Below are 56102 nucleotides of genomic sequence, written 5' to 3' on the forward strand. Positions count from 1 at the left end.
CAGCAATCGCAGTTCAAGCTCGTCAAGGCGAGCTTGAAGGATCAGGCAATTGGGGCAAAGAGCGTTCTTGATGCGCCTACTCTATCTGATTCCACTCCGCAAGTCCCCCTGCTGAGTAGTTACCTTAGTTGTTCTCTTCTTCCAGGGCCGCCGTGTTGTAGCGGTTCGACAGGATGAAGAACGTCGGTGCCCACAGGCCCACGAAGATGCCGAAGCGCTCGCCGTGGGACTTTTCCTCGTGGGTCTTGTCGGTGCCGCCCTGGGTGGCCCAGATGATGATCGAGGCGATGATGGACGCGAATCCGGCGACGCTCAGAAAGTTGGAAATGCTGCGGTTGGACATAGGTGTTGCCTCCTGGTGGGCGCTGGGGTGTCTTGCCGGGCTGACGTTTCCGGTTCCGACTGCACTGTGACCCACTACACCCTCCACATTTGCACGAAGACCGACAGAGGCGGGCAGGAGTGACCTTTATCAGAGGTTGACGCAGGGCAACTTCCGCCTGGGCACAGCGGGGCACAACGCTGAGTCTGGCGCGCTCAGGTTGCCTACGCGCGCCACTGTGAACTTGTGAGGTCATGGTCAGGTCTGGAGCGGTATACTTGCTCGTCATGTTCCGTGTCCTCAATAAACTATTCGATAACAACCAACGCGACGTGCAGCAGATCGTGAAAACCATCGTGCAGCCGGTCAACGCGCTGGAAGAAGAGATGATGGGGGTGGAAGACCTTCCCGCCGCCTTCGGTGAACTGCGCCGCCGCGTGCAGGAGGGCGGCGAGTCCCTGGACGACGTGATCATCCCCGCCTTCGCCCTGATCCGCGAGGCCGGACGCCGCTCCATCGGCAAGCGGCATTACGACGTGCAACTGATCGGCGGCTACGCCCTGCACAAGGGCCGCATTGCCGAGATGCGCACCGGCGAGGGCAAGACCCTGGTGGCGACGCTGGCGCTGGCGCTGAACTCGCTGGCCGGACGCGGCTGCCACCTGGTCACGGTTAACGACTACCTGGCGCGCGTGGGCGCAGACGAGATGGGGCTGCTGTACCGCTCGCTGGGCCTGACGGTGGGGCTGGCCAGCCGCGAACTGCAACCCGCGCAGAAGCAGGCCGCCTACGCCTGCGACATTACCTACGTCACCAACTCCGAACTGGGCTTCGACTACCTGCGCGACAACATGGCCCAGAGCCGCGAGGCGCTCTCCTTGCGCGCCGAACACCCGCTGAACTTCGCCATCGTGGATGAGGTAGACAGCATTCTGATCGACGAGGCCCGTACGCCGCTGATCATCTCGGGGGCGGCAGAAAAGGCCACCGACCTGTATTACGTGTACGCCAAGCTGATCCGGCGGCTCCAGAAGGGTGAACCCGCCGTTCCCGGTGAGCGCCTCGAGGCCACGGGCGACTACACCATCGACGAGAAGACCAAACAGGTCCACATGAACGAGAGCGGCATTTCCAAGATCGAACGGCTGCTGAGCATCCCGGACCTGTTCAGCCCCGAGAACATGGACAAGGCCCACATGATCACCCAGGCCGTGCGCGCCTTTGAACTGTACAAGCGCGAGAAGGATTACATCGTCAACGCCGAGGGCGAGGTCATCATCATCGACGAGTTTACCGGGCGCAGCATGCCGGGCCGCCGCTACGGCGAGGGGCTGCATCAGGCAATCGAGGCCAAGGAAGGCGTCAAGATCGAGAACGAGAACCAGACGCTGGCCACCATCACCTACCAGAACTTCTTCCGTCTGTACAACAAATTTTCCGGCATGACCGGCACCGCCAAGACCGAGGAAAAGGAATTCCTGGACATCTACGGCTCCGACGTGCTGGTGATTCCCACCAACCGCGACGTGATCCGCAAGGATTCCGAGGATCTGGTGTACCGCAGCAAGCTGGGCAAGTACAACGCGGTGGTAGAAGAGGTCAAGGAGATGCACGCCACGGGCCGCCCGGTGCTGATCGGCACCGCCAGCATCGTGACCAGTGAGCAGCTCAGCGAACTGCTGACCGCCGCCGGGGTCAAGCACAGCGTCCTGAACGCCAAGTTCGAGGCGCAGGAGGCCAGCATCATCGCGCAGGCCGGGCGCAGCAGCACGGTCACGATTGCCACCAACATGGCCGGGCGCGGCACCGACATCAAGCTGGGCGGCGACGCCGAGTCGATCATCGGGGCCAGCATCGAGGCCAGCCTGGGCCTGAACCGCTACGTACCGGAGGTGGAGGCGTTCATCACCGCGCTGAACCGCAAGGACCCCCGGACCGTTGAGATTGGCATGCAGATTCCCGGCATGACCGAGGAATTCATCGGGCAGGCGCAGCAGCTCCATACGGAAACGGTGGCGGACCACGCGCGCGTGCAGGAGGTGGGTGGGCTGCACATCATCGGCACCGAACGCCACGAATCGCGCCGCATCGACAACCAGTTGCGCGGACGCGCCGGGCGACAGGGCGATCCTGGCAGCAGCCGCTTCTACGTGTCGTTCGAGGATGACCTGATGCGCCTGTTTGCCAACGAGCGCGTGGTGGCCATGATGGACCGCCTGGGCATGGACGACACCCAGCCCATCGAGGCCAAGATGGTCACGGGCGCAATCGAGAAGGCACAGGCCCGCGTGGAAGACCGCAACTTCAGCACGCGCAAGCAACTGCTGGAATTCGACAACGTGATGAGCAAGCAGCGCGACACCGTGTACGCCCAGCGCCGTGAAGTGCTGCTGGGGCCAGACGAGGCCGTCGAGGAATCCACCGAGGGCATGATCGCCGACTTCGTGGACATGCAGCTCGCCACCTACCTACCCATCGAGGCCAATGCCGATTCCTGGGACATCGAGGGCTTGCAGGCCGCCATTCTGGACGCCGTGCCGCAGATGGAGGGCTTCGACTTCGAGGGCCTGCGCGCCCTGTCCCCCGCCGACGCGCAGAACGCCATGCTGGGCGCGGTGGCCGACTCCTTCGACGCCCGCAAGGACGAGCTGAGTCCCACCATGCTCAACAGCCTGTCGCGCTACGTACTGCTGCAAACGGTAGACCAGCACTGGAAGGAACATCTGCACGGCATGGACGTGCTGCGCCAGGGCATCGGCCTGCGCGGTTACGGCCAGCGCGATCCCTTCACCGAATACAAGTTCGAGGCCACCAACATGTTCAACGAGATGATCGACAACCTGAAGACGGACGTGACCAAGTTCGTGTTCAGGATGCAGTTCGGTCAGACCGGGTAAAGCAGACAGAGGCAGCGCGGGAAGCAGCGAAAGGTTGCTTCCCGCGTTGCTTTTGCTAACGGCCTCCAACAGCGAGAGAGGGCAGTCGATTCAGGGCATCAGACGTTCGATCTGCCAGCCCTCGCCCTGCCGCGTGTAACGGAAGCGGTCGTGCATGCGGTTGGGACGGCCCTGCCAGAATTCCCATTCCTGCACGGTCACGCGGTAGCCGCCCCAGAAGTCCGGGCGGGGAACGGGCTGGCCTTCGGGGAAGCGTTCGTGCAGGGCAGCAAATTTAGCTTCCAGCGCCTCGCGGTTTTCAATCGGCGCACTCTGCGGATCGCTGGCGTGGGCGGCCAGTTGGCTGTCGCGTGGGCGGACATGGAAATAGTCGTCGGCCTCGGCATCCGGCACGCGGGCGATAGAGCCGTATGCGCGGACCTGACGCTCCAGTTCGGCCCAGTAGAACAGGAGTTCGGCCTGCGGATTGGCAGCCAGATCGTGGCCCTTGTGGGACTCGAAATTGGTGTAGAAGGTCAGCCCGCGCTCATCCGCGCCGCGCAGCAGCACCGTGCGGACACTGGGCCGCCCCGAGGCGTCTGCCGTCGCCAGCGACAGGGCGTAGGGTTCAGGCAACTCAGCCTGCTGTGCGGCATCGAACCAGCCTTTGAACTGCGTCAGAGGATCAGGGTTCAGGTCAGTCCGCCGCAGCGCGTCGCGGGTATAAGAAATTCGCAGGGAAGTGAGATCGGTCATGGAAGCTCCTGTGCGCCCGGAGGCGCGTCTAAGGGTCAAGGGTCTGAGAGTCCAGGGAAAGGCGGAAGAGACAGGGGTTGTTAGCCCTTGGACCCTTGACTCTTAGACCTCTCTTTGAGCGTCTGACACTTCGGGCAGAAATGCGTTCCACGCTGGGCCAGCACGATCTTTGCAATGTCGGTGCCGCAGCGGGGGCAGGGCTGGCCGCCTTTGCCGTAGACGTGGTGTTCGAGCTGAAAGAGGCCGCTCACGCCGTCGTGCTGGCGGTAATTGCCCACGCCGTTGCCCAGGCTACTGCCGCCCGCCTCCACTGCCTTTGCCATGACCTCGCGGATGGCTGTGTACAGCTTCTTGCCCTCGGCGGAGGTCAGGCGCGTCTGGGCCGGGTGAATCTGGGCCTGCCACAGGCTTTCGTCGGCGTAGATGTTGCCCACCCCGCTGACCGGCTTCTGGGACAGCAACCACGGCTTGACCGCGCCTGCCTCACGCGCCAGCTTCACGAAATCGGCCTCGTTGAAGTCGTCCGAGAGGGGTTCGGGTCCCATCGCGGCCAGGGTAGGCATACTTCCGTACTCACCGGGACGGACCACGGCCATCTTTCCGAAGCGGCGCGGATCGTTGAAGAAGAGTTGTTCGCCGTCCTCAGTGGTCAGGGTCACGCGAGTGTGCGCCCCCGGCTCCAGTCGAAAGCCCCCGGTCATGCCCAGATGAACGATGAATTCCAGATCGTGGGGATCCGCCTCTGCCGCGTCTGCCGCTGCGAGTTGCAGCATCAGGTACTTGCCGCGCCGGGACAGGCCCTGCACCCGCCGTCCCACCGCCAGATGCGTATCGCGGTACTTGTGCGGCGCGTCATGTTCGACATTCGCAATGACGCGCCCGCGCAGCAGCGGCTCGATCTTGCGGCGCGTGGTCTCGACTTCCGGCAGCTCTGGCATACCCGCCCAGCATAGCGGCGCGGCTGCGGGGCGAAGGTAGCGAAGGCTCCGGGAAAGGCTCATACGGATTCCGTCTGTTTCGCGCAGAAATCGGGACAGCGCCGATTCCTGCACTCCACGCCCGGAACCCGTTTTTCTCCTGCTCGCTCTGCTCGGATTTCCAGGCGTTTTCAACACCTTTCAATCGGAGTCCGTATCAGGCCACGTCTATCTCTTCTAACACCGTCACCACCGGAGCCTCCTGAAACCAGTCCCCGGCCTTGGCACGGTAAGCCTTGTAATGCGCCGAGTCGCGGTGGGCCTGCACGGCGTCCATATCGCGGTAGCGCTCCTGCACATGCAGGCGCACGGTTCCGGCGTCGTCCTGGCGCAGCAGGTCATAGCGCAGGCAGCCGGGTTCCTGGCGGCTGCCCTGGACCATGCCCAGCATCTCGCTCAGGACATTCTCGACGTGTTCCGGCGCCACGAAAGTCTTCAGATCCACGCGTTGAAACTGGTCAGGATCACTGTCGGCCAGACAGACCAGATCAAAGGTGGTCCGGCGGTCCGTCTTCAGGGTGCGGAGTTTCGGATTGGTATTGCTGGAGTAAAATCCCGCCGGATTGGCATCGTAAGCCTCATCAGGTGTCCGGTAGCCACCCAGTTTCATCACCTGCCTGACGTTGCTGGTGTCGATCACGAAGAAGTCGATGTAGTCCAGCGTGAGCGTGGCCGTTTGAGCGGTGATGGTGACCTTCTTCAGATCAGCGTATTGAACGGCAGGAGCAGCCCAGGCCGATGACAGGAAAAACGCCGTGGGCAACAGGAACCTGATGATGCTCTTCATCCGCTCAGCTTACACTCGGGCCATGTCCAAGTTGCTTCTGACCGGATTCGAGCCGTTCCACACGCACCCCGACAATCCCAGCGCGAGGGCGGCAGCAGCACTGGACAGGCTGGAGGTAGGCCACATGCGCGTCGTCTCGGCCCTGCTTCCAGTGGAGCCGCACTCGGCGGGTGTGGCGCTGGAGGCGTTGCTGGAGCAGCATCAACCCGGCGCGGTGCTGCTGACCGGACTGGCGGCGGGCCGTCCCCAGGTCACGCTGGAACGGGTGGCGCTGAATGTCATGGACTTCAATATCCCGGACAATGCAGGCAACACCTACCGCGACGCGCCCGCCCACGCCCATGCGGACGCGCCTCCGGCCTATCTGTCCACGCTGCCCCTGCGCCCGATTCTGGGTGCGTGGCAGGCGGCGGGCATTCCCGGACACATCAGCAACACGGCGGGCCTGTACGTCTGCAATTTCGTGATGTACCGCGCCCGGCACTGGCTGACGCAGAGGGGCCTAAGTGACGTGCCGTGCGGCTTTCTGCATCTGCCCGCCAATCCAGCCGTGGCCCTGGCCGTGCCGGAAGACCGCCCACCTCTCCCCTATCTGCCGCAGGAGGAGATCACGCGGGCGGTGCGGGTGGCGGCGGAGGTTGTGGGAGAAGGTTCCCGCACTCAGAAATAATCCAGCCCCATCGCCTCGCGCACGGCTTTCATCGTTCCAGCCGCCACTTCCCGCCCGCGCTGGGTGCCCAGGCGAACCACCTCCTGCACGCTGTCCATGTTGCGGGCAAAGTCGGCGCGGCGCTCGCGAATAGGGGAAAGCGTGGCTTCCAACACGTCGGTCAGGTGGCGTTTGACCTTCACGTCGCCCAGCCCACCCCGGCGGTAATGATCCTTCATGGCCTCCAGCCCCGCGTGATCCGGGTCAAAGGCGTCCAGATAGGCAAAGACCGGATTGCCCTCCACCCGTCCAGGATCTTCGGCGCGCAGATGCCCTGGATCGGTGTACGTGCCGCGCACCTTGCGGGCCACGGTGTCGGCACTGTCGGAGAGGAAGATGGCATTATTCAGCGACTTGCTCATCTTGCCGCCGCCGTCCAGACCGGGCAGCCGCGCGGCCTGACCCACCAGCGCCTGTGGCTCGGTCAGCACGGGCGCGTACAGGTGGTTGAAGCGCCGCACGATCTCACGCGTCTGCTCGATCATGGGCAGTTGGTCCTCGCCCACAGGGACCAGATGCGCGCCGAACGCAGTGATGTCGGCGGCCTGCGACACCGGGTAGACGAAGAATCCGGCGGGCACCGATTCGCCGTAGCCCTTCTGCGCGATCTCGGCCTTGACGGTGGGGTTCTGGCGCAGATGGGAGACGGTGACCAGATTCAGGTAAAAGACCGTCAGCTCCGCGATTTCGGGAAGCTGGGACTGGATGACGAAGGTGCAGATGTCCGGGTCCAGGCCCACGGCCAGATAATCCAGCGCCACCTCCAGCACGTTGTCACGGACCTTCTGCGGGTTCTCGAAGTTGTCGGTCAGCGCCTGCATGTCGGCCAGCAGCACGAAGGTTTCATAGTCGTGTTGCAGGGCCACGCGGTTGCGGAGCGATCCGGCCAGGTGGCCGATGTGCAGCGGGCCGGTGGGGCGGTCTCCGGTCAGGATGCGTTTTCTGGGCGGGTTGGTGGTCATGGTCTATTCCTCCGGGAAATTGAGAGCAACAAAAAAAGCCGCGCCGGGATGTTCTCCGGGCGCGGCCTGTCGGTTCGACGGCACAAAAGGAAGGGTCACCCGGTCAACTGCCGGGCCACCATGCCTGCGTGTGTGCCTGTTTGAAACTCATGGGCGGAGGATAGCGCGTGGGCGAGGAGGGGAGTGTCATTCTGATCCTCTGTAGGAGCCTGGGAGAAAGTCATTCGACGGCGAATGGGCTGCTCCCACGGTCAACCCCTCCGCAGCATCTGGAATGCGCTTTTCCCACACCCGACAACCCACAACCCACAACCCAGCTCAGCCCTCCCAGTCCAGAATGACCTTGCCGCTCTGGCCGCCCAGCATGGCGTCGAAGCCCTGCTGGAAGTCAGAAATGCCGAAGTGGTGGGTAATCACCGGGGTCAGATCGAGGCCGGACTGGATCAGGGCCACCATCTTGTACCAGGTCTCGAACATCTCGCGGCCATAGATACCCTGGATGGTCAGCATCTTGAAGATCACGCTGTCCCAGTCGATGTCCACGCGCCCGGCGGGGATGCCTAGCAGGGCGATCTTGCCGCCGTGATTCATCAACTTCACCATCTGGGCGAAAGCCGCGCCAGAACCGCTCATTTCAAGGCCCACGTCGAAGCCCTCGGTCATATGCAGTTCGTGCTGCGCGACGGTCCACAGATCCTCACGGGCCACGTTGACGGCGCGGGTCACGCCCATCTCGCGGGCCAGAGCCAGACGGTACTCGTTGACATCGGTGATGACCACGTTCCGCGCCCCGACATGCCGGGCGACAGCGGCGGCCATCACGCCAATCGGCCCCGCCCCGGTGATCAGCACGTCCTCGCCCACCAGATCGAACTTCAGGGCGGTGTGGACCGCGTTGCCGAAGGGATCGAAGATGGCGGCCAGATCGTCGGAGATGTCGTCTGGGAGCTTAAAGGCGTTGAAGGCCGGCAGCACCAGATATTCGGCGAACGAGCCGGGACGCTGCACGCCCACGCCCTGGGTGTTGCGGCAAAGGTGGCGGCGGCCCGCGCGGCAGTTGCGGCAATGCCCGCAGGTGATGTGACCCTCGCCGCTCACCCGGTCACCAACCTCAAATCCCCGGACCTCGGACCCCATTCCAGCCACCACACCCACGTATTCGTGGCCCACCACCATCGGCGTGGGCACCGTGCGCTGCGCCCAGTCATCCCAGTTGTAGATATGTACGTCGGTGCCGCAGATGCTGCTCTTTTTGATGCGGATCAGCAGATCGTTGGGGCCGGGAACGGGCACGTCCGTCCGGGTCAGCCAGATGCCGGGTTCGGGTTTCAGTTTGCTCAGGGCGCGCATGGTGGGAGAGGAAGAGGTCACGCCAGCCGTTTTACTCTCAGTCGGCGCTGTTCGCCGTGACCGCGTTCACCAGGGCTGGACACCCGGTCTCAACACTCCCTAAGCCCGGCCCGCTGACAACCGCCGCCCGCAGTGTCGTACCCTGACTTCATGATCAAGTACCGCAAGCAAAATCCCCTGGAACCCGAAAAGGACTCCGAGGTCACCCTGAACGTCACGCCGCTGCTGTTCTTCGTGGTGGGCTACCTGGCCGTGCGGGCGCTGATCCGCACCGCGCGCACCTATAGCGAGTAGACCGCAGCCAAGAGACACCCGGGAATGAATATGGGTCTGGCCTTCTGCGGGCGGCCAATCCGTTAGGCTAGGCGCATGACCGATGCCAGCAACCCCCAGCAGTTCAAAAGCGCCGCCAGCAACCGTTTTGTCGTCCCCGGCTGGACCAATCTGGTCGAGGGCATGCCCGACAGTGTGGAAGTCCAGCTCGATCTGGACCAGGCCGATATCGGGCGGGAACAGGCCAGCCTACTCGTCGAGTACTGGGCCACCAACGCCGACATGACCCTGCAAAGCATTCTGCCCGTGCGGGCCTTCACCACCACCCCCGAAGGCTGGTGCGTGTTCGTGCCCGCGCAGGGGCGGGTGCTGGTGCGCGCCGTCGATCCGCAGCCCACGCCCCCGGTGCTGGTCAGCCACTGGATCAACATCGATCCGGCCACCCCTGCCGGGACCACCGTGAACGTGAAGGTCAATTTCCCCGGCAACGTGCCGAACACCACCAGCAAGAAACTGTCCCTGAACAGCTAGGCCGGGCTTCAACCCCCCAGCTCTTCCCAGACTTCCAGCGCCGCCGCCACGCCCCTCCGGGTGGCGGCGAGCGCCTGTGGAATCCGCCAGGACGCGCGGTCACGCGGACCCACCGCGTTGCTCACGCCGCGCACTTCCAGCACCGGCACCCCGGCCAGCAGGGCGGCGTGGGCAATGCCTGCACCCTCCATGCCCTCGGTGAGTGCGCCCGAAAAGCGTTCCTGTAAAGAGGCGGCGGTTTCCAGACTGCCCGTCACGCTGCTCAGGGTCAGCAGCGGTCCCAGGCGTGCGCCCGTGCGCCGCGCGACTTCGGGAGCGGCGGCCCAGGTCGAGAAGCGTCCAGCGTGCGGGGCGTCCGGGAGGATGGACAGCCCCAGCCCGTCAAAATCCAGAAACCGCTCGCCGTCCCACGCTCCCAGATCGGCCTGAACAATCTGGGATGAGAGGGCCAGATCACCGGGCAGCAGGCCGGACGACGGATAGGCCCCGCCGATGCCCGCGCTGATGACCAGTCCAGCGTTCTGCTCTTGCAGCGCCCGCGCCGTCGCCATTGCGGCGGCCACGACGCCCACCCCGGAGACGATCACGCGGGCATTCATATCTAGCAGGCGTTCGGCCTCGGCATGTGTGGCGACGACGATCAGGGGCAGCATGGGCCACAGGGTAAGGGGTAACGGTGCGGGGCATCTCCCCTTCCCCGCACCGCGCCGGGTGTAGCCTGCCCGCATGACGTTGTTTCGGCTGGACGGAAAACGCGCCCTGGTGACGGGCGGCAGCAAGGGCATCGGGCTGGCGGCGGCACATGACCTGATCCGGTTGGGCGCGCAGGTGACACTGGCCGCGCGGCACGAGGACACGCTGAAGGCCGCAGCAGACGCCATCGGGGCGCGCTGGGTGGTGGCCGATGTCAGCACGCAGGAGGGCGTCTCAGCCGCCGTGCAGGAGGCAGGTGACGTGGACATTCTGGTCAGCAACGCGGGCGGCCCCCCACCGGGGAAACCCAGCGAGGTCACTGAGGACGCGTGGCAGGCCGGATACGACACCACCTTCCTCAGCACCGTGCGGCTGGCGAACGCGGTGCTGACCGGGATGCGTGAGCGCCAGTGGGGCCGCATTATCGCCGTCACCAGCCTGACAGTGGGGCGGCCCTCGCCCGCGCTGCCAGTCAGCAACGCCATGCGCGCCGCCGTGACCAACTACCTGCGGACGCTGGCGCTGGAGGTGGCCGCCGATGGCGTGACCTGCAACACGGTTGCGCCCGGTTACACCGCCACGGACCGCCTGAAAGCCCTGAACAGCAGTCCCGACGACGCCGCCCGCTTGACCGCCCGTATCCCCGCCCGCCGCTTTGGGCAGCCGAACGAGGTGGGGGCGGCCATCGCCTTTCTGGCCACCCACGAGGCCGCCTATATGACCGGGCAGGAGTTGCTGGTAGACGGCGGCTGGAGCATCTGAAGACAAGCATCGGGAGGGCAGATTGCACGCCAACTGTCACTTGTCCCTGAGCCATTAAGGTTTAATAGGCAATCCGCCCGGCCCGCCGCCGCATATCTACAGGACAGAGTGAGACCGCTTCACCGTCCGCCCAGTGTTCATAGCAGTCCAGTTCACAGCAGTTGTGCTTCACGCCCCATCCATCCCCGGCAATTCATCCCCTTCAACAGTAATAAGCACGCCCGGCCACCGCCGCGCCCGGCACGCAAAGGAGCAACACTTATGGGTCCCCTTGAAATCATTCTGATCGTCGTCGTGATCGCCCTGGTCTTCGGGGCCAGCAAGTTGCCGCAACTGGGCAAGGGCCTGGGCCAGGGCATCAAGGAATTCAAGCGCGAGACGGGCAAGACCGACGCCGACACCACCGAAGTCGTCACGCCCATTACCGACGTGTCTTCACGCCAGATCGATCCCGTGACCGGCGCGCCGATGCCCACCGAGCGTGAACGCGAGACCGCCGGCAACCGCCGCGCGTAAGGGAAAGGCCACGCCATGTCCCCCAAAACTGTTCCTGCGACGGATTTAAAGAGCGCTCCGCTGTTCGATCACTTGGACGAACTGCGAAAACGGCTGGTCTTCAGCGTGATCTTTCTGGTCATCGGGATGTCGGTGGCCTTTGTCTACCGCATTCAACTGATCGACTGGGTCAAGGGACCGCTCCAGTATTCGCAGCTCTATGTCGATGGCAAGGTTCAGGTCGTCACCTATACCCTGACCGAACCGCTGCTACTGAGCCTGAACCTGTCGCTGTGGGCCGGGCTGGGACTGGCGCTGCCCTTTATTCTGGGGCAGGTCTGGGGCTTCATCGCGCCGGGGCTGTATCCCGCCGAGCGGCGCTGGGCCATTCCGTTCATCGTCGGGGCAGGGCTGTCCTTCCTGGGCGGCGCAGTCTTCGGCTACAAGCTGGTGCTGCCCACGATGGTTCCCTTTCTGGTGGGCTTTCTGGCCGGGGCCGTCACGCCGATCCTGGGGCTGGGCCAGTACATCGGGACCGTCACGACGTTCCTGGTGGCTTTCGGCATCGCCTTCGAGATGCCCATTCTGTCCATCATCCTGACGCGCATTGGTATCGTGAACCACGGCATGCTGCGCAAGGGCTGGCGCATCGCGCTGGTGGCGATCATGGTGGCCGCCGCCGTCATCACGCCCACGCCGGACCCCACCAACATGATGCTGGTGGCCGTGCCGCTGTACGTGCTGTACGAACTGAGCGTGCTGCTCTCGCGGGCCTTCCGCCTGCCGCCGCCCGAAGAGGAAGAACTGCCTGCGCTGGGCCTGTAACACGGACTGTAAAGACCTCCCATTCCACCCTCTCCCCACGGAGAGGGCTTTTTCGTGCTTCTTGGAGAGGGGGGCAAGTGACCCTGCCGGGCGAGGTCCATCGCACATGGGCGTTTCTCACCGTCCAAAAGGCTTAAACTAGCGCCGACTTATGAATCCAGTATTCCTTCAAATCGGTACCTTCACGATTGCCTGGTACGGCGTGCTGATCACGCTGGGCATCGTGATCGGCGCGTGGCTCGGCACACGCATGGCGCGGCAACGTGGCCTCAACGTCAACCTCTTCAGCGACATGATCCTGTGGATGATCATCTGGGGGCTGGTCGGTGCGCGGCTGGTCTTCGTACTGACCTCCTGGGGACAGTTCGCAGACACCCCTTTCCCCCGCGTGCTGCTGGACATCATCAACCTGCGCTCGGGCGGCATCTCGATCCACGGCGGCCTGATCGGCGGCATCCTGGTGCTGCTGTACTACACCCGGCGCTACAAGCTCAATTTCTACCAGTACGCCGACCTGTGCGTGCCGGGCGTGGCCCTGGCGATCATCGGCGGGCGGATCGGCAACATCATGAACGGCACCGACACGGTGGGGCGCGTGACCGGCTGGCCCATCGGCTTTCGCTGGCCGGACAGCGCGCAGGCCTTTCACGGCGGCATGTGCGTTCCCAACTCCAACCCCGATATGGACCTGTCGCAGTACTGCCAGGAAATCGGCGGACAACTGGTAATGACCGCGCCGGTGCATTTTGCTCAGCTCTATGGCGTGATCATCGGCGTGATCCTCAGCGTCGCTTCATATTTCTGGCTGCGCTCGCATAAGCCGGGCTGGGCCTTCTGGCAGTTCTGGCTGTGGTACAGCATCCTGCGCGCCGGCTGGGAAGAAACCTTCCGCCTCAACCCCCTGACCTTCAACAGCTATCTCAGCCAGGGTCTGGACAAGTCGGGCATCGGCCTGTTTACCGATACGCAGGTCATCAGCATTCCGCTGATCATCGCCAGCATCATCATGCTGATCCGCATTCGCAAGCAGCCGGACACCCCGCTGCCGGTGGAAACGCGAGTGGAGTCTCCTACAGGCGGGCAGACGCAAACGCGTTAGAACAGCTTCAGAAGAAGAGGGCAGCCCACGCATACGGGCTGCCCTTTTCCATTCTCTTCAGGGCGCAACAAACTCGAAGACATGCCCTTCCGGGTCACGCACGGCCAGCCCCTTTTCGTCGTGGACATATGGCAGGCCAGCACCCTTCACCAGCTCTGCCACCGCGTCCACATCGGCATAGAAGCGCACAAAGGCGTGATCGCCGCCCAGCATATCGGCCAGCCCCACCTGCGGGTCCCAGGCGTACAGCCAGCGGCGGGGCGTGCCGTTGCCGTCTGGCTCCGGCTGCGGCCCCAGCGTGAACTGGGCGAAGTCCCGGTCCTCCTGCTCCTTGGCAAAGGCAAATCCGTAGGCGCGGGGCAGGCGCTCCTTCATGGCGGCGTAATCGCTGAAGGCCAGGGCCACCTCACGCAGTCCCATAACGGGCAGGGCGTGGGCGGGGCGCTGAACGGGCACAGGCGCAAAGTGCGGCTGGCGCGTGTCGGCCCGGTCCACGGCGCGCAGTTCCAGGCCGTGCCCGAAGGGATCGAAGAAATACAGCGTCCAGTCGGGGCGGTCCTCTGTGCCCAGATTGATCTCCTCCCAGGCCAGACCGTGCGCGTCCAGAAGCCCCTTGCTCGGCTCCAGATCCTCCAGCTCGATCTGCCAGGCGTAATGGATGTGGGAGGCTCCGCGCGGCCTCAGTGGGGCCAGCCGCGCGTCGTTGGCCTGCCGTGTGACTGGCTGCCACAGCGTCAGCGTCTGGTGCGGATTGACCACGAATTCGGCCACGCCCGCCGCCTCGTCATGACGGGTCAATTCCAGCCCCAGGACTTGCGAGTAGAAGCGCACGCCACGCGCCAGATGATTGACTTCCAGCGTCAGGCCCGCGAGATCCAGGATGGGAGAATTGGACATGCCCGCATTTGAGCGCGTGGAAGCTCCCTGTGAGTCCCAGAGGGTTGAACAGTTCTTTAGGGCTTCCCGTCCGACATCACCCAGATCATCTTCAACACATTCAGACCGCCAGAGCAATGCTGAAACGCCAACCCGAAACGGCCACCAAAGGCCGTCGGGCGCGCAGCGCACGGGCCACACGCAGCGTAACGGAGCATGGCATCAGACCCGGATACCGCCGCCCATCTTCGCCCAGAACGCCCAATCCTCCTGCCCAGTGCAACGCTGGCTCCCCCTGCCCCTCTGGGGGAGGGGGCTGGGGGGCGGGGCTGCCCGAATAAAACCTCAATCCAGCAGCGACCAGAAATCTCTACGCAATCTGCGCGTGCGCCGCGTCCACCAGCGCCTGTGCGCCCTGCCCCAGCGTATCGGCAGCCAGTTCCGCCCCCAACTCGGCACATTCGGCCACGTCACCGCTGGTGGTGGCCCGCAAGACCTGCGAGCCGTCCAGCGCGGCCACCCAGCCTTCCAGGGTCAGGATGCCGCCTTTGACGGTGGCGTGCGCCCCCACCGGGGCCATGCAACCCGCGCCCAGCCCGGCCAGAAACTCGCGCTCGGCGGTAATGCGGTCATCGGTGGTGTGATCGTGAATGGCGTAGGCGACTTCCACCGTCAGATCGTCGTCGGCGCGGGTTTCCAGGGCCAGCGCGCCCTGACCGGGGGCAGGAAGCATGACGTCCTGCTCGATAAATTCGTCGATGCGGTGGCGCATCTCGGTGCGGATCAGTCCGGCAGCGGCCAGGATGATGGCGTCATATTCATCCCCGGCCAGCGCGGCCAGCCGGGTGTCGATGTTGCCGCGCAGGCCGATGATCTGGAGGTCCGGGCGGAAGGCCATCAGGAACGCCTTGCGCCGCACGCTGCTGGTGCCGACGCGTGCGCCGTGGGGCAGATCGGCCAGGCGCTTCATGCCCTCCTTGCCGATCAGCACGTCACGGGCGTCCACCCGCTTGGGAATGGAGGCCACTTCCAGTTCCCCGGGCTGACTGGTGGGCAGGTCCTTGAGAGAATGCACCGCGATGTCGATCCGCTTGGCCAGCAGGGCATCCTCGATCTCCTTGATCCAGAAGCCCTTGTCGCCCTGCTGCGCCATCGAAATCAGGCTGGCGCGGTTGCGGTCCCCCTTGGTCGTGATGGTCTGAATCCGGAAATCCGTTTCAGGCCACTCCTCTTTGAGCCGGGCCACCACCCAGTTGGTCTGTGCCAGCGCCAGCGTGCTGCCGCGCGTTCCTACCGTCACCGTCCGCATAACCTGGGCAGTATAAGGGCTGGGGCGGTCACCGCCTATGCACTTTGTCCTTCATACATAAAAGTGGAGCCAACATGCTCCCGAACATGAAACGGTCCTGCCTGCGGCTGGCTATGATGCCGGGCATGTCCAGCACCACAGCAATCGATGCGCCTCAGACTGAAACCCGGGCCACAGACCCCAGTCCACCGCCGCGCACCCGTACCTATTCCTGGCAGGACCCGCTGATCGGCGTGGGGGCCGTTCCCGGCCTGAGCGGGCTGGAGTACCTGCGCGGCATGGTGCGGGGCGAGTACCCGCCGCCCCCCATCGGGCAGACGCTGGGCTTCAGTATTGGGAATGAAGAAGATGTGCAGGAGGGCAAGGTGACCTTCCGAATGCGCCCCGAGGAATTCCATTACAACCCGATTGGCAGCGTCCACGGCGGCGTGTACGCCACGCTGCTGGACTCGGCACTGGGCTGCGCTATTCACACCATGTTGCCCGCCGGGGTGGGCTACACCACCCTGGATCTGGCGGTGAAATACCTGCGCCCGCTGCGCCTGGGCATGGGCGAGGTCCGCGCGGTGGCCGAGGTGATCAGCGTTTCAAAGCAGGTGGCCACCGCCAGCGCGCAGATCGTCGACGACGCGGGCAAGGTCTACGCCACCGCCACCACCACCTGTCTGGTGATGCGGCCCACCCGCAGCTCTCATGCCGAACAGGCTCAGGAGAAATAAACATGACCGATCCACAGACCACGTCTCAACAGACCCCCTCCGATTTCATCCTCGAACAGCTCGGCGGTCAGCGCGGGCTGGTGGAACATCTGGGCATCACGTTTACGGAGGCCAGCGGTTCAAAAGTGGTGGCGCAGATGCCGGTGGAACCGCGCGTGCATCAGCCCTTCGGCATCCTGCACGGTGGCGCGAGCGTGGTACTGGCCGAGAGTGTCGCCAGTACGGGGGCATACCTGAGTGTCCGGGAACGCGGGATGATGGCCGTGGGCCTGGAGATCAACGCCAACCACCTGCGGAGCGCAGTGTCTGGGACGGTCACAGCCACCGGAACGCCCATCTTTCAGGGGCGCACCACCGAAGTCTGGAACATCGAGATTACCGACGAGCGCGGCAAGATGGTCTGCATCTCGCGCTGCACGCTGGCAGTCATTCCTATGCCGGAGGGCGGAAAGGCGGGTTGATCCCAGCTACAGGCGCGGCGCGGCATCTGAGGAGGGTTTGATGACGGTGGCACTGGTCTCCGTGGGATGTGCGGGCAGATCTTCCTCGATGTCCTCCAGATTCATGGCGCGCAGTTCGGGGGCCAGATACGCCGTCATGCCCACCACGATCAGCGTGACGATGCCGCCCATCCACACGCTGCGGGCCGTTCCCAGCAGGCTGGCCGCCACACCGCTCTCGAAGGCCCCCAGCTCGTTGCTCGCGCCGATGAACATGCCGCTGACCGAATTCACGCGCCCGCGCATATGGTCCGGCGCTTTGAGCTGCAAGGTGGCGCTGCGGATCACCATACTGATGCCGTCGAAGAGGCCGGTGGCGACCAGCGCAGCCACGCTGAGATAGAAGTTCTGCGACAGCCCGAAGACCATGATGCTGACGCCAAAACCCGCCACCGCGATCAGCAGCGTGCGGCCCGCGCCCTTGCCAGGGGGGCGGCGCGTGGCGTAAAGCATCACCCCCAGCGCCCCCACGCTCGGGGCGGCCACCAGCACGCTCAGTCCCAGCGGCCCCACCCGCAGGATGTCCGAGGCGAAGATCGGCAGCAGGGCCACTGCGCCGCCGAACAGCACGCTGAACAGGTCCAGCGCCATGCTGCCCACCAGCACCTGCCGCTGCACCACGAAGGCCAGCCCCTCCTTGACACTTTGCCAGAGGGGTTCGCCGGGAGTAAAGCGGGGCCTGGGCTTGGGTTTCACGTAGGCCACGCACGCCAGCGACACCAGCAGCAGCGCGCAGGCCACGCCGTAGGCCGCCGCCGCTCCCGCAGACGCGTACAGCACCCCGCCCAGCGCCGGACCCATGATCGCCGCCGCCTGCCCCGCGCTGGAGCGCCAAGCCGAGGCCCGCAGCAGCAGCTCACGCGGCACCACCTGCGCCTGAAAAGCGGGCAGCGCCGGATCGGCAAAGCCGCGCGCGATGCCGAGCATGAAGATCAGCGCCAGGACCGGCCAGATGCCGTTCAGGGTGGCGTGCGGCGCGTACAGCGTGAACAGCAGCGCACAGACGACCTCTGCCGAGATGGTCAGCAGCAGGATGCGGCGGCGGTCGTTGCGGTCCGCCACCACACCGCCGAACAGCGCCAGACTCAGGGCCGGAATGGCCTCCACCAGTCCCAGGATGCCCAGCGTCAGCGGATTTTTGGTGATCTGGTAAAGCTGGTAGGCCACCGTCAGGGCCACGGCGCGGCTGGCCAGCGTACTGGTCACGGTGGCCAGCAGCATGGCGCGGAATTCGGGCAGGCGCAGCACGTCCTGACTGGAAGTGGTGGGCGAAGGCGTGAAGCTCACGCGCGCAGTGTAGGGGTGGGTGGGCGTGCCTTCGGGGGTGACACGGCGGGAGGGTTTTGTGGGCGATGTTCAAAGGATGCCGTCTGCGGTTTAACCCCTCAGTCTGCTTCGCAGCCAGCTCCCCTTAAAGGGAGCCAAGGAGCGCAGAAGACCGTGCCACACGCCATCTCCTTGCCTCCCTTCTAAGGGGCTTGGTGATGCAGACAAGTCTCTCATGTTTGGCTTTACGCTGATTTTCGCAAGTTGTCATTTTTCTCTGGCTGCGCTGGGACGGCGTCTGCGGTTCCCCCCTCCCAGCCTCCCCCGCAAGGAGGGAGGAGCTAAAAACGCCGTGTTTATCGGTCTTATCACTTTTATGAGAGAGATCTCTGCATCACCCAGCTTCTAAGGGGAGGTGGCGCGTAGCGCCGGAGGGGTTAACCGTGGGAGCCACCCCAGAAACCCATGAGGCAAATCCACCCATTCTTCGCCTGTCCCGGAACATTCTTTTCCCCTCTCACCCTGTATTCTTGAGGGATGCTGATTCTGGAAGGGAAATATGTGGTGCAGCCGAACAAGAAACTGGCGATCTACGCCGAGGGCAAGACGCTGCCCGCTGGGACGCTGGAGAGCGACATCGAGGCGTTACAGAAAAAGTGCCAGGGCGAGGGCCGCTGCGACGTGCAGGTCAACACCCAGCACGGCATCATGCGCGGAACTTTGATCGAGAAGAAGCCCTACAAGTTTAGCGGCTGGCACTTCGAGGGCCATCTGGCCTTCCCGCCCAAAGCCTGAAGCATTCGCACCTGAAAGCGCCGTGCCTTCCCTGGTTTCTCCGGGAGAGCGCGGCGCTTTTTGCTGTCAGTGCAGGCCGTCCAGTGCGGGCTGTTCAGTCTGTGAACGCTAGCCCTTGACCACCTCTCCCCACCTTCCCAGCACCAGATAGATGATCCAGCCAGTCACGGCCACGTACAGCCACACCGGCACGGTCCAGCGCACCCAGGCGCGGTGGCGGTTAAAAAAGGGCAGGGCGGCGGGGGCGTCGATGTTGTTCAGGTTCCCGGCCCGCTTCAGACCGTTCCAGGCGTTGTACAGCGCCATCAGGGCCAGCGGCAGGTTGGCGGCGGCCAGGATGATGTGGCTGATCAGAAAGACGAAATACGCGGTGCGCCATTCCTGCGGCCCGGTGAAGACCTTCTCGTAGCCCAGGCCCAGGCGGGTCAGGTAAAGCACCAGAAACACCGCTGCCAGGGCGCTGGCCGTGAGCATGGCCCGCATGTGCCACACGCGCTCGCCCCTGCGAATGAAGTACACGCCCGCGCACAGGGCGATCCCGCTTAACACGATCATGATGACCGCCCACTGGTTGATGATTGGTGCCATATCGCCACGGAGTGTAGGGCGGGGGGGGTGGGCGTTATGGCCCGGAAGTCGCAGAGATCCCGGTTCCCCGAGCGGGAAGGCTGAACTGAGAAGATTCCGGGAGCGGACCCGTCCGGTGTTCTCGCCTGCCATTCCCCACCGGGGGACAATCCGCCGCCGGTAGAGGCGGGTAGAATGCCCGTATTATTCGCCGTCCGGTTTGTGGCCGCTGCTGTAAGCGGTAAAGAACCGGACGATCAAGGGAAGAGGTGAGAAGTTGAGCAGAACGCTAACTGCCCCGCGCACAGTGCCGGGCGTCTGGTTGCCCCGGCTGGCGTGGGGGGCGCTGGCCTATAACGTCCTGGTGATCCTGTGGGGCGCGGTGGTGCGGCTGACCGGGGCCGGGGCCGGGTGCGGGGACCACTGGCCGCTGTGCAACGGCGTGGTGGTGCCGCAAGACCCGACGCTGCACACCATCATTGAATTCAGCCACCGCGTGACCAGCAGCGCGAGTGGCCTGCTGGCGATTGCGCTGGTGGTGCTGGCCTACTCGGTCACCCGCCCCGGCCACCCGGCCCGCTTCGGCGCGGTCCTGAGTCTGGGCCTGATCATTCTGGAAGGACTGGTGGGCGGCGTGCAGGTGCTGCTGGGTCTGACCGCCCAGAGTACCGATCCGGCGCGCGGACTGGTGCAGGGGATTCACCTTGGCAACACCTTCCTGCTGCTGGGGGCACTGCTGCTGACCGCGCTGTGGGCTTCCGGTGGGCCGCGCCTGCGGCTGCGTGGGCAGGGGCTGGCCGGGCTGTGGAGCCTGACGGGCCTGGGGCTGATTCTGGTGCTGGGCATGGCCGGAGCGGTCACGGCGCTGGGCGATCTGCTGTTCCTGCCCGCAGACGGCACGCCGCTGGACACCGTGCGGCGCGACTTTTCCGGCACGGCGGGCCTGATCGAGAACCTGCGGATCGTCCACCCCATGCTGGCGGTCCTCACGGCAGCGTTTCTGGTGTGGCTGGGCCTGTTCCTGCGCCGGGAGCGGCCCTCGCCGGAAGTGGGCCGCTGGAGCCTGTTTCTGTGGGGCGTGCTGGCCCTTCAGATGGTGGCAGGCTTCGCCACGGTGGCGCTCAAGGCCCCGGCATGGATGCAACTGACGCACCTGCTGCTGGCCTGCACGCTGTGGCTGGTGGCCGTGATGCTGAGTTACCGCGCCCTGACCGCGCTGCGGGCCTCGCGCCCGGCCCCGACGGGGGTGGCCGCATGACCACCACCGGACTCCGGGGAGGCGTGGCGCGGGCTACATGGCGCGATTACCTGTCGCTGACCAAGCCCAAAGTCATTTCGCTGCTGCTGTGGACCACCGTGACGGCCATGTTCATGGCGGCGCGCGGCTGGCCGGGGCTGTGGCTGCTGGTCGTGGTCAGTGTGGCCGGGTTCATGTCCGCCGGGTCGGCGGGCGTGTTCAACATGATCCTTGACCGCGACATCGATCTCAAGATGGCCCGCACGGCCAAGCGCCCCACCACCAGCGGCCTGATCAGCTCGCGCGACGCGGCCATTTTCGGGACCACGTTGCAGGTGCTGTCGTTCGTCATGCTGTGGGTCTGGGGATCGCCGCTGGCCGCGTGGATGAGTCTGGCGGGCTTCGTGACCTACGTGGTCCTCTACACCATGCTGCTCAAGCGGCACACCTGGCACAACATCGTGCTGGGCGGGGCTGCCGGATGTTTCCCGCCGCTGGTGGGCTGGGCCGCCGTCACGGGCGACCTGAACCTGTTCGCGTGGTTTCTGTTCGCCATCATCTTCTTCTGGACCCCGGTGCATTTCTGGGCGCTGGCGCTGATGATCAAAGACGAGTACCGCGAGGTCGGCATTCCCATGCTGCCGGTGGTCCACGGCGACAAACTGACCGTGGCACAGATCGGCCTGTACGCCATCTACACCGTGGTCCTGTCGCTGATGCCGATCCTTTTGCATGAGGTCGGCGTGATCTACGGTCTCAGTGCAGCGGCGCTGGGCGTGTGGCTGCTGATTCTCTCCTGGCGGCTGTATAAGCACGTGTTCGCGGGCAACAAGATCGAGCGCAAGGTGGCCGTGCCGCTGTACCTGTACTCGATGCTGTATCTGGCCATCCTGTTCGTGATGGGCGCGGTGGACCGCATCGTGTTCGCGCATCTGGGCTAAAGCACGAATAGCCAGATGGGCACGCACAGGAAGTACCGGGCGCGGCAAAGGACACTTGCCCGCCCCCATTTCTGCTTAGATGGGGCCAACGCTTGACCGTTCGGTAAGTCCCGCCTCTTTTTACTGGACGGGAGCGCGGCAGAACTGGCCCAATCTGCCGCGTGAGGCGTTAAACTGCCGGGGATTCACAGACAGACGAACATGGGCCGCAAAACGCACAGCGGCAAGACTCATAGCGCCAGAGCCGGAACACAGGACTTCAGGGCACAGGATAAGGAGCGGAAGTTGAATACCAAACACCGTCACAGCGGCCAGTCTCAGGGGACGCCCCCGCCACACGGGCGGACCCCACACCAGAAGCTGCGGCGCACGCTGAGGACCGCCCTCGCCGCAGGTCTGGGCGTCACGCTCCTGAGCGGCTGTGGTTCAGAGCAGCTCATCACGTTTGGGGATATGGCGTCGGGCTACAACCGCGAAGTCGCCTTCATGAGCATCTTTGCCATTGCCCTGTCGATCATTATTTTCGTGGGCGTGTCCTACGCGCTGTTCTTCACCGTCAACAAGTTCCGCGAGGAAAAGAACACCGCAGAGCCGGCGCAGTTCCACGGCAACAACCGCCTGGAAATCATTCTGGTGGTGGTGCCGGTGATCATCGTGATGTTCCTGGCGATCCTGACCGTGCGCAGCATGGCGATCCTCAATCCCGTCGCCGACACCTCCACCAAGATCGACGTGCTGGGCCGTCAGTTCTGGTGGAACTTCTCGTACCCCGAGACCAAGGCGGACGCGGGCGGCACGGTGGCCAACGGCAACGAAATGATCATGCCCACCAGGCAGGACGTGGCGCTGACCATCACCAGCGGCGACGTGATCCACGGCTTCTGGGCACCCAACGTCGGGGGACAGCGCGCGGCCATGCCCGCCACCCTCAAGACCTGGAACGTGGATACGGACCGCGCCGGCGTGTACCAGGGCAACTGCTCGCAACTGTGCGGCGGCAGCCACGCCAACATGCGTTACAAGGTGGTGGCGCTGGATCAGGAGCGCTACAACACCTTCCTGGCCGCCGCCAAGGCGTACCGCGCCCCCGAACCCGCCGCAGACAGCGCCGAGGCGCGTGGCTACGCCATCTTCATGCAGGGCAAGCCGGCCACTGGCGCGCTGGCCTGCGCCGCCTGCCACCGCGTGCAGGGCACGCCCGCAGCCGGAGCGGCTGGCCCGGACCTGAGTTTCTTCGGCACCCGCCGCACACTGGGCGCGGGCATGTGGGAATTCATGGAAGCGGAAAACCAGTGGGAAACCCCACGGGCCAAAGAGATCTTGCACGAGTGGCTCAAGCACAGCCCCCAGGTCAAGCCCGGCAGCCTGATGCCCACCTACGACGGCAGCGAGTATCTGGCAGGCGGCAAGAAGGTCAAGGGCGGCGTGCTGACCGACGAGGAACTCGACGACGTGGCCGCGTACATCCGCAGCCTGAAACTGCCCGAAGAGGCCAACTACTGGAACGACACGCCCGTCTACGGTTCACCGGACGCGGCTCAGAATGCTCCCGCAAAGATCGCCAAGACCTCTAGTCCCACACCGGGAGGCAACCAGTGACCATCCAGGCCCCACAGCAGATTCCCAGTCATGCTCCCTCTGCCCGGCCCAGCGCCTGGGAGGTCATCAAGGACTACATGATGACCACCGATCACAAAAAGATCGGCACGCTGTACATCCTGACCAGCCTGATCGGGTTCGCCATCGCGGGCTTTCTGGCCGTGGCGATCCGCATTCAACTGGCGGTGCCTGACAACACCTTCCTGATCGGCAACACCTACAACCAGGTACTGACCCTGCACGCCGCGCTGATGATCTTCTTCTTCCTGATTCCGATTGGCCTGTTCGGCTTCGGGAACTGGTTTCTGCCGCTGCAACTCGGCGTGCGCGACGTGGCGCTGCCGCGCATCAACACCTTTGCGGTGTGGCTGTTCATCTTCTCCCTGATTCTGGTCATCACGGGCCTCGCCAACGGCGGCGCACCCGGCGTCGGCTGGACCTTCTATTACCCGCTGAGCGTGGACGCCAACCAGACCGGCGTGGCCGTGCTGATGGTGGCCCTGACCCTCAACGGCATCGCCTCGCTGCTGGGCAGTGCCAACTTCGCGGCCACCATCGTCAACATGCGCGCCCCCGGCATGAGCCTGTGGAAGATGCCCATCTTCGTGTGGAGCATCTTTGCCACCTCGATCCTCCAGCTCATCTCGCTGGGCGGCCTGACGGCGGCGGCGCTGGTCACGTATCTGGAACTCAAGCTGGGCCTGAGCATGTTCAACCCCGGCATCGGCGGCGTTCCGGTGATGTTCCAGCAGTTCTTCTGGTTCTACTCCCACCCCGCCGTGTACGTGATGCTGCTGCCCTACCTGGGCATCGGCGCGGAGGTGGCCTCCACGATGGCGCGCAAGCCGCTGTTCGGCTACCGCGTGATGGTCTACTCGCTGCTGGGCATCGTGCTGGTCAGCCTGCTGGTGTGGGCGCACCACATGTTCGCCGTGGGCCTGCCCGAATCGTGGCAGATCGCCTTCATGATCGCCACCCTGATCGTGGCCGTCCCCACCGGGGTCAAGATCTTCAACCTGATCGGCACGCTGTACGGCGGGCGCATCATCATGAAAACCCCCACGTACTGGCTGGTGGGCTTCATCTTCAACTTCCTGATCGGCGGCATCACCGGCGTGGCACTGGGCATGATTCCCTTTGATTACCAGGTGACCATGTCGTACTTCGTGGTGGCGCACTTCCACAACGTGATGATGTTCGGCACCGCGTTCCTGGCGATGGCGGGCCTGTACTACTGGTGGCCCAAGATGACCGGGCGCTTCATGGACGAGAAGCTGGGCATGTGGCACTTCTGGCTGTTCATGGTGGGATCGTGGATGACCTTCCTGCCGCAGTACATCCTGGGTCTGCTGGGTATGCCCCGCCGCTACTACACCTACCCTGCTGGCAACTTCGCCTGGAGCGAGCTGAACTTCATCTCCACGGTGGGCGCGCTGATCCTGCTGGCCGGGGGCGCAGTGTGGTTCTGGAACATCTACGTCACTTTCAAGAAACCCATCACTGCATCCAACAACCCCTGGGGCGGCTACACGCTGGAATGGACTTCCTCCAGCCCCCCTGCCGCCTACAACTTCGCGCACGAGTTCCCCACCACCTTCCCCACCGAGCGCCCGCTATACGACTGGGAGAAGAACGGCGACACCCTGACCCCGGTGGACCCCAAGACCATCCACCTGCCGCAGGACAGCATCTGGCCCTTCATGACCGCCGTGGGTCTGCTGCTGATGGGCTACGGCCTGAGCTTCGGCTGGTTTACCAACTACACGGCAGCGGGCGGGCTACAGCCCTTCTTTGAAGCCTCTGCAAGCCACGTTTTTGCCAGTCTGGTGCTGTATGTCAGCTTCCCGGTGTTCCTGTACAGCCTGTTCAAATGGGCCGGAACGCGCGAGTACGCTGTGCCCGTCGCCCACCACCACCTGACCAAGTACGACAACGGCTTCATGGGCATGGCGTGGTTCATCATCTCCGAAATCGGGCTGTTCGGCGTGCTGATCGCCGGGTACGTGTACCTGCGAATCAGCGGTCTGGCCGATCCGCCCGCGCTGCGGCCCAACGTCTGGCTGGCCGCGCTGAACACGCTGATTCTGGTGTCGTCCTCGTTCGTGCTGCACCGCGCCGAGCAGGACAACCACCACGGCAAGCTCACGCGCTTCCGCCTGGGCCTGTTCATCACGTTGATGCTGGGCGCGGTCTTCATGCTGTTCCAGGTCTACGAATTCTCGCTGTTCGGTGCGGAAAGCGACTGGAAACAGAACCTGTGGCAGGCGTGCTTCTTCATCATCGTCGGCCTGCACGGTCTGCATATCATCATCGGCGGTATCGGTGTGGCGCTGCCGTACTACCAGGCCATGACCGGCAAGATGGACAAGTACAACCACGGTTCCATCACCCCGGCCAGCATGTACTGGCACCTCGTGGACGTGGTGTGGCTGCTGATCGTGGCAATCTTCTACGCCTGGTAGACAGGTTAAAGAGCAGCAAGAAACGGGAGGCGGGAACGGCAGAGATGCGTTCCCGCCTCCCTTTTTATCGTGGGGACACCCGCCCACAGCAAACGCCCTAGCCTGGGCGCATGAAATGGCTGACGGGCATCTTGTTGGGAGTGGCACTGATTCTGGGCGGGCTGCTGTTCGTGCGGCAGGCCAATCCGGGCGTGACGGCGGGAACGGCACTGGACAACCCGGTGACGTTGCCTGCACTGAAGCTGGTGAATGACCGGGGGCAGGCCACCACGCTGGATCACGGCGACGGGCGAATGCGGCTGGTCTTCTACGGCTTCGTGCGCTGCCCGGACGTCTGCCCCGCAACACTGGCGAGCCTGAAGAACAGCTACGAACTGCTGAAGCCGGAGCAGCAGCAAAAGCTCCAGATTCAGTTCATCACCGTGGACCCCACTTTTGACACGCCGAAGGTGGTCCGCGCCTACTTGGACCGTTTTGACCCGGCCTTCACCGGGCTGACGGGTCAGGCAGAGGTCATTGACGAGGCCGCCAGAGACATGTTCGTGGCGAACGTCAAACCGCAGCCCGTGATGGTCATGGACCACAGCGCCCACATGGAGACTCCTGACGCCAAGGGCGCGGGGAACGCCGAGGCTGCTGGGGCCGCAGCCACCGAGGCCGCCCGCATCCACGGCGATCAGGTCAGCGTGGTGGACCCACAGGGCCAGTTTGTACGCGCCTACAGCAACTCGGAAGTGATCAGCGGCGAGTTGCAGCGTGACCTGCCGGGATTGATTCAGATGTACGGGGGCGGCTGAGAAAAGCTGGAGACTCACCGGACTCCAAACAGAACCGCCCCAGTCAATGCCGGGGCGGTTCTTCTCTTACTGCTGGTGGGGCCGGGTTTAGTTGCGGCTGCCTCCGAACAGGCGCAGGATGAACAGGAACATGTTGATGAAGTCCAGGTACAGGCGCAGCGCTCCGTTGATGGCGGCGCGCTCGGCCTGCTCGCCTTCAATCCCGCTGAGGGCCATGTTCCGCAGCATCTGCGTGTCGTAGGCGGTCAGGCCCGCGAACAGCAGCACGCCGATGACGCTGATGCCAAAGCTCAGGGCGCTGCTGGCGACGAAGATGTTCACGATCATGGCGATGATCAGGCCGATCAGGGCGAACATGAAAAAGCGGCCCATCGCGCTCAGGTCCTTCTTGATCACGTAGCCCACCACGCTCATGGCCCCGAAGGTTCCGGCAGTGGTGGCAAAGGCGCTGATGACGGCGGTGGGGCTGTAGGCGAACAGCAGGGCGCTGAAAGTCAGGCCGGTCAGGGCGGCGTAGGCGATGAACAGCATTCCGGCCACCGTGCTGCTCAGGCGATTGGCGAACATGCTCAGGCCGAAGACCAGAGCGAGCTGGACCAGCAGCAGGGGCATCCGAATCTGCATGATCTGATAGGCGAAGGCTTCGTTCTGGGCGGTGAGAAAGGCGATTCCGGCAGTCAGGGCCAGCCCAGCGGCCATCCACGAGTACGTGCGGGCCATGAACGTGCGGACAATTTCTGCCGTTCGGGCCCCCGATTGGGGCATAGGATAGGTCTGCATACGTTCCATGATACGAGACCGGAATGGGAAACGTTCCCGCCCTGACGCCGCCGATCTTAAACGCCCCTTGACCTGGGTCATGGCCGTGCCCAGCGCCGTCTGCCACACTCTGGACATGACCCATATCATCACCAGTCCGTGTATTGGCACCAAGGATCAGGCTTGCACCGAGGTCTGCCCGGTGGAGTGTATCTACGACGCCGGGGAGATGTACCTGATCCACCCCGACGAGTGCATCGACTGCGGCGCGTGTGTCCCCGCCTGCCCGGTCAGCGCCATCTTCCCCGAAGAGGACGTGCCCGCCGGAGAGGAGAGCTTCATCCCCCGCAATTACGAGTTCTTCGGGGTCTGAGACCATGACGGCACTTGCATTGTTGTCCGGCCTCAACATCCTGCTGGTGGGCCTGTGGGTGGGCATGTACCTGTTCACCACCTTCGTGGTCAGCCCGGCGTTTACCGAACTGTTCCCGGATGCGGAGGTGCGCCGCAGCCACCGCCGACTGGTGGGGCGGCATTACGCGCGGGTGAATGGCCCGCTGACCGCCGTGCTGGGTGGGGTGGCGCTGGTCATGATCTTCACGGGCGGCGCGGCCCCGGTGTTGTGGGCGGAATTGCTGCTGCTGGCGCTGATCGGCGGGACGGTGGCCCTGCATGTCCGCCGGGCCTCGGTGGCGGGCGCAACCGTGCCCGGCTGGATCACCAACGTGACGCTGGGAGCCAGCGTGCTGCTGTGCGTCGCCGCCGTGGGGGCCGCGTGACCGTGCCTTCATCTGGACCGCTGCTGTTGACCGCCGAGGGAGACACGCTGTTCTCTCGCATTGGGGAGGAACGTCTGCGGGCGCTGCTGTGGGGCTTTTACGCCGTAGTTGTGAAGGACGAGGTGCTGGGGCCGATCTTCAGGCAACGCATCGGGCCATTTCCAGGGGCCGGGTGGCCGGTGCATATCGCGCGGCTGGAGGGCTTCTGGCGGGCCGTCACGGGCGGCCCCAGCGCCTACCGGGGGCAGCCCGGCCCGGCCCACAGCAATCTCGGCGCAGAGGCAGCCCACTTTGACCGCTGGCTGGCTCTGTGGGAAACGGCACTGGCCGAACACCTCGGTCCATCAGAAGCACAGGCCCTGCTGGTGATGGCGTCACGCATGCGGGTATCGCTGCAACGCTTCGCACTGGCCGGAGCCGCTTTACAGGGAGAAAAATCATGACCACCGAACACACAGACACCAAACACACAGACATTCAGCGCGCCGCACCTCCGCAGGTGCTGACCGCCACCCCGCACGGACGGTCACTGCTGTTCACGCTGGAGGCCGGGCAGGGCATCCCGCCCCACCGCCATCCCGGCGCGCAGGCCATTCTTACCGTCCTGTCGGGCGAGATTGAGGTCAGGGCGCAGACCACGCAGACGCTGAAGGCGGGCGAGGTGGCGGTCCATGATGGCAACGAACAGATCAGTCTGCTGGCCCTTCAGCCGGGACAGGTGCTAGTGACGCTGCTGGGCGGGTAAAGCATGGCAGCATAGACCCCTGTGACTCCCGAACGCGCCCTGGCCCTCCTGCGTCACGCCCCCATCTTTCAGGGCGCGCAGGAGGCCGATCTGTCGCCGCTGGCCGAACGGGGCCACTTCTTAGGGCTGATGCGTGGGCAACACCTGTTTCAGGCCGGGCAGCCCGTGGAAGCGCTGTATGTCGTCGCCAGTGGCAGCGTGCGGGTCTACCGGCTGGCGCGCGGCGGACGGCGCGAGCTGACCCTGCATGTGGAGGGACCGCGTCAACTGGTGGCCGGTATCGCCGCCTTCCAGAGTCGGGCGGTCTACCCAGCGCACGCCCAGGCCCTCCAGAGTCCCACCGAGGTGCTGGCCCTGCCGGTGGAAGCCGTGCGGCAGGCCGTGTTCAACACGCCGACGCTGGCGCAGGCGGTGATCGCCTATTTTGCGCGGCGACAGGCCGAGTTGCTGGGACGGCTGGACAGTCTGGTGTTCAGTGAACTGGGCGAACGGCTGGCCGCCTACCTGCTGGAGCACGCCGCCGAAACACCGCACGCGCTGCCCACCAATTCGGAACTGGCCGCGCTGCTGGGCACCGTGCCGGAAATCATCAGCCGCAAGCTGGGCGAGTTCTATCGGCTGGGCCTGATCGTGCTGGAACGCCGCACGGTGCGGGTCTGTGATGTGGCAGAACTGGCGCGGCTGGCGGGCCACACAGTGACAGCAGGGGACGCAGCAAGGGAGGCGGGGCGCTAGGGTCTCCCCCACCGCCCCGCCTCTTCTCAACTCTGTTTCCTGCGCTCAGTTGCCGTTCTGGCCGGTCCGTTCGCTCTGGAGACGGCCCTTGCCCACCGCGTCGTCCAGCTTGATGGCCCCGTGCTGGCGCATCAGGCTCAGGGCCTCGTCGGCGCGGGCGCTGCTGGGGTCACGGGCGATCACAATGACGTGGCCGTCGCCGAGGCCAGCGTTGAAGCGCTCGGCCTGTACCGGGGGCACGCCCATGCGGCGCAGCAGGGTCACGTAATCGCCGCTGTCACTGCCCGACAGCGCGCCGAACATGCCGCCCAGCGTCAGGCCGCCGATAGCGCCGTACATGATGCCCAGCAGGCCGCCCTCCTGATAGATGCGGGTGACCGGGAACACCAGGATCAGCAGCCAGATCGGGACGGTCAGCACCAGACTCGCCAGTGTCCCCACCACTGCGCCCCGGATGACGGCTGCCGATCCGGCGGGCGCGCCCTCTTCCGGGCTGACCCCCGTGGACTGCGCCAGCTCCTCTTCGGCCACAGCGTCGTTCAGGGCAAAGCCCAGATGATCGCGTTCAAAACCACGGGATTTCAGGGCTTCCAGAACGACCTTGGCCTGATCCGGCTCACGAAAGAGGGCAACGACGCTTTCCATGCCTGCATTTTTACCACGTACAGCGCAGAAAAGGGAGGGACAGAGAAGAAACGATCCTTTAGGTCCGGGCACGCGGGACTGCGGGCGCATCCCCCACCCTGCGCTTTCCGGTACGTTTTGCCCCCCCGCCCCCTCATATACTGTGGGCCATGACCGGCGTGCTGGCCCTGAGCGTTCCAGATGCGACTTTCGAGACGCGTCTGAAAGCGGTGCTGCGTTCGCGCGTGGAATTTATCGAGTTGATCGGTGACGATCTGGTGGCGGCGGGGGGCAAGCGCATCCGGCCCCTGCTGGCGCTGCTCTCGGCGCAGATGCTGGGGGCCTCGCCCACCCGCCCCGGCTGGGACGCCGTGCTGGACCTGGCGGTGTGCGTGGAACTGCTGCACTCGGCCTCGCTGCTGCACGACGACCTGATTGACGACGCCGACACCCGGCGCGGGCAGCAGTCCGCCTTCCGGCGTTTCGGCAACGTGGTCAGCGTGATGAGCGGCGATTTCATGCTGGCGCGGCTGCTGACTCTGCTCTCGGGCATGAGCGGCGGCCCGGCGCTGACCCGCGCCTTTGGCGAGACGGCCAGTGTCATCTGCGAGGGCGAGGTGCTGCAATTTCAGGTGGCGGCCTACCAGGAATACGATCTGGCGCATTACCTGACCGTGATCCACGGCAAGACGGCGGCCCTGACCGAGCTGGCCGCCAGCGCCCCGGCCACGCTGCTGGGAGCGGGTGAGGGCGCGCACGAGGCGCTGTGCATCTTCGGGCGCGAGTATGGGCTGGCCTTTCAGATGCAGGACGATCTGCTGGACCTGGCCGGAACCGAGGCACAGATCGGCAAGCCCGTGGGCGGCGACCTGCGCGAGGGCAAGGCCACCTACCCGTCCCTGCTGCTGCTGGACGGGCCGCACGGGGCCGAGGTACGCCGCATCCTGGAACGCCGCGCCGCGCGTGACGGCGATGTGGACCGCGTACGTGAGCTGGCGCTGGAGACGGGCGCATTCACGCGGACCCGCGAGGAAATCCGCCGCCGCGCCGCTCTGGCTGCTGCTGCCCTGCAAGCCTTTCCTGCCTCCGAGGCGCGGCACGCCCTGGAAGATTTGGCTCGCCGCGAGATCGAACGGGCGCGCTGAGCCGCCTCGTCGTCCTGCCTGAGCGGACAGCGCACCAAGGCTGACTTTTCAATCGACAGGTCTTCTGGACCGTCTCTCGCGGCATGGGAACTGGAAACGCTTCAGCTCTTCTCTTTGTCCTGGCCTCATGTTCTCGGCTTGACGGGCCGCATGGGCGGCGTTAGAACAGGGGCACAACATTTCCTGGGCCAGGCCCACTGCACGAGTCGGTCCGGTGATGACCGGGGCGTTGTCTATGTGTGTATGCTCCAAAGCAGACCATCCGGGCAGTGTGGACACGGTCCAGACATCCGGTCTGGCACCTGCGTCTATGCTTCGGTTCCACCCCTGTTCACTGGTCACCCCACCCCACCCCACCCCACCATTCACCCCATCCCACAAAGGAGAACTCTAAATGCGGGCATCAGGACTCAACTGGCAGGGCCTCATGGAGCAGCTTCAGCAGGCGCTGCCCCACTGCGACGTGACCGACGGGTCACTGGCCTATTTCAAGTACCCCAAACGCACTGTGAGCATGAACCTGCCGGTGCAGATGGACGACGGCACGGTGCGGGTGTTCAAGGGCTTCCGCACCGTCCACAGCACCGCGCGCGGCCCCAGCATGGGCGGCATGCGCCTCAAGGAGGGCCTGAACGCCCACGAATGCGAGGTGCTGGCCGCGATCATGACCCTCAAGGCGGCGGTGGCCGATCTGCCCCTCGGCGGCGCGAAGGGCGGCGTGGACGTGGACCCGGCCACCCTCAGCCCGCACGAGACCGAGGGCCTGGTGCGCCGCTACACCTCTGAAATCGTGGAGCTGATCGGGCCGCGCAAGGACATCCTGGCCCCCGACGTGGGCAGCGACGCGCAGATGATGGCCTGGATCATGGACACCTACAACCAGAACACCGACACCACGGTCAACGGGATGGTGGTGGGCAAACCGCTGCCACTGGGCGGCAGTTACGCCAGCAAGGACGCGCGGGGCCGCAGCGCCGCCCTGGTCACCGCCCGCGTGTTGAAAGAGGCCGGGCGCAGTCTGAACCGCGCTCCGTGCGCCGTCTACGGCTTTGGCGACGTGGGCCGCAAGGCCGCGCAGACCCTGGCCGCCGAGGGCGCGATGGTGATCGCCGTCAGTGACCAGAGCGGCGCGACGTTTGCCAGCGGCGGCCTCGATCTGGAGGCCCTGTCGCAGCACCGCGAGCTGTTTGGCACCGTGCAGGGCTTCGCCACCGACATCACCGTGGAAGAGCTGCTGGAGCTGGATGTGGACGTGCTGATGCTGGCCTACGATTACGGGGCCATCAACGCCAGCAACGCCCACGCGGTGCGCGCCGACTATCTGGTAGAGGCCACCAACCGCGCCGTGCTGCCCGAGGCCGAACGCTTTCTCAAGGGACGCGGCGTGACCGTGCTGCCCGATCTGGTGGCCAGTCTGGGCGGGGCAGTCGTCAACTACCTGGAATGGGTCCAGGACGCCAGCAACTTCTTCTGGACCGAAGAAGAGATCGAGGCCGCCATCGACGAGCGTGTGAACGCCGCCCTGGATACCGTGATGGAGTTCATGCGGACCCGCGACATCGATCTGCGGACCGCCGCCTACGCCGTGGCCCTGAACCGCCTGCACAACGCCACCGTGATGCGCGGGGTGTACCCATGAGCTTCAGGCAGAGGGCAGAAAGCCTTCGCCAGACCTCCCATCTTCCTCTTGCACAGTCCACAGCCCTCATCCCGCACCCCCAAAAAGGAGCCTCCGCATGACCGCCACCCAGGAACCCGAACACGTCAAGCAGAAGAAATACGGCGCGCACGACATTCCCAGCTACCTGGACCCCAACCACATCGGGCCGTATGAAATCTATCTGGAGCAGGTGGAGCGGGTCACGCCGTACCTGGGCAAGCTGGCGTACTGGGTAGAGACCCTCAAGCGGCCCAAACGCATTCTGGTGGTGGACATCCCGGTTCATCTGGATGACGGCACCGTGGCGCATTTCGAGGGCTACCGCGTGCAGCACAACACCTCACGCGGCCCGGCCAAGGGCGGCATCCGCTACCACCAGGACGTGACTTTAAGCGAAGTGATGGCGCTGTCTGCATGGATGACCATCAAGAACGCTGCCGTCAACCTGCCCTACGGCGGCGGCAAGGGCGGCGTACGCATCGATCCGCGCAAGTACAGCACCGGGGAAATCGAGCGCGTGACCCGCCGTTACGCCACCGAGATCGGGCTGATCATCGGGCCGGAAAAAGACATTCCCGCCCCCGACGTAAACACCAATCCGCAGACGATGGCGTGGATCATGGACACCTACTCGATGAACGTGGGCCGCACCTCCACGGGGGTCGTGACCGGCAAGCCCGTTGCGCTGGGCGGCTCGCTGGGCCGCGCGGACGCCACCGGGCGCGGCGTGTTCATCACCGGGGCAGAGGCCCTGAAGAAACTGGGGCTGCCGCTGGAAGGCGCGCGAATTGCCATTCAGGGCTTCGGCAACGTGGGGGAAGCGGCCTCGCGCATCTTCCACGATCACGGCGCGAAGATCGTGGCGATTCAGGACGTGACCGGCACCATCCACAGCGAGGCCGGAATTGACCCCGCCGCCGCGCTGGAACATCTGCGCCGCACTGGCAAGATCACCGAACTGCCCGGCAGCGAGGAAATCCAGAAAGACGAGTTCTGGAGCGTGGACTGTGACGTGCTGATTCCCGCCGCGCTGGAAAACCAGATCACGCTGGCGAACGCCGACAAGATCAAGGCCCGACTGATCGTGGAGGGCGCGAACGGCCCCACCAACCCCGCCGCCGACGATCTGTTGACCGAAAAGGGCGTGACCATCGTGCCCGACGTACTGGCGAACGCCGGGGGCGTGACCGTCAGTTACTTCGAGTGGGTGCAGGACTTCAGCTCGTTCTTCTGGACCGAGGAAGAGATCAACAAACGGCTGGACCGGATCATGACCGAGGCGTTCCTGAGCCTGTGGGCCGTGAAGGAGCAGCACAACGTGACGCTGCGGACCGCCGTCTACATCGTGTCCTGCACGCGGGTGCTGGAAGCGCGGGCGCTACGGGGACTTTACCCCTGAGCGCAGACGACAATCAGTAAAAAGCAGATGGCTGGGGAGACCCGCGCCATCTGCTTTTTTGTGCTTGAAATACCCTGAACTCGATTCCGAGAGCGGAGTTGCGGTTGGGGCGCGCTCAGTTCAGTCGCAGCCAGTAGTAGTCGTGACGGCCCATGATGACCGTGTACGGCCCATCGGTCACAGGCGGGAAGGGACTCGCGCCGGACAGCGTGACGGGCGTGCGGCCCACGTACTCGCTCAGGTCAAGGGTGGCGGCCTGGGCGTTGGCCCCAAAATTGCAGACGATCAGCAGCGTTTCGTTGTCGTGACTGCGGGTGAAAGCCAGAATAGAGTTGTTGTCGGTGTCCACGAATTTCAGGTCGCCGTGGGCAAAGGCCGGGTGCTGACGGCGGGACTCGAGCTGGCGGGAGGTCCACTGGAGCAGGCTGCCCGGATCGCGTTCCTGGGACTGCACGTTGACACGCTGGTAGCCGTAGACCGGATCGCTGATGGGGGGGAAAAAGCAGTCGGACGGCCAGGCGGTGGAAAAGCCGCCGCTGATGCCCGCGTTCCACTGCATCGGGGTCCGCACGCCGTTGCGGTCTGCCAGACCCAGATCGTCGCCCATGCCGATCTCGTCGCCGTAGTACAAAATTGGGCTGCCGGGCAGGGCCAGTAGCACGCTGTTCAGCAGCTCGATGCGGCGGCGCTCATTGTTCAGCAGCGGGGCCAGACGGCGGCGGATGCCCACGTTGATCCGCATGCGCGTGTCGGGCGAGTACGCCGCGTACATGAACGCGCGCTCGTCGTCGTCCACCATTTCCAGCGTCAGTTCGTCGTGGTTGCGCAGGAAGGTGGCCCATTGCCCAAACGATGGGATTTCCGGCATACGCCCCATGATCTCGCGGATGCTGGTGGTGTCCTCTTTCTTGAGGCTCATGTACAGGCGGGGCATCACCGGGAAGTTGAAACACATGTGGAATTCCGGGTCTTCCTCGGTCCCGAAGTACTCGGCCACGTCCTCGGGCCACTGGTTGGCCTCGGCCAGCAGCAGCCTGCCAGGGTATTCGGTGTCCACCATGCGGCGCATCTTCTTCAGAATCTCGTGCGTCTCGGGCAGGTTCTCGCAGTTGGTATCCTCGCGCTCGATCAGGTACGGCACGGCGTCCACCCGGAAGCCGTCCAGACCCGTGTTGAGCCAGAACCGCCCGGCATTCAGAATCTCCTCAATGACCTTGGGATTATCAAAATTCAAATCCGGCTGGTGAGAGAAGAAACGGTGCCAGTAGTAGCGCCCGCAGACCTCGTCGCGGGTCCAGTTGCTGGTCTCGGTGTCGGTGAAGATGATGCGCGCCCCGGCGTACTCGGTGGCGGTGTCGCTCCAGACGTAGTAGTCGTGGTACTCGTTGGGGCTGCCGTCGGGCAGGGTGGGGCCACGCCGCGCCGCCTGGAACCAGGGATGCTCGGCGGAGGTGTGGTTGGTCACCAGATCAGCGATCACCCGCAGCCCGCGCGAGTGCGCCTGGGTCAGGAAGAACTGGAAGTCCTCCATGCTGCCCAGGTCCGGGTGAATCCCCGTGTAGTCGGCCACGTCATAACCGTCGTCACGCAGCGGGCTGGGGTAAAAGGGCAGCAACCACAGGCAGTCCACACCCAGGCTCCGCAGGTAGTCCAGCTTGCCGGTCAGGCCCGGAAAGTCGCCCTTGCCGTCGCCGTTGCCGTCCGCGAAGGTGCGAACCGACAGCTCGTAGAAGACGGCGCTCTTGTACCACTGGGGAGGAGTCTGCTGAGTCATTGCCCACGAGTGTAATAGACCCAGGTGTATTAGAGAAGGGCTTTGGAATCGCTGCCAACCCGGAGGGTGAAAGAAATGCCGCGAGGACCGATGGTGAGAGTGCAGCGAGCTGGAAGGCAAAAAGAAACCCCTCTCCTACGGAGCTGTGCCGGCCAGTCTGCTTCGCAGCCAGCTTCCCTCAAAAGGGAGCCAGGGAGCGCAGAAGACCGTCCAGAACAGGAATCTCCTCGCCTCGCTTCTAAGAGGAGGTGCCCCGAAGGGGCGGACTCGTAGAGCTGCGAAGCAGAGGGGTTAAACCGTGGGAGCCACCCTGTAAACTCAACTTCGCTACATCTTGCAGCAGTTTAAACCAAAGCACCAGACAGCAAAAAACCCCGCCCTGAGACGAGGTTTTCTACATTCTGGTTGGGGCACAAGGACTCGAACCTTGATCGACAGTGTCAGAGACTGTTGTCCTGCCATTAGACGATGCCCCAGCGAGATAGGGGTGCTTTCCCCTAGGGGAAGGCGACAGAAAGTATAACGGGCAGGCCGGGAAGCGTCAAGCTCCGGGGAGCATCTGCGTGCTGGCGGGCCGTCTTCAGCGTTCCATCAGAAATGAATGGACCGCGTTCAGAGCGTGCTTGCTGCCCACACGCCGACTCTGGTACACTGATAGATGTTGCCGCGCCGTTGCGCCCGTGTCTCCCCCCCGCTGAATTAAGTTTTAGCGGAAGCAGGCCGAAGGACGCACGGCAGCAGTTTACAGAAGCTGGCTGTCAGGCGGAGTTCTGCCAGCCCAGGAGGACAGGAGTTCATGGAAGACAACACCCAGACCCCCGTGACACAAAACGGGACTCAGCCCCAGGCGGGCAATGAGACGGCCACCGACACCCAGGCAGCGGGCATGACCACTGCTGCCAGTGACGTGGAAACCACCAGCACCGAGGCCCAGGCTCCCGAAGCGCAAGCTCCCGAAGCCCAGACTTCCGAGGCCCCGGCCCCGGCGGCGCAGACTCCGGAAGCTCAGGCCCCAGCCGTTCAGGCCGCCCCCCAGCCCAGCAGCGCCCCCGTTGCTCCTGAGGAACGCGAATACCCGGCCATGACCATGGAGGACATCCTCGCCAGTGAGGCGCAGGAACCCCAGAGCGTCACGCGCGGGGACATCGTGGACGGCCAGATCGTGTTCATCGGCCAGGAAGGCATCGCCGTGGACATCGGCTCGAAGGTCGAGGGCATCATTCCCCTCAACCAGCTTGGCGATGAACCGATGACGCTGGAAGAGGCCCAGGCCATGTACAAGCCCGGCGAACAGATCGAGGCGTACGTGGTGCGCGTGGACCTGTCCAACAGCCAGATCGTCCTGAGCAAGAAACGGGCCGATCAGGACAAGGGCTGGCGCGTGCTGGAAAAGATGCAGGAGGCCGACGAGGCTTTCGAGGTCGACGTGCTGGAAAAGGTGCGCGGCGGTCTGGTGGCCCAGGTCGAGGGCATCCGTGCGTTCCTGCCCGCAAGCCAGGTCGATACCCGCCGGGTCAACGATCTGGACCCCTACGTGGCCAAGCCGCTGATGGTCAAGCTGATCGAGCTGAACCGCAAGCGCAACCGCGTGATCATCAGCCACCGCGCCATCATGGAAGCCCAGAAGGCCAAGGCCCGTGAAGAAACGGTCGGCCAACTGGAACCCGGCGCGCAGTTTGAGGGTGAAGTGGTCGAGATCACCGATTTCGGCGTGTTCGTCAACCTCGGCGGCATCGACGGTCTGGTTCACCGCAGCGAGCTGACCTACGGGCGCTTCAATCACCCCCGCGACGTGGTTACGGTGGGCGACAAGGTCCAGGTTCAGGTCATCGACGTGGACGAGGGCCGTGAGCGCATCAACCTGTCCATGAAGTCGCTGACCCAGGACCCCTGGGAAGGTGCGATTGACCGCTACAGCGTCGGCCAGCGCGTCAAGGGCAAGATCACCAACCTCACCAACTTCGGGGCCTTCGTGGAACTGGAATCTGGTCTGGAAGGTCTGGTCCACGTCAGTGAAATGAGCTGGACCAAGCGCGTGCGTCATCCCAACGAGGTCATGAAGGAAGGCGACGAGGTTGAAGCCGTCATCCTGCGGATCGACCCCAAGGACCGCCGCATCAGCCTGGGTATCCGTCAGACCACCGACGATCCCTGGAGTGCCCTGCCTGACCGCTACCCACCCGGCACCCCCGTCAAGGGCAAGATCACCGGCATGACCGATTTCGGCGTGTTCATGGAGATCGAGGAAGGCATCGAGGGCCTGATTCACATCAGCGAACTCGACACCGCGCGCGTCAACAACCCGGCGGACCTGTTCAAGAAGGGCGACGAGATCGAAGCCATGATCCTGAACATTGATCCCGTCGAGCAGCGCGCCAGCCTGAGCCGTCGCCGCTTCCTGGGCGGAGGCGCACCTCCCGCTGCGGGCGGTGCTGGTGGACAGCGTGATTACGTCAGCCAGGGCGGCGGCAGCCGCAGTGACCGTTACGGCGGCGCACCCGGCGGCGCACGCGCAGGCGGCGGTGGACGTGGTGGACGTGGCGGCGGTGCCGACTACAACTACAACGCCAAGGACGCCTCTCAGGGCGGCAAGATCAGCACCAAGCTGGGCGACGTGTACGCCGACCTGTTCGCGCAGTTCGGTCTGAGCAGCGACAAGAAAGACGACGCGGCCAGCACGGAAGCAGCCAACACTGAATCTGCCGACACCAGCAGTGCCAACAGTGACACCAAGACCGAGGACACCCAGGCTTAAGCCCCTTGAGGTTCTGAAGTCGAATTGAGGAAGGCCCGGATGCGAGAGTGTCCGGGTCTTCTTCGTTTTGAGTCGTATGGTGACGGGTTTGGGGTTGCCCTGCCAGCGGCACTCCCTGGCCCCCTCTGAGTACAACAGACTGATTGGCACAGCTCCGCAGCAGCGCCGCAGGAGAGGGGTTTTCATTTGATCGGGCCGGACCTCTTCGGCCCATCAGGTACTCTTTTCATTTCGTCGCAGGCGGGCGGGTATCATGCGGGGCGTGACCGTCCCACTGCCGCCCACCGTTGCCTATCCCCCCGACACCACCCGCACCCGCATTGGACAGGAGGCGGCGCGGCTGTTCGTGGCAAGCGGCTACCACGGCGTCTCCATGCGCGAGGTGGCCGAGGCGGTGGGCGTGACCAAACCCGCGCTGTACCACCACTATGCCGACAAGGAATCGCTGTTCCTGGCGATGCTGGACGGCGCGCTGGCCGGTCTTGCGCGGCTGATCGAACACGCCTCGGCCCAGAACGGACTGTCGGCGCAACTGGACACGCTGGTCAGCGAACTGGTGGACAGCGCCCCCGAGCAGCGCGTGGGCCTGCAACTGGCATCAGAACTGCGGCACGTCTCGCCGGAACGCCGCAAGACTTTTGAGAACGAATACCGCCGGATCTGGATGGGCGGCCTGAGCGCCCTGTTCGAGGCGGCCTCGGCGCGCGGTGAACTGCGCGCCGACATGCCGCCGCCCATGCTGACGCGGGCGTTTCTGGCCCTGATCTACCCGCTGGTCACGGGAACGCCGCCCACCGATCCGCAGGGCACAGCGCGGGCACTGTTGTCGGTGTACCTGGACGGTGCCAGACCGCGTTGACCGTGGGCTGAGCCTTCCCCTCCCCACCTCATTGAAGGGGTGGGGATTTTTCGTCGCCCCCATTAATCCTGCTTTCCACACCCGGCTTTCTGACCCCGCCCGATTCCGGCCAGTTCGCCAGCGTTGCCCCGATCAGAATGACGGCGGCCATGCCCCACACACTGGCGGGCAACCGCTCGTGCAGCAGCGCGGCGCTGAGGGTCAGGGCGATCACCGGGGCCAGCGCCTGCCACACGCTGGTGCGGGCCGCCCCCAGGACCTGCGCGCCGCCTGCCCAGGCCAGATAAGCGACGACATTGGCCCCCAGCGCGCTGAAGGCAATGCCCAGCCACGCCGCTGCTGGCACGCCCGTCTCCTTCAGGCCCGCGAATTGAAGGTGCGGCAGGGCGTACAGCAGGTACGGCACACTGCCCAGCGCCAGACTGAAGGCCACGAAGGGCAGCGCGCCAAGCCGCGCCGACAATGGACGATTAAACAGCGTATACAGCGCCCACACCACCCCGGCGGCCAGCAACCACAGCAGTCCAGTCAGGGTGACCGACACCCCCGGCACGCGCGTCAGGGCCAGCAGGCCCAGCAGACCGGCGAAGGCCACGGCCACACCGGCCCCTTGGCGGCGGGTGAAGCCCTGGCCCAGCAACAGGCCCAGCGGTAGCACCAGCACGGGCACCAGCCCGTTGACCAGTCCCGCCACGCCCGCCGGATTCAACTCGATCCCAGTTAGAAAAAATGCCTGAAACAGCGTGTTGCCCAGCAGCCCCACCCCAGCCACCGTCAGCCAGGTCCGGGCGTCCCAGCGCGGCCAGCCGTGGGCGCGGACGGCCAGCGTGACCAGCACGGTTCCAGCGGTCAGCGCCCGCACGGTGTTGGTGGTCTCGGCATTCAGAACGCCCAGCACGGCTTTCAGCGCCACCACGTTTGCGCCCCACAGGAACACGGTCAGCAGCACGCCCGCAAGGGCCAGCCGAACCTGCCGTTCAGGGGGGGCCGGGGAGGAATGAACCGTCACAACTGGGCCGTCACGGAAGTGAGCATACGCTCCAGGCCCACCGCAGCCCCAGCCGCCCGCACGTCCCAGCGTCCCACGAGGCCCAGTTAAGACCTTGTGATTGCCGGAACTTTCCAGGCTTCAGGCGTTCAGGCCCCAGGACTTATTTCGCCGCCCGCGTGGCCAACGCCTGTAAGGCCGCTTCCAGCGTCACGTCCCGGCCCTGTTCGGTCAGTGCCACGATGTCGCCGGGGGCCAGCACGTCGGGCGTGATGCTGTCGGGCAACGCCTCGCCCTTCTCGTTGAAGGCGCGCAGGACCGTCACCGAGACCACGCCGCCATCGGGGAGCGGCTCGAAAACTACGCCGCTGTTGCCCACACCGCGCGTCTTCTCGCCCACGGCGATGGCCCCAGCCCGCTGTGCGTAATAGGTGAAGACCTCGGCGCAGGAGGCGGTGTTCGGCCCCACCAGCACGGCCACTGGCCCCTTCCAGACGGCGCTGCCGGGGGGGACAGTCTTCATGTTCAGGAAATTGCCGCGCGTGCCGTTCACGCCAGTAAAGCTGTAGGTGGACAGCCTGCCGTTATAGCGGGTCTGGGATTTGTACTCCACCGGGGCAAAGACGCTGGCGGCGGCCACGCACTCGGTGAGGCTGCCGCCGCCGTTGTAGCGCAGGTCCACGATCAGCTCGCGCGCCCCTGCCGCCTGCGCTTCCTTCAGCCGGGCCAGAAACAGTTGCGAGGCATCGCTGGGCAGGAAAGTGGGATACGAGATCACCGCCACCTTGCCGTCTGTGCCCGTCCAGGCCAACGTAGGCACGTCGCGGGCCAGCAGGGACTGGGTGCTGAGGCTGAGGGTCAGTTCCGGGCTGGCAGGTCGCCGGACGGTCACACGGATAGGCTCGGCTGCCCGCTCCAGCCGGATAAAGTCGTTGGGGCCAATGGGCGCGTTCTCGCCGCCGCGTTTGCCTGCCGCTGCGCCGTTCACGGTGGTCACCAGATCGAACACGCGCAGGCCCCCAGCCTCGGCGGGACTGCCGGGGATGATCGAGACCACCAGCAGGCCGCCCTCGGCGCGTGCCAGCCGCGCTCCGGTGCGCTGAACGGCCAGATCCTGCGTCACCTCGCGCAGCCGCTCGGCCCCCTCCGGGTCACGGACATTGGTGTGGGCGTCGCCAAATTCCTTGAACAGGTCGGTCAGGACATCGCGGCCCGTGGCATAGGGACACGCCTCGCCCTGATCCGAACAGCGCACACGCAGCAGGGCGTCGTACTTCTCGCTCAGGGCTTTTAAATCCGCCGTGGACCAGCCGTAATACTCGCGCGCGACCTGCCGCGTGGCCGACTGGAACAGGTCGCTGGCTGGACTGGCCCCCGCCACGGGCAGGGCGAGCAGCAACGCCGGAAACAGCGCACGCGGAAAGCGGTTATAGGGCACACCCCAGCGTAAGCCCCCGCAGGTGGGAGGCGTGAGGGGCGCGGTTTCAATCTGCGGACGGCGCGGCGCGGAAAGCCCTGAGCCGCCCTGAGCCACGCAGTAAAATCAGATCGTCGGCAGACCCAGGAAATGTTCAATCTCACGGTAGAGACGGCCAACCTGGGGACTCGCCCCCAGCCCCTTCCAGCAGCCACAGGGCGTCGCCGGGACGCAGATGGGCCAGGGCTTCGGCGCGCGGGCCGTGCAGACTTCGGAGCAGCGGCCACGCGTCCCCCCCAGCTTCCAGCACCCGCCCCAGCGCCCGCCACATGCCCGCACGGAAGGGGGCCAACGCCGGGTCTGCCAGCGCCGCGCGCAGCCAACGGACCATCTGTGGGCCGTCACCGATGGTCAGGGCGGCCTCCAGCGTGAGCAGTTGCGCCTGCAAACCGGGATCGGGCGTGTCATCCAGTCCCGGTTGCACGCGGCGCAGCAGGGCGTGGGCGCGGTTCAGATCGGCCAGCGCCTCGGCGGGACGGCCCGCGCGCCACTGCACCTCGGCGCGCATGGTGCGGGCCTGGGCTTCCTCGTACGGGTGGGCGGCCAGGGCCAGGGCGCGGGTCACGCAGTCCAGCGCCGCCGCCGGGTGGGGTTCGGCCAGCGCGCGGCTGAGGTACATGTCGAATAGCAGAATGCTGTCGCGGTCACTTCCGGGCGTGGCCTCCCCAATCAGGCCGTCCAGCAGCGCGCGGGCCTGCTGCAAATCAGGGTGATCCCGCAGCGGGCCGAGCAGGGGTTGCAGGTACGCGCCGCCCAGCCCGCGCGTCAGGTAGGCCAGGGCCACGCGGTAATGGGTGCGGCGCTGACGGTACTGGACCTCGGCGGGGCGGGCGCTGCGGCCTGTCAGCAGGGCCAGGGCCTGGACCGAGGCCGCCAGTGCGTCGTCCGGGCGGCCTAGCGCCAGCAACAATGGAATCCCTTCCGACAGCAGGCGGGCGCGGGGCACCCCATCGGCGTGACGGCGCGGATCGGGGGGGAGCAGGTCCAGGGCGCGATTCAGGGTGGCGTGGGCGTCCTCCAGCAGACCCAGACGGCGCAGGGCGGTGGCGCTGCGGGCCAGCACGCGGGCGCGTTCCTCCTCTCCGGCCCCCGCCGTTTCCAGCCGGGCCACGGCGTCGCGCAGGGCGGCCAGTGCGGCGGCGGGCTGACCCAGGCGCAGGCGCAGGTCACCCTCCTGATAGCGGGCACGCGCAGAGAGCAGCGGGCTGGAAGGCGGCACCGAGGCCAGCGCCCCCAGCGCCTCGTCCCAGCGTCCGGCATCCTTGGCGATCAATCCGCGCCACAGGCCCGCGCGGGGGCCGCCCACTGCCGCACGCGGGTCCATGACGGCGCGGGTGGCCGCTTCCAGATCGCCCGCCCAGCGCGCCAGGGCGGCCTGCACCAGCAGCGCGTCGGCGCACGCACTCACCGCCCAGGGATCACGGGGGGGCGCGGTAGACAGGAGCAGGGCAGAGACCTCCGGGTGGGCCAGTTGCTCTGCCGCCGCCGCCATGTTTCCGGCCTCCAGACTGCTCTCGGCCAGCTTGACCCGCGCCCAGGCCCGCACCGGGGGGCGCGTGGCCTCCAGCAGCGTGAACAGGGCGTCGCGCAGCCCCGAATCGTGGTAGTCGCCCCGGCCCGCGTGGTGGCGCACCACTGCCCCCGCCAGATCGTCGCGGGTCTCCCCCACCGCGCCGTGGCGGATGGAGGGCCACAGCGGCGGCAGCCAGCGGGCGTCGTCGGGCTGCGCGCGAATGTGGGCCGCCAGTGCCGCCCAGTCCTTCAGCGCTGCCAGCGCGGCCAGTCGAACGGGCCGCCCTGGCTCAGAGGTCAGCCCGGCCAGTCGGCGCAGCGCCCCAGCACGGTCTCTGGCCTCGGCCCCCTCCCAGGCGGCGCGCAGGGCGGGCGCAGGGGTCCAGCCCAGCGCGTCCGAACCGGCCAGCAGGGCGCGGGCATGGGGCGGCAACTGACGGAATTCAGCGCCCAGCGCGGTCCGTAGCAGTTCGGGGGGCCAGGAGGTCACGGGCACGTGCGGCGTGCTGGCCGCCAGCGCTGCCGTCGCCGCCACCAGACGACAGATATCAGGGTCCGTCCACAGGTCCGGCGCGTCCGCGTTCGTCTCGCCGCCGCGCAGGCGCACCAGCAGACTCAGGCGGTCCAGGTGGCGTCCGGTCTCGGCCACCAGTGAATCGGCCTCCGCGCGGGCAATGCCCAGACGGGCCATCAGATAGCCGCGCGCCTCGGCAGGGGTGGGCGGATGCAGGGTGATGGTCTCGGGGGGCGGCAGGCCGAGACCATCGACTGAAACCTTTTCCAGGGCCAGCAGCACGGCCAGCCCTGACGGTGCGGCGCGCAGCAGGTGTTCGGCAGCCCAGCGTGCCGGGGAAATCACCGAACCGTCGGCGCTGCGCGGCGGGCCACCCGCGAAGCTCAGATCATCGGTCACGCGCACCAGCAGCGTGCCGGACGCCGGAAGCTGACGCCGCGCGGCCTCCATCTGCGCCGCCGCGAGCTGCGCGTAGGCCGTGCCGGGCGCAGCTTCCAGTTCCAGCAGACGGGACACCTCACCGGACAGAAACAGTTTTTTGACGGGCAGGCCCGCCTCGCGCAGCGCCGCGTCCAGGCTGTCCAGCAGGACGGTCTTGCCCGCCCCGGCCCGCCCGGTCACGATCAGCCGGGGCGCGCGGCCCGCCCGCACCCCGGCCAGAAACTGGCGGTAGGCGCGTTTCTTGCTGCGGCCCAGCAGTTCCAGTTCGGCGGGCAGCGGGGGGGGCGTGGGGACGGCTGGCGTTGCGGGCAGCGGGCGGCCCGCCTCAGCCGCAAGCCCGGCCAGGATGGCACGCAGGATTTCCCGGTCCGCCGCCGTACCGATGTCGCGGTAGATGATGTTCCGCACCGCCGCGCCCCCGGCCCCTCGCGCCCGCATCTGGGTTTCCAGCCAGCGCAGACTGCCGCGCCGCACCGCCGTATCCCCGCCGCCCGCATCCGGGGGCAGGTGGGCACGCAGGTCAGCCAGCACCGCCTTGTAATCCACGATGGTTCCCAGGGTAGCACCCACGGGAGCAAAATAGACCCGGTGTAGAAAAGGGCCGGGCCAGCGTTCCTGACGCAAACATCAGCAGTCCAGGCCCCGGCTGTGTATACTCGGCGCAGCCTTCAACCCAAATCCTTTTCTGGTCACCCGCGTGGCCCCCGGAGAATCCCTATGCGTAACCTCATGCTGACCCTTGCCCTGACCGCCGCCCTCGTGGCCCCCGCCGCCTCTGCCCAGAGCCAGGGGGCCGCCCAGGCCCTCTACGACTCGGGCAAGTGGCAGGAAGCCGCCGCCTCTGCCGCCGCCCTGAACACCAGTGCGGGCCTGACCCTGGCCGCCGAGGCCACCACCGCCGGGGCCGGAATGGTGCCCGATACCCAGAAAAAAGCACTGTTTCAGAAAGCGCAGGGCTATGCCAGCAGCGCGATTGCCAAGGACAAGAACAATGCCGACGCCTACTTTGAGCTGGCGCGCGCACAGGGCCGTCTGGCGCAGTTCTCGGGCATCCTGCAAAGCCTGGGGCTGGCCGGGGACATGAAGAAGAATCTGGATCAGGCCATCAAGCTCAATCCCAATCTGGCCGGGGCCTACGTGGCGCTGGGCCTGTGGCACGCCAACCTGGACGAGAAGGGCTTTATCGCCCGCCGCGCCACCGGGGCGGACAGGAACCAGATCGCCCCCAACTTTGCCAAGGCCTTTGCGCTGGAGCCGAACATGGCCGTCCATCACATCGAATACGCCAACGCCCTGATCCTCCAGAAGAAGAGGACAGAGGCCGCCGCCGAACTTCAGAAGGCCGTCGCCATGCCCGCCGACACCTTCTGGCAGAAGCGCGATCTGGATGACGCGAAGAGGACGCTGGCCAGCCTGAAATAAAGGGCCTGGTAGGTGGGCGCGGCACGCGATGGGAATAGATTCCCCAGCGTGCCGCGCTTTTTTGCGGCTGGGTGGACTAAAAAGGTGAACGCACTCCTGAAACTTCCCGGTGCCCAGGCTATTTGGCATCTCTCTTCCTCTCTGGGCAGCCGGGCACGCTAAATTGGTCCGTATGATCGCCTACAGCGAGGTCAGCGCCTTTACCAGCACGCTGGGCCAGGGCAACCGCGCCGGGGTAGTGCTGGACGCTTCCGGGCTAAGCGAGGCCGAGATGCGCGAACTGGCCGCCTTCCTGGGTGCGCCCGAAACCGTCTTCGTGACCCGTATGGGCCGCTCCGCCGTGCAGGTGCGCTACTTCACGCCCACGCAGGAGGTAGAGTTCTGCGGCCACGCCACGCTGGCGCTGGGGCTGATGCTGGCGCAATCGGGCCACTGGCGCGGCGAGCTGCTGGAACTCGAAACCCTGGCAGGCCGCGTGCCTCTGCAACTGATCAGCGAGGCCGGGGTACCGCATCAGGTCTGGATGCGCCAGCAGCGCCACGAAATCCGCCCGGTGCCCAGCAGCCTGCGCGCCGAGCTGGCCGAGGCGCTGGGCATCGACGCCCGCATGATCCACAGAGGGCTACCGCTGGCCGCCGCCAGCACAGGTCTGTGGAGCGTTTTCGTGCCGTTGCTGGACCCGGTGATCCTGGACGCGCTGGAACCCGATCTGGACCGGATTACACTGCTCAGCGGGGCGCTGGACGTGGGCAGCGTCTACGCCTACGCCCCGATGGGCGTCAACCGCTTCGCGGCGCGCGACTTCGCCCCGGCACTGGGCATCTCCGAAGATCCCGTGACCGGCAGCGCGGGCGGAGCCTTGATGGCCCTGCTGGCGCACGGGGGCCGCCTGCCGGTGCGCGCCGGACGGGCCTGCGGCGTGATCTACCAGGGGCACGCGCTGGGCACCCCCGGCGAGGTGGAGGTGGAGGTGGAGATGCAAGGCGACGCGGTCATGGCCGTCCACGTTGGCGGCTGCGCGGTTCTGGAGCGGGAAGGAGTGTGGAGGAGAGAGAGAAGTTGAGAAGCGGTTTTCGCACTCAGAGCCGCTTCTTTTCAAGCACGTAGAACGAGTACAGCAAAAAGGGGAGCCAGAATTTCGGCTCCCCCTCCTGATCGCAACTGCTGAAGCTCAGTCGTGTGCCCCCGCCAGCTCCCGCGCCCCGAACTGCTGGGCTTCGGTGCTTCCAGCCAACGCATTGGTGCTGCTCTGGCCCCCGGCGGCGGCGTTGGACACAGCGTCGAAATAACCCGTTCCCACCTCGCGCTGATGCTTGACTGCCGTGAAACCGCGTTCCTGGGCCGCGAATTCCTTCTCCTGCAACTCCACGAAGCTGACCATCTGGTTGCGGGCGTAGCCGTGTGCCAGCTCGAACATGGCGTGGTTCAGGCTGTGGAACCCGGCCAGCGTGATGAACTGGAACTTGTAGCCCATCTTGCCCAGCTCCACCTGAAACTTGGCAATCGTCTCGTCGTCCAGGTTTTTCTTCCAGTTGAACGACGGCGAGCAGTTGTAGGCCAGCAGCTTGCCGGGGAACTCGGCATGAACCGCCTCCGCGAATTTGCGGGCGTCCTCCAGATTCGGCACGCTGGTCTCGCACCAGATCACGTCCGCGTAGGGGGCGTAGGCCAGGGCGCGGGAAATGGCCTGCTCGATGCCGGGCTTGACGAAGTAAAAGCCTTCCGGGGTGCGTTCGCCCGTGCAGAACGGCCTGTCGTTGTCGTCGATGTCGCTGGTGAGCAGGTTGGCGGCGTCGGCGTCGGTGCGGGCGATCAGGACGGTGGGCACGCCGCTCACGTCGGCGGCCAGTCGCGCGGCATTCAGCGTGCGGATGAACTGACTCGTCGGCACCAGCACCTTGCCGCCCAGATGCCCGCACTTCTTCTCGGAGGCCAGTTGGTCTTCAAAATGCACCCCTGCCGCCCCGGCCTCGATCATGGCCTTCATCAGCTCAAAGGCGTTCAGAGGACCGCCAAACCCAGCCTCGGCGTCGGCCACGATGGGCGCGAAGTAGTCGATATCGTCCCGCCCCTCGCTGGTCTGAATCTGGTCGGCGCGGCGCAGGGTGTTGTTGATGCGCTTGACCACATCCGGCACGCTGGAGGCGGGGTACAGGCTCTGATCGGGGTACATCTGCCCAGCATTGTTGGCGTCCCCGGCCACCTGCCAGCCGCTCAGGTAGATCGCCTTGAGACCCGCCTTGACCTGCTGCATGGCCTGATTCCCCGTCAATGCGCCCAGCGCGTTCACGAACGGTTCGTCCTTCATCATGCGCCACAGCTTGTTCGCGCCGTGCCGCGCCAGGGTGAACTCGATGGGCAGGCTGCCGCGCAACTTGACGACTTCCTCTGCCCCGTAATTGCGCTTGATCCCCTTCCAGCGGTCCTCAGTCTGCCATGTTTTTTCCAGAATCTCGGCGGGCGTGCGCGGGCTGTGTGGCTGTCCATTCTGGGGCTGGGTCATGTCGGTTCTCCTGGGGGTATGGAAGGCGGTCCCCGTCCCATCTGGGAGAGGTGGCTGGGTGGGAAGAATGTGTTTCCCTGTGGTGCTGTGAAGACAGTGTGCGGGACGCAGGCACGCCAGAGAGGCGGTTTACCTGTGATGGGGTGGGGTAAACCACCCTGGCAGGTAAACCACCCGAATCAATGCGCCCACAGAGCCTGGAAACAGCTCAATCAACCCAGCGCAAAAAACCTCTCCATGTGAACTTATGAAGCTCCACAGGAGAGGCGGGGAGAAGGGCCGGGCGTCAGCTTTGCGTCTCGCCCTACTCCAGCCACTGCGCCAGCTCCCGCTCAAATTCCTCGTGCGCCTCGTGGTGGTACAGGATGCCGTGGAATCCGGCAGCGTTGGCGGCGTCGATATTCTCCTGCACATCGTCCACGAAGGCGGTCTGGGCGGCGGGAAGCCCCATAGCTGCTTCCAGAGCGGCAAACGATTCCGGCGCGGGCTTCTTGTGGCCCAGCTCATTGCTGAAGACCAGCGCATCGAAACGGGCAAAACGGGGATCGGCACGCAGATGGTCACTGACCACCGGGTAGTTGTTGCTCAGCAGGCCCACGCGCACGCCTTCCGGCAGGGCGGCCAGCGTGGCGTACATCGGCGCGTGATCGGCAATGCTGCCCAGATACAGCGCCTCGAAGTCGGCGTAGGGCAGTGTGACGCCAGTTTCTTCCTGCAACACGGACCAGAAGTGGTCCAGGGTCCACGCGCCCACTTCCAGTTGCCGGACATGGCGAAAATAACTGTCCCGAACGCGCTCGACGGGTACGCCGCTGCGGTCCGCCACGTTCTGGGTGCTGCGCCCGTCGAAGGTGCCGACGGTAAACACGCCTCCCCAATCGAAGGCGACATGACGGGCGGGCAGGACAGATTCATTCACGTCTGAGATTGTGGCGCACCCGGCGTGCGGATGACCCGGCTCTGTTCAGACCTGCACGCAGCCCGGTAAATGAGAACGAAGCCGCCGATGAACTGGCATTTGCCACTGTACCCGCAGCCCGGCAGTCCGGCTCGCCCTGCCACACAGCGGAAAATGGACGGAAACACCGTCTCCTGCAACTGGAAGGATCTGGTCGAATTCATTTACCACCGTCCATTCAAAACACATGCGCTCAACATTTCTCTAATTTGGAGTCGTTATAGTCCAGGCGTGAAGATTTCTAATGGGGACAATCATCAGTATCAGCAGGAGGTCAGGCAAGTTGCGGCCCTGCTGCGCGCCCACGACGGGCCGGTGGTCGTTCTCTCGCATGAAAACCCGGACGGCGACGCTCTGGGCAGTCTGCTGGGCCTGACGCGGGCCTTGCGGGATCTGGGCAAGACCGTGATCGCACCGATGAACGTACCGCGCTACCTGCGTTTCCTGCCTGAACCCGGAGAAACCAGCACGCCGCTGACAGACTGGCCGGAGGGTGCGCTGGCCGTGGTGGTGGATGTGGACAACAACGACCCGGACCGGGTGGCGGGCGCGGACCTGCGGCAGTTTTCCGGTCAGGTGGTCAATATCGATCACCACGGTACCAACCAGCGGCGGGCCACGGCGGGCTTGGTCGATCCGGGCAAACCAGCGGCGGTCATGCTGGTGGCCGACGTGCTGGATGAGCTGGGCATCACCTGGACCGAGGAGGTCGCCACGCCGCTGATGCTGGGCCTGATCACCGACACTGGCAGCTTCAAATTCGACAGCGTGACGCCGGAAACCTTCGAGTGCGCCGCCAGCCTGCTGGAACACGGCGCGCGGCTGGGCTGGATCAACGATTCCATGGGCCAGAACCCGCGCGCCTACTACCTGCTGCTGCGCGAGGTGCTGGACACCATGGAGTTCACGCGTGATGGCCGGGTGGTGCTGGCCCGCGTGGACGACGCCATGCTGACGCGGGCCGGGGCCACCTGGGAAGACGTCGAGTCCTACGTGGGCCTGCTGCGCAACTCCGAGGGCGCGGACCTTGCGGTGATGATCAAGGACTTTGGAGAGCGGGTCAAACTGTCGATGCGCTCACGCGGTGGGGTCAGCGCGCAGAACGTCGCGGTGGCGCTGGGCGGCGGCGGCCACGTCATGGCGTCCGGGGCCAGCGCCAGCGAACCTTACCCGGCAGTGCGCCGCCTGCTGGACGCGGCCATCGACACCGAACTGGCACGGGTGGACGGCCTGGGCGCAGTGTCGGCAGTCGCCCACTGAACCAGGAAGACCAGAAAGTCGGCGCGCGAAATCCGTCCGGCCAGCCGTCTCCCCAGGATTGCAGCCGGGTTTCCCAACGAACCTGCCTGCACCTGTGCCGTTCAACCTTCGGGATGCTCAGGCGTGGGCGGTTCTGCGGCGCGCAGCAATTGCAGTTTGATCATGCTCAGGCGGCCCGGACTCAGAACGCCGCGCGCCAGCACCCGTTCGCCTAGGGCCAGCACGGGCACGTCGTCGCCGTATTGCCGCCGCCATTCGGCGCTCGTGTCCACATCCAGCAACTGGACCCGGAACTCCAGCCGCGCCAGATTCGCCTGTGCCTGCTCGCACAGGTGGCAGCCGGTTCGGGTGTAGAGGGTCAGCAGCGGCAATGGGGACATGGGTGGCCCAGATGTTAGAGCATCTTGCCAGAGAATTGCCCCACCAGATGGAGTCACAAGAGCTTCGAGGGCAGCTCAGAAATCCGCCGATCTGGGCAAAGCTCAGATGCTGGCGGCGGTCTGGAGGCCGGACTGCGCTGGAGTGGCCTTCTCCTCGCTGGGCTGCACCGGGTTGAGTCTTTCGGCCACCGATCTGCCCGGAGGGGACTGGCCCGCGCCGGAGTGGGGGCGGTCCAGCAGCGTCATGGCCTGCACCGGGGCGTACATGTCGCGGCTGGAGATGGGATCGCCCGCACTGGAAATGGTCCGCAGCACCTGCCCGCCCTGGCGCACGGCGTAGATCTGGCCCTCCGGTCCCACGCTGATCAGCCACGGGGCCTCGGTGGGTTCGCCCACCAGCGTGTCCAGCGAGAAGGTCACGCCGGGGGTGCCGTCGGCCTCGATCTTGCGGAGTTTGCGGGCCACACCGTCCACGATATACACCGCGCCGTGACGGTCCACACCCAGGCCCTCCAGCGTCCGCAGGCCCTCGCTGTGGCGGTCCAGCCGGAAAGCGTAGCGGCTGAGGTAGTCGCCCTGCGCGGTAAACTTCTGGACCTCGTTGTTGCCGGTGTCCAGCACGTACAGGTGGCCGTCTGGTGAGGCCACCATGCGGCGCGGCTTGTCGAAGCGGCCCAGGCCCTGTCCGCGCCCGCCGAAGCGCCGCACGAACTGTCCGGCGGTGTTGTACACGACGATATGGTGCGCCTCGCCGTCCAGCACGTAGATGTGGCCCTGGGTAAAGGCGATGTCCAGCGGTTGCAGCAGTTCGCCCTCGCCCAGACCATAGGGGCCGAAGGACAGCAGTTCCTGACCCTGCGGGTCCAGCTTGCGGACCAGCGCGCCCGACTTGCCCTGGCGGTATTCCTGCAAGGTCACGTACAGGTTGCCGTCCGCGTCCCCGGCCAGGGCATTGGGCACGCTGGGCAGACCCTGTGCCGCATTGCTGTGATCGCACAGGCTGGCGCGCAGCTTGCCGTGCAGGTCCAGCAGACGCACGGTACCGCGCTTTTCCTGCACGCTCAGAGCCAGGGCCAGCGGATCGCCGAAGACCTCATCACTCAGCACGCCCGCATCAATGCGGGTGATCACCTCGTCCAGAGTGGGACGCTGCGCCGGGTCCTTCTCGATCATGTTCAGGATCAGGTCGTTCAGGCGGCCCGGCACTTCCAGCCTGACCTGTTTGGGCGGCTTGGGAGATTCGAAGACCTGCTGATGCACCACGGCCTCGTAACTGCCCCGGAAGGCGGTCTGGCCGCTGACCATCTCGTAGGCCAGCAGGCCCAGGGAATACACGTCGCTGCGGGCGTCCACGCGATTGCCCTTGGCCTGTTCGGGGGCCATGTAGATCGGGGTACCCACCCGCGCGCCCGTCATGGTCAGGCGGGTCAGGACCTTGCCCACCGCGATGCCGAAGTCCATCAGCTTGACGCCGCCTTCACGCAGTTGGCCGCCCTGAAAGGCGTTCTTGAGCATCATCACGTTGCCGGGTTTGATGTCGCGGTGGACCACGTTCTGCATGTGGATGTGGCGCAAGGCGTCGGCCAATGCGCGGATCACCTGCACCGACTCGTCAAACGCCAGGGTGCTGTCTTCCAGCAGGGCTTCCAGGCTGTCGCCGTCCAGAAATTCCATGGCGATGTAATGCTCGGGGTCCTGCATGCGGTAGTCGTAGACCCGCACGATGTTGGGGTGGTTGAATCTCTTGAGGACTTCCGCCTCGCGGTAGAAGCGTTTGACGAATTTTGCGTCGGCCAGATACTTTTCCTGCGGCACTTTCAGGGCCACGATGCGCCCGTCGCTGTTGCGCTTGGCGCGGTATACGCTGCCCATTCCGCCGATGCCGATGCGGTCCATGACCTCGTAATCCTGGAATTTGAGGTCCGCCTTGGTGGCCGACAGGGCGGCGCGGCGCGTCAGGGTGGGAGCGCGCGACACCCGCGTGGGCTTGCCGCTGGGCAGCCTGACCTCCTTGCGGCGCGCGGGCTGCGCGGGCAGGGCGGAGGAGGGACGCAGCGAGATCAGGCCGCCGCCCACGATCACGGCCAGCACGCTCAGCGCGCCCTGTGCCCGGTCCAGCGCGGCGGTCCAGGAACTGCCCTGCGCCGCGCCGCTGTGTGCCAGCACGATCAATGTGGCCACCAGCCCCAGCCCCAGCAGGGTGGCCAGGACGCTCAGGGCACGCTCCGGGAAGCGGACCAGCAGCAGCAGGCCCACCACGAACAGGGCCGCCAGCAGCAGGGCGGTCACGGGCGCTGGCCTCGGCTGAGCAGGGACAGGGTACAGGAGTGGGTCATCTCACCCCGTTATACCCTTCAGTTCCTTGCGCCACACTTACAAACAGGGTCTTGAGCCTCCTGGAGCGTGAAAAACCTCGCATCCCTCAAATGCAGGCCAGGAAGGCGGACCAGTCAGAGAGAACAGCCCTGTGCTGAAGACGTTCTGACCCCTGGCAGCGCGGCTCTTTTCCCAGTCACTCCCCGCAAAGGTTCTCCCCGGAACGTCAGGATGCCTCTTCCCCATCCTGACCATCCAGTTCGTTGAATTCCCGTTCGGCCTCGTTCTTGATGGGGTTGTGGCGGGTCAATGGCGTTTCAGCCTCCTTGCCCAGAACGGCCCCGTCGCTGCGGGTGGCGGCGGGCAACAGGCGGGTGCCCAGCGCCAGCAGATCGGCGGTGAGCTGCGGGGCCAGCGCCTGAGCGTACTTGAGCAGCACGGCAGAACCACCGATGGGGGCTTCCGCGTCGCCGCGCACCAGGGCGTCCACCATGCGGCGGGCGGCTTCACGGGCGTCCAGCGAGATCAGCGGGAAATTGTCCACCGTGGCGAACAGGGCGTATTCCTGCTGATGCTGCCCCTTGATCTCGGCCTGTCGCGGGCTGCCCGTTCGCATGACTGTGGGGCAGACGGTGGTCACCACTATGCCGTCCCCGGCCAGTTCGGTACGCAGGGCCTGCCCGATCCCCGTCAGGGCGAATTTGCTGACGCTGTAGGGGGCCAGATGCGGCACCGCCACCTTGCCGCCCACCGAGGACACCAGCAGCACCCGCCCGCCCCGGCGGCGCAGTTCGGGCACGGCCAGCCGGGTCAGCAGCAGCGGCGCGAAGGCGTTGACCTCCATGATCCGGCGGAAATCGGCCTCGGTCATGTTGGCCAGCGGACCGCTCTGAATCAGGCCCGCGTTGTTGACCAGCACGTCCAGACCGCCGTGCAGGCGCGTGACCTCGGCCAGGGCGCGGCGCTGATCGTCTTCACGGGTCACGTCGCCCGCCACGGTCTGCACCCGCCTGTCCCCGCCGAGCTGCTGGGCCGCGCGCTCCAGCTCGGCAGGATCGCGCGCCATCAGCGTGACACTGGCCCCACGCTTCAGAAACTCGGCGGCCAGCGCCAGACCCAGACCGCGCGAACCGCCCGTGATCAGGACACTCTTGCCAGTCAGATCGTAGGCCGGGATGAACTTGCGGCGCATGGCGATGGCCGTGACCGCCGCTGCCAGGATCAGTCGTCTGGGAATTCGCATCCCCGCATTCTGAAGACTGGCCTGAACACGCGGACGACGGGTAAAGACCTGCCCAAGACGCCACAGTACAAGACGCTACGGCGGCGGCCTGAAACTTGCGCAGGGAGCCGGAAGAGCGGTCAGCCTGAAGCCTCCCCGTCCAGCGCCACAAAACGCAGATCCAGGTCAGGGAGGTCGTGCAAGAAACCTTCCAGCAGCGCCACCGCCCCTTCCAGATCGCGGCTGTCCAGCACTTCCACGGGACTGTGGGTGTAGCGGTTGACCACCGAAACAGCCCCGGTTGGCACGCCCTGACCCAGGTACTGCAAGGCCCCGGCGTCGGTGCCGATCCCCTTGAGGACCTCGCGCTGCACGGCCAGGCCCCGTTTCCGGGCCGCGCCCAGCAGACCCCGGCGAATGGCCGGATGCGCCTGGGTCGAGGCGTCCATCATCTTGACGGTGGGGCCAGCGCCCAGTTGCAGGTGCGGGCCGGAGAACTCGGGCGTGTCATCGGCTGCCGTCATGTCCAGGGCCAGCGCCACATCAGCCTGAAGGTGGCGGGCCAGGGCGGACGCGCCGCGCAGGCCGACTTCCTCCTGCACCGAGAACACCAGGACCAGCGTGACTGGCGGCGGCGTCCCGTGAAAGCGTTCGAGCAGGGTCAGCAGCACGGCGCAGCCTGCCCGGTCATCCAGGGCGTGCGCGGTGTAGCGGCCACTCTGGCGGCCCAGTTCGGTCAGGCTGCCGACAAAGCCCACCGGATCGCCTACGGCCACGCCCATATCGAGGACTTCCTGACGGCTGCGTGCGCCAATATCCACATAGAGATTGGCATAAGGCACGACGCTGGTACGGTCAGCGTCATTCAACAGGTGGGCGCTCTTGATGCCGATGATGCCCAGCAAGCGCTCGCCGCTGTCGGTGCGAATCCAGACGCGCTGCGCCGGGAGAATCCGGTCATCCAGGCCGCCGAGCTTTTCCAGCCGCAGGAACCCGTCGCCGCCGATCTTATAGACGCGGAAGCCCACCTCGTCCATGTGCGCCGAGATGACGCAGCGCCGCGCACCGGCCTGGGCAGCGTGGCGCACGGCAATCACGTTGCCGAAGGCATCCACGTCGAGGCTGTCGGCATAGGGGCGGGCGGCCCTGACCACCAGTTGCACCACGTCTTCTTCAGACCCGCTGGGGCCAGTGGCTTCCACCAGCGCTCGCAGGTGCGCCATGACTGAAGGGAGAACGGAATTCTGGGAGACGGGTTCGGTCATCAGGGTTTTCCTTGGGTGGCCTGGTTGAGGAGGGGGCGAGAGTGGCAAGGGCCAGAAGCTGACGATGTCCCGGTGACGCGCACCTGACGTTCAGCCACGACACAGTTTTCGCGCTGCCCGAATTC

General features: G+C 65.4%; 52 protein-coding genes and 1 tRNA gene. 29 read left to right on the forward strand and 24 right to left on the reverse strand.

All coding sequences use genetic code 11. The annotated features are described in order from the left end of the window. Positions 1 to 124 precede the first annotated feature (124 nt). On the reverse strand, positions 125 to 343 hold the full coding sequence (locus Q319_RS0103490) for a hypothetical protein (RefSeq protein ID WP_029480574.1): 219 nt from the start codon (positions 341 to 343) through the stop codon (positions 125 to 127). A gap of 266 nt (positions 344 to 609) precedes the next feature. Here Q319_RS0103490 and secA point away from each other — a divergent pair, with 266 nt between their 5' ends. Continuing rightward, the gene (gene secA, locus Q319_RS0103495; protein WP_029480576.1) at positions 610 to 3219 is read left to right on the forward strand and encodes a preprotein translocase subunit SecA; all 2610 of its coding nucleotides are present in this window, start codon (positions 610 to 612) and stop codon (positions 3217 to 3219) included. Between the two features lie 90 nt (positions 3220 to 3309). Here secA and pdxH read toward each other — a convergent pair whose 3' ends face one another. From pdxH to Q319_RS26090, 3 genes are all read right to left on the reverse strand, one after another. Then, on the reverse strand, positions 3310 to 3954 hold the full coding sequence (gene pdxH / locus Q319_RS0103500; RefSeq protein WP_029480577.1) for a pyridoxamine 5'-phosphate oxidase: 645 nt from the start codon (positions 3952 to 3954) through the stop codon (positions 3310 to 3312). A gap of 80 nt (positions 3955 to 4034) precedes the next feature. Then, the gene (locus Q319_RS0103505) at positions 4035 to 4892 is read right to left on the reverse strand and encodes a DNA-formamidopyrimidine glycosylase (RefSeq protein WP_029480578.1); all 858 of its coding nucleotides are present in this window, start codon (positions 4890 to 4892) and stop codon (positions 4035 to 4037) included. A gap of 196 nt (positions 4893 to 5088) precedes the next feature. Then, complete coding sequence (locus Q319_RS26090; protein ID WP_245618939.1) at positions 5089 to 5718, reverse strand: putative quinol monooxygenase; 630 nt, start codon at positions 5716 to 5718, stop codon at positions 5089 to 5091. A gap of 22 nt (positions 5719 to 5740) precedes the next feature. On the opposite strand from Q319_RS26090, the gene Q319_RS0103515 reads away from it, so the two are divergent. Further along, positions 5741 to 6388 (forward strand): pyroglutamyl-peptidase I, encoded by a 648-nt coding sequence (locus tag Q319_RS0103515; RefSeq protein ID WP_029480580.1) that lies wholly within the window; start codon positions 5741 to 5743, stop codon positions 6386 to 6388. On the opposite strand, the gene trpS is transcribed toward Q319_RS0103515, so the two are convergent. Beyond that, positions 6379 to 7389: a tryptophan--tRNA ligase gene (trpS, locus tag Q319_RS0103520; RefSeq protein ID WP_029480581.1), complete on the reverse strand. Its 1011-nt coding sequence runs from the start codon at positions 7387 to 7389 to the stop codon at positions 6379 to 6381. The genes Q319_RS0103515 and trpS overlap by 10 nt on opposite strands. Positions 7390 to 7707: 318 nt before the next feature. Then, positions 7708 to 8739: an L-threonine 3-dehydrogenase gene (gene tdh / locus Q319_RS0103525; protein ID WP_029480582.1), complete on the reverse strand. Its 1032-nt coding sequence runs from the start codon at positions 8737 to 8739 to the stop codon at positions 7708 to 7710. 150 nt (positions 8740 to 8889) lie between these two features. On the opposite strand from tdh, the gene Q319_RS28085 reads away from it, so the two are divergent. Together Q319_RS28085 and Q319_RS0103535 are read left to right on the forward strand one after the other, a co-directional pair. Next, positions 8890 to 9033: a hypothetical protein gene (locus tag Q319_RS28085; RefSeq protein WP_169816502.1), complete on the forward strand. Its 144-nt coding sequence runs from the start codon at positions 8890 to 8892 to the stop codon at positions 9031 to 9033. Positions 9034 to 9108: 75 nt separating this feature from the next. Then, positions 9109 to 9543 carry a hypothetical protein gene (locus Q319_RS0103535; protein WP_029480583.1) on the forward strand — a complete coding sequence of 145 codons (435 nt, stop codon included), beginning with the start codon at positions 9109 to 9111 and terminating at the stop codon, positions 9541 to 9543. Between the two features lie 8 nt (positions 9544 to 9551). On the opposite strand, the gene mqnB is transcribed toward Q319_RS0103535, so the two are convergent. After that, positions 9552 to 10196 (reverse strand): futalosine hydrolase, encoded by a 645-nt coding sequence (gene mqnB / locus Q319_RS0103540; RefSeq protein WP_051655075.1) that lies wholly within the window; start codon positions 10194 to 10196, stop codon positions 9552 to 9554. A 73-nt stretch (positions 10197 to 10269) separates the two neighbouring features. Between mqnB and Q319_RS0103545 the strand changes: the two genes are divergently transcribed. The 4 genes from Q319_RS0103545 to lgt all read left to right on the forward strand — a co-directional run bounded on the left by Q319_RS0103545 (position 10270) and on the right by lgt (position 13417). Beyond that, positions 10270 to 10998: an SDR family oxidoreductase gene (locus tag Q319_RS0103545; protein ID WP_029480585.1), complete on the forward strand. Its 729-nt coding sequence runs from the start codon at positions 10270 to 10272 to the stop codon at positions 10996 to 10998. A 261-nt stretch (positions 10999 to 11259) separates the two neighbouring features. Continuing rightward, positions 11260 to 11514 (forward strand): twin-arginine translocase TatA/TatE family subunit, encoded by a 255-nt coding sequence (locus Q319_RS24195; protein ID WP_034413608.1) that lies wholly within the window; start codon positions 11260 to 11262, stop codon positions 11512 to 11514. 15 nt (positions 11515 to 11529) lie between these two features. After that, entirely contained in the window at positions 11530 to 12318 is a 789-nt protein-coding gene (tatC, locus tag Q319_RS0103555) for a twin-arginine translocase subunit TatC (protein WP_029480586.1), read from the forward strand. Between the two features lie 151 nt (positions 12319 to 12469). Beyond that, positions 12470 to 13417: a prolipoprotein diacylglyceryl transferase gene (gene lgt, locus Q319_RS0103560; protein WP_029480587.1), complete on the forward strand. Its 948-nt coding sequence runs from the start codon at positions 12470 to 12472 to the stop codon at positions 13415 to 13417. A 57-nt stretch (positions 13418 to 13474) separates the two neighbouring features. Here the strand turns inward: lgt and Q319_RS0103565 are convergent, their stop codons facing one another. Next, entirely contained in the window at positions 13475 to 14314 is an 840-nt protein-coding gene (locus Q319_RS0103565) for a VOC family protein (RefSeq protein WP_029480588.1), read from the reverse strand. Between the two features lie 349 nt (positions 14315 to 14663). Further along, positions 14664 to 15602, reverse strand: coding sequence for a hydroxymethylbilane synthase (gene hemC / locus Q319_RS0103570; RefSeq protein ID WP_029480589.1), 939 nt, complete (start codon positions 15600 to 15602; stop codon positions 14664 to 14666). 86 nt (positions 15603 to 15688) lie between these two features. Between hemC and Q319_RS0103575 the strand changes: the two genes are divergently transcribed. Next, positions 15689 to 16321, forward strand: coding sequence for a PaaI family thioesterase (locus Q319_RS0103575; protein ID WP_245618941.1), 633 nt, complete (start codon positions 15689 to 15691; stop codon positions 16319 to 16321). Positions 16322 to 16323: 2 nt separating this feature from the next. Beyond that, positions 16324 to 16782 (forward strand): hotdog fold thioesterase, encoded by a 459-nt coding sequence (locus Q319_RS0103580; RefSeq protein ID WP_081845870.1) that lies wholly within the window; start codon positions 16324 to 16326, stop codon positions 16780 to 16782. A 6-nt stretch (positions 16783 to 16788) separates the two neighbouring features. Here the strand turns inward: Q319_RS0103580 and Q319_RS0103585 are convergent, their stop codons facing one another. Beyond that, positions 16789 to 18108 carry an MFS transporter gene (locus Q319_RS0103585; RefSeq protein ID WP_081845871.1) on the reverse strand — a complete coding sequence of 440 codons (1320 nt, stop codon included), beginning with the start codon at positions 18106 to 18108 and terminating at the stop codon, positions 16789 to 16791. 516 nt (positions 18109 to 18624) lie between these two features. On the opposite strand from Q319_RS0103585, the gene Q319_RS0103590 reads away from it, so the two are divergent. Continuing rightward, complete coding sequence (locus Q319_RS0103590) at positions 18625 to 18882, forward strand: hypothetical protein (protein ID WP_029480593.1); 258 nt, start codon at positions 18625 to 18627, stop codon at positions 18880 to 18882. Between the two features lie 108 nt (positions 18883 to 18990). Here the strand turns inward: Q319_RS0103590 and Q319_RS0103595 are convergent, their stop codons facing one another. Next, positions 18991 to 19470 (reverse strand): DUF420 domain-containing protein, encoded by a 480-nt coding sequence (locus Q319_RS0103595; RefSeq protein WP_029480595.1) that lies wholly within the window; start codon positions 19468 to 19470, stop codon positions 18991 to 18993. A gap of 256 nt (positions 19471 to 19726) precedes the next feature. On the opposite strand from Q319_RS0103595, the gene Q319_RS0103600 reads away from it, so the two are divergent. The 5 genes from Q319_RS0103600 to Q319_RS0103620 all read left to right on the forward strand — a co-directional run bounded on the left by Q319_RS0103600 (position 19727) and on the right by Q319_RS0103620 (position 26485). Continuing rightward, the gene (locus Q319_RS0103600) at positions 19727 to 20707 is read left to right on the forward strand and encodes a COX15/CtaA family protein (RefSeq protein ID WP_029480596.1); all 981 of its coding nucleotides are present in this window, start codon (positions 19727 to 19729) and stop codon (positions 20705 to 20707) included. After that, complete coding sequence (locus Q319_RS0103605) at positions 20704 to 21627, forward strand: heme o synthase (protein ID WP_029480597.1); 924 nt, start codon at positions 20704 to 20706, stop codon at positions 21625 to 21627. The genes Q319_RS0103600 and Q319_RS0103605 overlap by 4 nt, the downstream gene beginning before the upstream one ends. 285 nt (positions 21628 to 21912) lie before the next feature. Beyond that, entirely contained in the window at positions 21913 to 23226 is a 1314-nt protein-coding gene (gene coxB, locus Q319_RS0103610) for a cytochrome c oxidase subunit II (RefSeq protein WP_245618943.1), read from the forward strand. Next, positions 23223 to 25688: a cbb3-type cytochrome c oxidase subunit I gene (locus tag Q319_RS0103615; protein WP_029480601.1), complete on the forward strand. Its 2466-nt coding sequence runs from the start codon at positions 23223 to 23225 to the stop codon at positions 25686 to 25688. The genes coxB and Q319_RS0103615 overlap by 4 nt, the downstream gene beginning before the upstream one ends. 110 nt (positions 25689 to 25798) lie before the next feature. After that, positions 25799 to 26485, forward strand: a complete 687-nt coding sequence (locus Q319_RS0103620; protein WP_029480603.1) for an SCO family protein — start codon at positions 25799 to 25801, stop codon at positions 26483 to 26485. Between the two features lie 87 nt (positions 26486 to 26572). Here the strand turns inward: Q319_RS0103620 and Q319_RS0103625 are convergent, their stop codons facing one another. Further along, positions 26573 to 27265 carry a Bax inhibitor-1/YccA family protein gene (locus Q319_RS0103625; RefSeq protein WP_029480605.1) on the reverse strand — a complete coding sequence of 231 codons (693 nt, stop codon included), beginning with the start codon at positions 27263 to 27265 and terminating at the stop codon, positions 26573 to 26575. A 115-nt stretch (positions 27266 to 27380) separates the two neighbouring features. Here Q319_RS0103625 and Q319_RS0103630 point away from each other — a divergent pair, with 115 nt between their 5' ends. Genes Q319_RS0103630 through Q319_RS0103650 form a run of 5 tightly spaced genes read left to right on the forward strand, consistent with a single transcriptional unit; the run spans position 27381 to position 29503 of the window. Beyond that, on the forward strand, positions 27381 to 27617 hold the full coding sequence (locus Q319_RS0103630) for a ferredoxin family protein (RefSeq protein WP_029480607.1): 237 nt from the start codon (positions 27381 to 27383) through the stop codon (positions 27615 to 27617). Between the two features lie 4 nt (positions 27618 to 27621). Beyond that, positions 27622 to 28023, forward strand: a complete 402-nt coding sequence (locus Q319_RS0103635) for a DUF4149 domain-containing protein (protein ID WP_029480608.1) — start codon at positions 27622 to 27624, stop codon at positions 28021 to 28023. Beyond that, a complete protein-coding gene (locus tag Q319_RS0103640; protein ID WP_051655081.1) occupies positions 28020 to 28466 on the forward strand; it encodes a group III truncated hemoglobin in 447 nt (148 codons plus the stop codon). Before Q319_RS0103635 ends, Q319_RS0103640 begins: the two co-directional genes overlap by 4 nt. Beyond that, positions 28463 to 28768, forward strand: coding sequence for a cupin domain-containing protein (locus tag Q319_RS25330; protein ID WP_051655076.1), 306 nt, complete (start codon positions 28463 to 28465; stop codon positions 28766 to 28768). Before Q319_RS0103640 ends, Q319_RS25330 begins: the two co-directional genes overlap by 4 nt. 21 nt (positions 28769 to 28789) lie before the next feature. Further along, positions 28790 to 29503 carry a Crp/Fnr family transcriptional regulator gene (locus Q319_RS0103650; RefSeq protein ID WP_051655077.1) on the forward strand — a complete coding sequence of 238 codons (714 nt, stop codon included), beginning with the start codon at positions 28790 to 28792 and terminating at the stop codon, positions 29501 to 29503. A gap of 45 nt (positions 29504 to 29548) precedes the next feature. Here the strand turns inward: Q319_RS0103650 and Q319_RS0103655 are convergent, their stop codons facing one another. Then, positions 29549 to 30148 carry a hypothetical protein gene (locus Q319_RS0103655; protein ID WP_029480615.1) on the reverse strand — a complete coding sequence of 200 codons (600 nt, stop codon included), beginning with the start codon at positions 30146 to 30148 and terminating at the stop codon, positions 29549 to 29551. Positions 30149 to 30297: 149 nt separating this feature from the next. Between Q319_RS0103655 and Q319_RS0103660 the strand changes: the two genes are divergently transcribed. The 3 genes from Q319_RS0103660 to Q319_RS0103670 all read left to right on the forward strand — a co-directional run bounded on the left by Q319_RS0103660 (position 30298) and on the right by Q319_RS0103670 (position 34331). Then, entirely contained in the window at positions 30298 to 31272 is a 975-nt protein-coding gene (locus Q319_RS0103660) for a polyprenyl synthetase family protein (RefSeq protein WP_029480616.1), read from the forward strand. Positions 31273 to 31666: 394 nt separating this feature from the next. Next, positions 31667 to 32911 (forward strand): Glu/Leu/Phe/Val family dehydrogenase, encoded by a 1245-nt coding sequence (locus tag Q319_RS0103665; RefSeq protein ID WP_029480617.1) that lies wholly within the window; start codon positions 31667 to 31669, stop codon positions 32909 to 32911. A 97-nt stretch (positions 32912 to 33008) separates the two neighbouring features. After that, positions 33009 to 34331, forward strand: coding sequence for a Glu/Leu/Phe/Val family dehydrogenase (locus tag Q319_RS0103670; protein ID WP_029480618.1), 1323 nt, complete (start codon positions 33009 to 33011; stop codon positions 34329 to 34331). Between the two features lie 115 nt (positions 34332 to 34446). Here Q319_RS0103670 and treS read toward each other — a convergent pair whose 3' ends face one another. Beyond that, positions 34447 to 36105, reverse strand: a complete 1659-nt coding sequence (gene treS / locus Q319_RS0103675) for a maltose alpha-D-glucosyltransferase (RefSeq protein ID WP_029480620.1) — start codon at positions 36103 to 36105, stop codon at positions 34447 to 34449. A gap of 402 nt (positions 36106 to 36507) precedes the next feature. Next, positions 36508 to 36581 (reverse strand) — tRNA-Gln (locus Q319_RS0103680). Positions 36582 to 36901: 320 nt separating this feature from the next. On the opposite strand from Q319_RS0103680, the gene Q319_RS0103685 reads away from it, so the two are divergent. Both Q319_RS0103685 and Q319_RS0103690 read left to right on the forward strand, forming a co-directional pair. Then, positions 36902 to 38860: a 30S ribosomal protein S1 gene (locus tag Q319_RS0103685; RefSeq protein ID WP_034413612.1), complete on the forward strand. Its 1959-nt coding sequence runs from the start codon at positions 36902 to 36904 to the stop codon at positions 38858 to 38860. Between the two features lie 253 nt (positions 38861 to 39113). Beyond that, positions 39114 to 39719, forward strand: a complete 606-nt coding sequence (locus Q319_RS0103690) for a TetR/AcrR family transcriptional regulator (RefSeq protein ID WP_029480623.1) — start codon at positions 39114 to 39116, stop codon at positions 39717 to 39719. Between the two features lie 28 nt (positions 39720 to 39747). Here the strand turns inward: Q319_RS0103690 and Q319_RS0103695 are convergent, their stop codons facing one another. From Q319_RS0103695 to Q319_RS0103705, 3 genes are all read right to left on the reverse strand, one after another. After that, positions 39748 to 40728 (reverse strand): DMT family transporter, encoded by a 981-nt coding sequence (locus Q319_RS0103695; RefSeq protein WP_245618945.1) that lies wholly within the window; start codon positions 40726 to 40728, stop codon positions 39748 to 39750. A gap of 142 nt (positions 40729 to 40870) precedes the next feature. After that, the gene (locus Q319_RS0103700) at positions 40871 to 42145 is read right to left on the reverse strand and encodes a S41 family peptidase (protein WP_081845873.1); all 1275 of its coding nucleotides are present in this window, start codon (positions 42143 to 42145) and stop codon (positions 40871 to 40873) included. 139 nt (positions 42146 to 42284) lie between these two features. Further along, positions 42285 to 45221, reverse strand: a complete 2937-nt coding sequence (locus Q319_RS0103705; RefSeq protein WP_245618947.1) for a hypothetical protein — start codon at positions 45219 to 45221, stop codon at positions 42285 to 42287. A gap of 147 nt (positions 45222 to 45368) precedes the next feature. Between Q319_RS0103705 and Q319_RS0103710 the strand changes: the two genes are divergently transcribed. Continuing rightward, positions 45369 to 46073, forward strand: a complete 705-nt coding sequence (locus tag Q319_RS0103710) for a hypothetical protein (RefSeq protein ID WP_029480628.1) — start codon at positions 45369 to 45371, stop codon at positions 46071 to 46073. Positions 46074 to 46245: 172 nt separating this feature from the next. Beyond that, complete coding sequence (locus tag Q319_RS0103715; protein ID WP_029480629.1) at positions 46246 to 47136, forward strand: PhzF family phenazine biosynthesis isomerase; 891 nt, start codon at positions 46246 to 46248, stop codon at positions 47134 to 47136. A gap of 108 nt (positions 47137 to 47244) precedes the next feature. On the opposite strand, the gene aceA is transcribed toward Q319_RS0103715, so the two are convergent. Together aceA and Q319_RS0103725 are read right to left on the reverse strand one after the other, a co-directional pair. Further along, positions 47245 to 48576 (reverse strand): isocitrate lyase, encoded by a 1332-nt coding sequence (gene aceA / locus Q319_RS0103720; RefSeq protein ID WP_029480630.1) that lies wholly within the window; start codon positions 48574 to 48576, stop codon positions 47245 to 47247. Between the two features lie 304 nt (positions 48577 to 48880). Further along, complete coding sequence (locus tag Q319_RS0103725) at positions 48881 to 49495, reverse strand: HAD family hydrolase (RefSeq protein ID WP_029480632.1); 615 nt, start codon at positions 49493 to 49495, stop codon at positions 48881 to 48883. 270 nt (positions 49496 to 49765) lie between these two features. On the opposite strand from Q319_RS0103725, the gene Q319_RS0103730 reads away from it, so the two are divergent. Beyond that, complete coding sequence (locus Q319_RS0103730) at positions 49766 to 50794, forward strand: DHH family phosphoesterase (RefSeq protein ID WP_051655078.1); 1029 nt, start codon at positions 49766 to 49768, stop codon at positions 50792 to 50794. Between the two features lie 101 nt (positions 50795 to 50895). On the opposite strand, the gene Q319_RS0103735 is transcribed toward Q319_RS0103730, so the two are convergent. The 4 genes from Q319_RS0103735 to Q319_RS0103750 all read right to left on the reverse strand — a co-directional run bounded on the left by Q319_RS0103735 (position 50896) and on the right by Q319_RS0103750 (position 55977). Continuing rightward, positions 50896 to 51174, reverse strand: a complete 279-nt coding sequence (locus tag Q319_RS0103735) for a glutaredoxin family protein (protein ID WP_034413615.1) — start codon at positions 51172 to 51174, stop codon at positions 50896 to 50898. A 102-nt stretch (positions 51175 to 51276) separates the two neighbouring features. Then, the gene (locus Q319_RS0103740) at positions 51277 to 53463 is read right to left on the reverse strand and encodes a protein kinase domain-containing protein (RefSeq protein ID WP_081845875.1); all 2187 of its coding nucleotides are present in this window, start codon (positions 53461 to 53463) and stop codon (positions 51277 to 51279) included. A gap of 253 nt (positions 53464 to 53716) precedes the next feature. Further along, on the reverse strand, positions 53717 to 54733 hold the full coding sequence (locus Q319_RS0103745) for an SDR family NAD(P)-dependent oxidoreductase (RefSeq protein WP_029480637.1): 1017 nt from the start codon (positions 54731 to 54733) through the stop codon (positions 53717 to 53719). Between the two features lie 119 nt (positions 54734 to 54852). Then, complete coding sequence (locus tag Q319_RS0103750) at positions 54853 to 55977, reverse strand: M42 family metallopeptidase (protein WP_029480638.1); 1125 nt, start codon at positions 55975 to 55977, stop codon at positions 54853 to 54855. Positions 55978 to 56102 lie beyond the last annotated feature (125 nt).

Source organism: Deinococcus marmoris DSM 12784 (assembly GCF_000701405.1).
GTDB lineage: Bacteria > Deinococcota > Deinococci > Deinococcales > Deinococcaceae > Deinococcus > Deinococcus marmoris.

What these genes read in the sequence shown, in the direction of transcription:
- Q319_RS0103490 (WP_029480574.1), bottom strand. Translation starts at nt 343, where the DNA reads ATGTCCAACCGCAGCATTTCCAACTTTCTGAGCGTCGCCGGATTCGCG.
- secA (WP_029480576.1), top strand. Translation starts at nt 610, where the DNA reads ATGTTCCGTGTCCTCAATAAACTATTCGATAACAACCAACGCGACGTG.
- pdxH (WP_029480577.1), bottom strand. Translation starts at nt 3,954, where the DNA reads ATGACCGATCTCACTTCCCTGCGAATTTCTTATACCCGCGACGCGCTG.
- Q319_RS0103505 (WP_029480578.1), bottom strand. Translation starts at nt 4,892, where the DNA reads ATGCCAGAGCTGCCGGAAGTCGAGACCACGCGCCGCAAGATCGAGCCG.
- Q319_RS26090 (WP_245618939.1), bottom strand. Translation starts at nt 5,718, where the DNA reads ATGAAGAGCATCATCAGGTTCCTGTTGCCCACGGCGTTTTTCCTGTCA.
- Q319_RS0103515 (WP_029480580.1), top strand. Translation starts at nt 5,741, where the DNA reads ATGTCCAAGTTGCTTCTGACCGGATTCGAGCCGTTCCACACGCACCCC.
- trpS (WP_029480581.1), bottom strand. Translation starts at nt 7,389, where the DNA reads ATGACCACCAACCCGCCCAGAAAACGCATCCTGACCGGAGACCGCCCC.
- tdh (WP_029480582.1), bottom strand. Translation starts at nt 8,739, where the DNA reads ATGCGCGCCCTGAGCAAACTGAAACCCGAACCCGGCATCTGGCTGACC.
- Q319_RS28085 (WP_169816502.1), top strand. Translation starts at nt 8,890, where the DNA reads ATGATCAAGTACCGCAAGCAAAATCCCCTGGAACCCGAAAAGGACTCC.
- Q319_RS0103535 (WP_029480583.1), top strand. Translation starts at nt 9,109, where the DNA reads ATGACCGATGCCAGCAACCCCCAGCAGTTCAAAAGCGCCGCCAGCAAC.
- mqnB (WP_051655075.1), bottom strand. Translation starts at nt 10,196, where the DNA reads ATGCTGCCCCTGATCGTCGTCGCCACACATGCCGAGGCCGAACGCCTG.
- Q319_RS0103545 (WP_029480585.1), top strand. Translation starts at nt 10,270, where the DNA reads ATGACGTTGTTTCGGCTGGACGGAAAACGCGCCCTGGTGACGGGCGGC.
- Q319_RS24195 (WP_034413608.1), top strand. Translation starts at nt 11,260, where the DNA reads ATGGGTCCCCTTGAAATCATTCTGATCGTCGTCGTGATCGCCCTGGTC.
- tatC (WP_029480586.1), top strand. Translation starts at nt 11,530, where the DNA reads ATGTCCCCCAAAACTGTTCCTGCGACGGATTTAAAGAGCGCTCCGCTG.
- lgt (WP_029480587.1), top strand. Translation starts at nt 12,470, where the DNA reads ATGAATCCAGTATTCCTTCAAATCGGTACCTTCACGATTGCCTGGTAC.
- Q319_RS0103565 (WP_029480588.1), bottom strand. Translation starts at nt 14,314, where the DNA reads ATGTCCAATTCTCCCATCCTGGATCTCGCGGGCCTGACGCTGGAAGTC.
- hemC (WP_029480589.1), bottom strand. Translation starts at nt 15,602, where the DNA reads ATGCGGACGGTGACGGTAGGAACGCGCGGCAGCACGCTGGCGCTGGCA.
- Q319_RS0103575 (WP_245618941.1), top strand. Translation starts at nt 15,689, where the DNA reads ATGAAACGGTCCTGCCTGCGGCTGGCTATGATGCCGGGCATGTCCAGC.
- Q319_RS0103580 (WP_081845870.1), top strand. Translation starts at nt 16,324, where the DNA reads ATGACCGATCCACAGACCACGTCTCAACAGACCCCCTCCGATTTCATC.
- Q319_RS0103590 (WP_029480593.1), top strand. Translation starts at nt 18,625, where the DNA reads ATGCTGATTCTGGAAGGGAAATATGTGGTGCAGCCGAACAAGAAACTG.
- Q319_RS0103595 (WP_029480595.1), bottom strand. Translation starts at nt 19,470, where the DNA reads ATGGCACCAATCATCAACCAGTGGGCGGTCATCATGATCGTGTTAAGC.
- Q319_RS0103605 (WP_029480597.1), top strand. Translation starts at nt 20,704, where the DNA reads ATGACCACCACCGGACTCCGGGGAGGCGTGGCGCGGGCTACATGGCGC.
- Q319_RS0103620 (WP_029480603.1), top strand. Translation starts at nt 25,799, where the DNA reads ATGAAATGGCTGACGGGCATCTTGTTGGGAGTGGCACTGATTCTGGGC.
- Q319_RS0103625 (WP_029480605.1), bottom strand. Translation starts at nt 27,265, where the DNA reads ATGCAGACCTATCCTATGCCCCAATCGGGGGCCCGAACGGCAGAAATT.
- Q319_RS0103630 (WP_029480607.1), top strand. Translation starts at nt 27,381, where the DNA reads ATGACCCATATCATCACCAGTCCGTGTATTGGCACCAAGGATCAGGCT.
- Q319_RS0103635 (WP_029480608.1), top strand. Translation starts at nt 27,622, where the DNA reads ATGACGGCACTTGCATTGTTGTCCGGCCTCAACATCCTGCTGGTGGGC.
- Q319_RS25330 (WP_051655076.1), top strand. Translation starts at nt 28,463, where the DNA reads ATGACCACCGAACACACAGACACCAAACACACAGACATTCAGCGCGCC.
- Q319_RS0103655 (WP_029480615.1), bottom strand. Translation starts at nt 30,148, where the DNA reads ATGGAAAGCGTCGTTGCCCTCTTTCGTGAGCCGGATCAGGCCAAGGTC.
- Q319_RS0103660 (WP_029480616.1), top strand. Translation starts at nt 30,298, where the DNA reads ATGACCGGCGTGCTGGCCCTGAGCGTTCCAGATGCGACTTTCGAGACG.
- Q319_RS0103665 (WP_029480617.1), top strand. Translation starts at nt 31,667, where the DNA reads ATGCGGGCATCAGGACTCAACTGGCAGGGCCTCATGGAGCAGCTTCAG.
- Q319_RS0103670 (WP_029480618.1), top strand. Translation starts at nt 33,009, where the DNA reads ATGACCGCCACCCAGGAACCCGAACACGTCAAGCAGAAGAAATACGGC.
- treS (WP_029480620.1), bottom strand. Translation starts at nt 36,105, where the DNA reads ATGACTCAGCAGACTCCTCCCCAGTGGTACAAGAGCGCCGTCTTCTAC.
- Q319_RS0103685 (WP_034413612.1), top strand. Translation starts at nt 36,902, where the DNA reads ATGGAAGACAACACCCAGACCCCCGTGACACAAAACGGGACTCAGCCC.
- Q319_RS0103690 (WP_029480623.1), top strand. Translation starts at nt 39,114, where the DNA reads ATGCGGGGCGTGACCGTCCCACTGCCGCCCACCGTTGCCTATCCCCCC.
- Q319_RS0103710 (WP_029480628.1), top strand. Translation starts at nt 45,369, where the DNA reads ATGCGTAACCTCATGCTGACCCTTGCCCTGACCGCCGCCCTCGTGGCC.
- Q319_RS0103715 (WP_029480629.1), top strand. Translation starts at nt 46,246, where the DNA reads ATGATCGCCTACAGCGAGGTCAGCGCCTTTACCAGCACGCTGGGCCAG.
- aceA (WP_029480630.1), bottom strand. Translation starts at nt 48,576, where the DNA reads ATGACCCAGCCCCAGAATGGACAGCCACACAGCCCGCGCACGCCCGCC.
- Q319_RS0103735 (WP_034413615.1), bottom strand. Translation starts at nt 51,174, where the DNA reads ATGTCCCCATTGCCGCTGCTGACCCTCTACACCCGAACCGGCTGCCAC.
- Q319_RS0103745 (WP_029480637.1), bottom strand. Translation starts at nt 54,733, where the DNA reads ATGCGAATTCCCAGACGACTGATCCTGGCAGCGGCGGTCACGGCCATC.
- Q319_RS0103750 (WP_029480638.1), bottom strand. Translation starts at nt 55,977, where the DNA reads ATGACCGAACCCGTCTCCCAGAATTCCGTTCTCCCTTCAGTCATGGCG.